Below are 57,671 nucleotides of genomic sequence, written 5' to 3'. Positions count from 1 at the left end.
CCCCCTGGTGTCCGCCCCGGGCCGCTCCGACGTCCTGCTCAAGGCCGACTTCCTCATGCCCACCGGCTCGTTCAAGGACCGCGGCGCCGTCGTGCTGGCCGCCCTCGCGTTACGCCTCGGCGCCGCGCGGCTGGTGGCCGACAGCAGCGGCAACGCGGGGGCGGCGGTGGCCGCGTACGCCGCCCGGGCCGGACTGCCCTGCACGGTGTACGTCCCCGCCGCCACCTCCGAGGGCAAGCTCGGCCAGCTCCGCGCGTACGGGGCCGAGGTGCGCCGGATCGAGGGCCCGCGCCAGGCCGCCGCCGAGGCCGCGGCGGGGGTGGCCGACGAGCCCGGCGTCTTCTACGCGAGCCACGTCCACCACCCCTTCTTCGTCCACGGCACGAAGACCTACGTCTTCGAACTCTGGGAACAGCTGGGCGGCCGCCTCCCCGCGACCCTCGTCCTGCCCGCCGGCAACGGCACGCTGGTCCTCGGCGCGTACCTCGGCTGCCGCGAGCTGCTGGAGCAGCGCCTCATCGACCGCATGCCGGTCATCACCGCCGTCCAGGCCGCCGCCTGCGCCCCGTTGGCGTCCCCCGCCGGGATCACCCCGCGGCCGACGATCGCCGAGGGCATCGCCATCGCCCGCCCGGCACGCGGCGCCCAGATCCGGGCGGCGGTCGCCGCGACCGGCGGCACGGTGGTGACCGTGCCGGAGGACCGGATCCGCACCGCCCACCGGGAGTTGGCGCGGGCCGGCCTGTACGTGGAGCCGACGTCGGCGGTGTGCTGGGCGGCACTGGAGGCGGGCGCGGTGCCAGCGCCCCCGAGGGAGGACGACCGGCCGTTCGCGGTGGCGCCGCTGTGCGGAACGGGGTTGAAGGCGGCGCCGCCGGCCCCATGAGCCGTCGGCCTCATGACGTGTGCCGCAACTCCCGATGACGGACGAGCGCATCACGGAACAGCTCCCTGGCCCTGCCGTCCCCCCGCCGTCCTGCTGCGACCATGGAGTCATGGATTCGGAGGCAGACCGGGCACCGGTCGTCACTCCGCAGAGGCGGCCCCGCGCTGTGGGGCAGGGGCACGAGGGTCATACGTGCTCCCTGCGCAGATGCCTGCCCATGATGGCGATCAGCCTGTCCACCACGGCGGTGCGCCGGGCCGCCGCCGCCCTGGCATGGGCGCTCTTGATCCTGCGGCACTTCACACATGGCACCACCACTGTTTCCGTCATTGCGTTCGATCCTCCGCGTGTCCCGCCCCCGGCGGGCGGGCATCAACCGTGCGGCCCAGACTTGCCGATCGGCGCCCTTGACGACAGGGTTGGCGGCATCACAAGTGACGTGTGATGAGGGGAAGTTGCGCCTTGGCCAAGTCGCCCAACAGTTCGGACTCCAGGGGTTCGGAGTATGGCACGGAGGTCAGGGAGTGGCGTCTGTCACGGGGCCTGAGCCAGCGGGAACTCGGCGCGGGGGCGCGGTACGGGCAGTCGTACGTGGCCATGGTCGAGAGCGGGGACCGGATCGGGTCGCCGGAGTTCGCCGCGCACTGCGACGAGGTGTTCGGGACGCCGGGGACGTTCATGCGGCTGTGGAAGCGGGCGTCCCGGCGGGGGCATCCGGAGTGGTTTCTGCCGTATTTGGAGTTGGAGGCGCGGGCGACGGAGATTCTCGACTTCAGCTCGTACCTGGTCAACGGCATTCTGCAGACCGAAAAGTACGCACACTCGCTCTTCCGTGCCGCCTACCCGCGCGATGAACTCGCGACGACCGCCGAGAAGGTGGCCGCACGATTGCGACGCCGCGACGTCCTGGACAAAGACAGGCCCCCTCTCCTCTGGATGATTCTGGATGAGTCATGCCTTCGACGCACGGTCGGTGGCTCCGCCATCATGCGCGAGCAGGCGGCCCATCTGATGGACGCGGCGGAGTCACCGCACGTCACCCTGCAGCTGCTTCCCTTCAACACGGGGGCGCCGCCGACGGGCGAGAGCTTCACCTTGCTGAAATTCGAGGACTCGCCCAACGTCCTGTACACCGAAGCCCAGGGCATGGGGCGCGTGATCGACTCGTCTGCGAAGGTGGCAAGAGCGGGAGAGCTCTACGACCGGCTGCGTGCCGACGCGCTCTCGCCGGAGGAATCACTGAGCCAACTGCGCAAGTCGATGGAGGAACTTCGAGATGAGAACACCCCTTGACCTCACTGAAGCGGACTGGGTCAAGTCGAGCTACAGCAGCGGCGAAGGCGGCATGTGCCTGGAATGGGCACCAGGGTTGGCCGAGCACGGCACCATACCCATACGGGACAGCAAGCGCCCCCAAGGACCGTCCCTCACCTTCTCCTCGTCGCCCTGGCACTCGTTCATCACCGAGCTCAACGCCGGCGGCTGACAGCATCGATCCACGCATCACCGGGCGGCGGAACGAAGAAATAGCCACCGCCGAAAGTGAGGATGTACCTGCCCAACTCCTGCCCTTCCAACCGCTTCTGCACGGCCTCGAAGCCGTCCGCCAAGTCCCGTTGAAAGCAGGAGAAGATCAGCCCGGTGTCGCCGTCGCCCCGGTCGTAACCGTAACTGCGGCGTACCAGTGGAGGAAGGTTCCGCCGGTCCGGGGCGGCCATACGGACGTGGGAAGTCAGTGGTGTGATACGCCCCTTGGAATCGGCCCGGAATTCCGGTTCCTCTTCGGCGGGTGTCCCGTCCAGCCATCGCCCGTCCCGCCGCCGCCCGATGACCCGTTCCTGCTCCTCCTGGGAATCCATGTCCCACAACTCGGTCGCGAGTCGCACCAGGCGAACGACCTGGTAACTGCCGCCCACGGCCCAGTCCGGTTCACCCTGCCCCGGCCTCACCAGGGAACGGTCCCTGACCTCCCGCTCGTTGGGCGGGTTACCGAAGCCTTCGGTGAAGTGGAAAGGGTCACGGGTGAGGGCCCTCCCCCGCTCGGTCCGGGAGCCCGCGAGAAACCCATCCATCCGCCAGCGGAGCCTCCACGCCGGAAAAGCCCCCAGGAGCCGGTCCGACGCCTCTGCGGCGGCCGACCGCGAACGCGCCTCGATCTGGACCAGGACGTCACCGTGCGACGTTCTGGGATCCAACAGATCGCCCGGGAAGGACGGCATCTTCCGCAGATGGCGAGGCCGGCTGCCTCCACCGTCGAACAGACTCGCACCCAGTGCGATTCCTCCGGCCCCACCGACAGCCCGCACCAGGCGGCTCAACTCCGCGGCACGCTGGGATTCATCACCACTCAGATCGAGTGCTGTGACGCGTATGTACGGCGCCGGCGCCGGACCGCGCAGCTGAGCCGGAGTCTGCCACCGAGTACCTCCCCCCTCCCCGGGCTCGTCGGACCCGGCGTGCCGGCAGGCCCCTGCACTTCCGACGAGCAGCGTTCCCGCGAGCCCCAACAGGGCTCGACGACCCACCGTTTGCCACCGAACCATTCAACTCCCCAGGTGCGGATCCAACTCCAGCAAAGTTGGTGATTCCCATGCCGACTCTGAGGGGCAACAGCCCACCAGAGTCGTTCATTAATCCAGCTGGGCAATGCAGTGGAGCCAGCCTCGCACTTCACCTACCAGCTGTTCATCGCTCAGGCGATCCACTACGCATTCCAGTGCGGGCACCACCCAAAGGATCTCTTGCAGTAATCGGAGCCGCCCATTAGCCCGCTGCCCGATCAGGGTCAGGTCGTCACCGGGCTGGTAATACCGCTCCCGTCCGCTATGCAGGTCGTCCAAGAACAACGCATTCACGCTCGAAACCTCCGCTTGCGACAGCGGAAGGCGATCAAGTACCAGGCGGGCCACTCCGTCCGGGGTCACTTCCGAGGGAAGATCCTCGGGTGACATACCGACATCGAGCGCGATAGTCGTCAGTCTGACCAGCCATGAAGCCGAATAGCATGGACTCATGCCGCCTGATTCGCAGGCGTCGTGCAAGAGTGAAACCGCGAACTCAAATCCTTCTCTGCGTTCGTGGTAGCTGATATTCCGCGCTCGGCAGACCCCCACCTCGGCAGACTCCACCATCGCCAACCACCACTGAGGTGGGGCGCCATCAGGGAATAGTCTCTGCACCCATGCAAGCCGTTCGGATCGAGGTAGCGCCCGCAGTTCCGCATACTCCCGTTCAGTCTGCGTCATGGGGCTCTCCCTCCGTAGTCGCGAATCGCCTGAAGAGGCACGCGTATTCCAGCTCGCTCAAATGCGGTGACTCCGTGGTTGAGGAACTCGGCAGAACATTCGGAGCAAGGAGTGTAGTGTCCGGTCATGTTGTCCAAGGACACAACTCGCCCGTTCCTGAACACTACTTGCCCGACCCCCAGAACAGGGTTACCTCTGGTCAGAACTGTATGGTGGATTCCGCTGCCACTGGGAATGATGTGCAGCGCGCCGCTCTCGTCCACGGCCCACAGATAGCACCCTCCGCCACTGATTGCCTTAGTGAATCCCAGACTCCCTGCTGTGAGGCGGGAAAGTCCTGCCATCTCTGCTTCCAGCATCTCAAGCGATAGGGCGTCGGGGTCGGGGTTGTTGTTCGCAACTGGCCCGCAAGAACTGTTGTGGACGAGAACCCGGAGAGAGCCAGCGAGTACATAGTACGTGTGAAGTCCCTCGACGGTGAGGTTGTTCACTGCAGCCGCAGTCGAGTGATGGCGTACCGCAGTGACCATCACCCAGGTCCCGCTGCTGGTACGGAGCCACTGCCCAGGCTTCAACTTTTCGGCAGGCACCCACTGATGGAGGTCAGGAACCCAGAAGGGATGTCCATCGGTTGCCGTGAGATGCCCAACCTTCGAACCATCAGCACTTTCAGGTCCGGTGATCGTCAGGTCGACGAGATGTTTCTCCCCATCCCCCCGAATCAGTGCCGTCACCGCACGTGCGCCGCTCTCACCGGTCTCGGGATCCGTAGCGATGACCTGGTCACCGACCTGTACCTCCGAGATCTCCTTGGTCGTGCCGTCGGCCATCAGCACCGGAGTCTCCGGCGTGAAGCTGTTCCTCAGACACTGCGCCGCCTTGCTGCCGCCCCTGGCCCCCATGAACGCCCCCAGGCCGTCCATGAATATCCCGGTCAGGCAACCGCTCGCGGCCGCGGTGGCTACTTGCCCCCAGCTGACCTTGCGACCGGACAGCCGCTGGCCGAGCCAGTCGATTCCGCCGTCCATGAGCCCGCCCACCACGCACCCGGCGACCATGGGATTGTGCCCGGACGGGTCCGTGTACGTGGTCGGGGACGACAGGGCGTACTGGTAGAGGTTGGGGCCGCCGGCCTGTCCGATCGGGTCCTGGGAGATGAAGCGCCCGGTGGCCGGGTCGTAATAGCGGTTGCGGTAGTAGAGCAGGCCGGTACCGTCGTCCTCGCGGCCCGTGAAGCTATAGGGGTTCGAGGACGCCGAACCACTCGACTGGGACTGGCCGTTCGGGTCGTACGCATAGCGGGTTGCGATGGTGCCGTCCTCGTTGGCCAGGCCGACCACCGAGCCCATCGCATCCGTCAGGTAGACCTGGGTCCGCCCGCCTTCGGTGCGGGTGAGGAACTGGTCCACACCGGAGGTGGTCACGGTCGCGGAGGGCTTTCCCGAACCATCCAGCTCTGCGAGGGGGTTGCCGTTGTCCGTCAGGAACCTGGACGCCTTGCCATCCACCTGTTTTGACACGCGCCCGCCCAGCGGGTCATACCCGAATGACGACGTGGCGCCATTCCTTGTCAAGCCGGTCAGCTGACCACGTGCGTTCCAGGTGTAGTCGCGTAGGCCGTCCGATGTCAGACGGCCGTCTTTGTCATAGGCGAAGGACCGGCCGCCCAGCGCTGTGAGGCGGTTGGCAGCATCGAAGGCAGCCCCCGATTCCGCTGCGGGAAGGGCGACCTTGGCGAGTTTTCCGGTCAGGCCGGTCTGTAAGCCTCGTTCGTCCCGGGCGTAGTTCAAGTCACCGACAGCGGATCCCGAATGGGCGTACGAGATGGTCCTGACAATCCCCGAATTGTCCAGGTCCGTGGTGCGTGTCCACCCGCCGGGCAATGTGGCGGTCTTCTCTCTGCCGACCGGGTCGAGGGCGAAGGAAATGGTGTCGGACCCGGCCTTGAGGGAGGTGAGCACGCCCGACTTGTCGTAGCCGTAAGCAGTGCTGGTCCCCGCAGCGGTCATCTGGATCCGACGGTCGGCCTGGTCGTAGCCGTAGGTCACTTCTCCGGTCGGCCCGAGGATGCTCTTGGGGCGGTCGTAGTCGTCGTAGGCGAAGGACTGTTTACCGGAGGTGGAATCCGTCATCTGGCGGAGCCGGTCCAGGTCGTCGTATTCGTACGCCACCGTGGACTCGGCCGTGCCGCCTCCGTCCACACCGTATGCTGCGGCCTTCGGGCGCCCCAGGATGTCGTAGTCGACGGTCGCCGCCTTGCCGGAACGGGCGGTGGCGCGCTTGATCCGGCCCGCCAAGTCGTACGCGAACGACGCCGTGGCCCCCAACGCATCGGTGGCGGTCCTCTGCCGGTCGGCGTCGTCGTACGTCCACGTCGCAGTCTTGCCGCGGGCGTCGGTCAGCGAGGTCAGGTTTCCGTTGTCGTCGTAACTGAAAGCGATGCTGCTGCCGAGCGGATCCGTGGTGCGGAAGGTCTGGTTGAGCTTGTCGTATGCGACCGTGCTCTCCGCGCCGGCCGCGTCCGAGAGATGGGTGGGCCGTCCGGCGGCGTCCTTGAACTGCCGGGACACCCTGCCCTCGGCGTCCTTCACCGCGACCTGCTCGCCATGACTGTAGCTGTATGTGGAGACCGCACCGGCGGCGTCGGTGACCTTGCTGACCTGCCCTTGAGGGGTGTAGTCGATCGCGGTCCTGCGTCCCTCGGCGTCCGTGATCGTCCGCAGATCACCCTGCGCGTCATAGCCGAAGGACGTGGCGTTGCCGAGTCGGTCGGTGGACCGGGATATCTGGTCGAAGGGGCCGGTGAATTCTGTCTTGCCGCTCTCACGAGCCTTGCCGGTACCCGCCATCTCGGTCGTTGACGTGATATGGCCGGCGGCGTCGTAATGCAGCTCGGTGCGTCTGCCGAAGGGGTCGACGACCGCCTCGATCCGATGGTTCTTCCCTCGCTCGTATACGGTCTTCCGCGCGAGGTCGGTACCGTGGGCGATGGTGTCCGAGTCTCCGAACCCTTCGGCATCGAAGGTCACTTTGCGAACGCTGCCGCCCGGTCGCTCGACCTCTGTCCCCGTGATCCTCCCCGTACCGTTCATGGTGTAGGAGAAGGAATACTTCGCTCCCTCGGTGAGGGTCTGTTCCTTGACCCGTCCGCCGGCATCGTAGGTATTGGTCATGTAGGTGATGCCGCGGGCGTCCGTGGCGGACGCGATCCGGTTGCTGCTTCCGTCATAGGTGTAGCGGCTCGTCCTGCCCGCCGGATCGGTCACGGTTTCGAGGCGGCCTGCACTGTCATAGGTGTAGCCCGTGGTCCGGCCCAGATTGTCGCGGGCCTCACGAACCCGGTGCTGGGCATCCCAGGACAGTTCAATCCAACGCCCGCCCGGGGTCACGATGCGATTCGCCTGGCTCTTGCGTCCATTGAACGACTCCCGCTCGATCCGCACCGAGTTCCCGTGCCGGTCGCGGACTTCACTCACCGCTCCGTACTGGGGAAAGACCCAGGTGCTGCCGTCCCGGAAGCGGAGATCCCACCCACTGGCGTTGTTCCAGGAGATCTTCGTACCGTGGAATCCACTTGGTGTACCGGAAGGTTCGAAGACGGCGTCCCTGTAGCCTGTCCCGGACGAGGTACGCACATAGTGCACACTCTGCCCACCCGGCAGGTACAGATCGACCTCTTTGTACTGCTCCTTGGAGTTCAGGAAGGCGTTGTACGACAGGTCGCGGCCGATCCCGAAGGCCCGGCTCCGGGTATCTCCCTGCCAGTAGGTGCGGTTGACCTCCGCGGATCCCAGTGGATCGGCAAACGCAAGGTCCGTCCGGGCATCGGTGAGCAGCCCTGTCCCCAGGTCCACCGGGTCTCCCGACAGCCAATCGCCTACGTCCGCAATCCGCGAGAGGTCCCAGGGGATCAGGTCGCTGATGTTGAACATCGCCCCGTGGAAGGCCCAGACACGGGTCTTCTCATCAGGTACGACCTGGCGGCCGTCGGCAGTCACGGCACCGTGTCCGTAGACGTACCAGCCCTTGCCCTTGGGGTCGTAGTCCATGAACTCGACGCCGGTTCCCGGGGATTCATGGGTGTAGTTGGGGTAGATGATCTGTGCGCCCTTGGGGAAGACATAGGTGCCGCCCGGCTGCACCGTGAAGAACACCGGAACCACACGATTCGTGGGCAGCGGATACGGTGCACGGTCGATGGGGATCGGGGTGATTCCCAGACGGGTGACCGGCTTGCCCGTTCCGTCGCGGACCACCGACCCCTTGGGGATGCGGACTTCGAGCCCCGGTATCTTCGGGGTCCTCAGCACCACATCCCGCTGGGCCGGTGCGGCGAATGACACGGTGTGTGCGGTGTCCAGGGGGGTCATCCAGACCGGGAACCCGATATCGACGATCTGCCGATCCCTCGGCCGCACCCTGATGTGGAAGACCCCGTATTCACGATCCCTCGTATTCGCCGTGCTGCCGTCGACGACAAGGGTTGTGGCACTCTCGTCGATGCCGGAAAGCAGGAACCGTCCGTGCTCGTCGGTCTGCGAACTCACCTTGCCGACCGATACCTTCACCTTCGCCAGCGGCAGCCCGTTCAGCTTGAGGACATGCCCGGTGAGTGCCGTACGGTCGCCTTCGCCCCAGAGTGTCCCGGGAGTCTTCGATACGCTCCCACGACGCGTGACCCAGTCCTGGCCGGCCAGGCTCGCCGGGTCCGGGTCCCATGTGTCCGGTCCCACAACGGCCTTGTCCATCGGCCGGGCCGTCGGACCGGCCGACGCCCGGACTTCGGTCGCACCCTTGACGGACAGCTTCAGCGAACCCGTGGCCGCGAACTGCGGCGCTATCACCACCCGGTGATTTCCGGGTTCCGACAGCTTCGGCAGGGAGAACGTGGCCGGGCGTCCGGCTCCTACAAGTCCGTCGTTCAACACCTTGGTGCCGGAAGGCGCGAGGACCGTGACGAAGAGCGATTTGGCAAAGGTGTTGCCGGCGATGGAGAGCGTCGGTGCGGTGCCGTCCCGTCCGCCGAACGACGCCGTCCCGTTCTGCCCGGCGCGCGTCACCTTGAGCTCCACGGAGTCTCCCCCGGCGGGGAGCGTACCGAGGTCCACGGGCCGGGACAGGGTAAGTGCCACCTTCCCGGTCTCCGTGTTCTTGGGGGTTACACGGACGGTGTAGATGCCGGGCATGAGGAGCGGCGGGCTGTCCCAGTCCGTGTCACGGCCCTTCACCGCGGTGAAGGAACCGGCTGCCCTGCCATCAGGCTGGAGAATGTCCAGGGTCGCGTTGACAGTTGTCCCGGTGGCCGCGAGGCTGACGGATTCTCCTGTCTTCCCCTCGAAGGTCGCCACTCCGCCCCTGACCCGGCCGCGACATATCCAGCACAGGCGGCGGACCGTCCGATGTCAGCCGGCCGGCATCAGCCGAGTGCGAGGCGGTCAGCCGCAGTGTCGGCGTGCCGCCGTTGTCGGGATCCAGCACCAGGACGTAGGTCCCGCTCTGCGGCAGTGCGGGGATGCTCAATGAGGCGCTGCTCCGCCCGGGCACTATGAGATGTTCACCTTGGGAACCGTCCGGTCTGTAAAGGTCGCCACGGAGGTACCCGTCCGCCCCGCCTGCCTCCACGCCGATGCCGAGACTCTCACCTGCCCGTCCCTCGATGGACCAGCGGCCGCCCTGGCCGAAGCGTGAGATCTGCGTGGTGACCGAACGCCTCGTATCCGGACAGCGGGACCGTGAAGTCCCCGGACGACGTGACCGCCCCGCTCGGTGTCTCGATCTCCACACGCCCCGACTGGGCGGCACCGGGCACGAGAACAGTGAGCGCCCCTTCGGCAGCGCGCAGTACGCGAGCGGCAACTCCGTTGAAACGCACCACATTGTCGGCTGATTCCGGGAAGAAGTTCGACCCGGTGATCGTGACCTCGGTGCCGGGCGGCCCGGACGCCGGTTCCACTTTGGTGATGCGCGGAGCGTCCGGGGTGGACGCAAACGATTCCTGGGACTCGGCCGTGGCCCCGCCCGCCGCCACCGAAACCTTCCCCGTCGGGACGTCGCTCGGCACAGTGACCACCAACCGGGTCGCCGAAGCCGAGACGACCTCGGCGTCCTTGCCCGCGAAGGAAACCCTGTTGTCCGCCGTGACCGAGGCGAATCCTGTACCGGAGACCGTTACCTTGGCCCCCACCCGGGCACGCGTCGGCACCACGGACAGCACCGACAGGGTGCCGGAGCCATACCGATCGATGCCCAGCCTGTTACCTGCGGCGTCGTACCGGTACCGGGCCGTTTCCCCCTTCGGATCCGTCACCCCCACCAACCGCCCGGCGGCGTCATAGGCATAGACCGCCGAGTCCGTCGTGGGCCCCGGACCGTTATCGACCGATGTCCGGTTGCCCTTGCGGGATGGCTGGAGGCCGGGCGGTACGAGTGCTTGCCCTGGCGTGGAAGGGCCGATCGTCGCAGGCAGATCCGGTGTCCGACGCGATGCCGCATCCGCTGGTGCAGTGCCCGTCGTGAACGCGATGAGCACCACGCCCACGGTGAACAGTCGCCACCACGCAGGCACACGCACCAGGACACGCTCGCCGTGCATGCGCACCATGCCCTCCCCACAACTCGGCAGTCCGGGCAGCCACGAGCCTCACAGCCTCAACACAATTCCATGGCGTCTCTGCACAGTCGATAGTCCGGACGGAGAAATCGAGGAGTCGGCCCAGGGGAGTAAGTCCCCACGGCACTCGGCCTGTTGGCGAATCGAGGCGCCCCGAACAGCGCCGGGCGGGGCGGACCGGTCCAGACGGAAGCCGTCGCACCCTCGCCTTCAGGCCGTACCGAGTGGATTGAGCACGGCGAACCGCCAGTAGCCGTCGGCGTCTCGGCAGGCGACGTTGGCGGTGGTACCGGTCGGAGCGACACGTTCTCCGTCGGGAGCGGTTACTTCGAGGGTCCAGTCGGTGACGAGCAGCGCGGTGCCGGCGCCGACCAGAGCGTGCCGGGGGATGTTGGTGAGCCGTCCACGGGCGGCGACCGTCCCGCTGATCTCCTGGCGCAGCGCCTGACGGCCGGCGACGATCTCACCGGCCACCGTGCGCATGGTGGCCCCGGGGGCGAGCAAGGCCAGGACGCCTTCGACGTCACCGTCGTTGAGGGCGTCCTGGAACGCGCCGGGCAGCTGTGCGGGATCGGTGATCGCAGACTTCATGGTGAGGGTCGTCCTTCCTGGGGGTGCCCGTCAGGGCGGTGACGTACGAGCGGCGCCACGGGCGGGCTTCGGGCCGGCGGCGGCGCGGCGATGACTCCACGATCCACGCCGGGGGGCTGTCGCGGCGAGGTAGAGTCCGGCCCCACCATGGTTGAAGTTGGACAACACGATGTCGTCGACATCGCCTATCACAATCCCGACCGCCCTCAGCTCGGAATCGAGGTCCTGACGTTCGACGCCCTGCGTCGCCGTCTGAGGAGGTCGGTCGCCGGCACCGCGAGTCGGCCGGACTTCCATCAGCTGCTGCTCGTACGGGGCGGTGAGGGAACCGCGATGGTCGATTTCGTCCCTCAGCCTGTGCGCCGCGCAGACTGCTGCACATACGGCCGGGACAGGCACAGCGGTTCCCGGCCGACCCGACGGGCCGCCCGGCCGAACTGGACGCCGTGCTGGTGCTCTTCACCGCCGCCTTCCCACCACGCCTGCCCCTGACCACGTCCCTCCTCGACGGCTTCGGCCCGGCCGGCTGGACGCTGTCCCCGGGTGACTACGAGCCGCTCGACCGGGCCTTGTCCGAGATCTCGGCCGAGTACCACAGGGCGCAGAACCATGACGAGGGCTCCGACCTCACCGTTCAACTGCTGCGCCAGCTCCTGGGCGCGGTGCTGCTGCGCCTGGCCCGGCTGCCGCATCCGGATCGCGCGGCCTCGGAGGGAATGGGCGGCGAGGTCTTCCGTGCCTTCCGGTACGAGCTGGAGCGCTCGTTCGCCGCCACTCGCTCCGTGCAGAAGTACGCCGCCCGGACCGGCTACTCACCGCGCACCCTGACCCGGGCGTGCCGGGCCGCCACCGGCCGCACGGCCAAGCAACTCATCGACGCCCGCGTCGCCTTGGAGGCGCAACGCCTGCTCGTGCACACCGAGTTGCCCGTCGCCGCGATCGGCCGGTCCCTCGGATTCTCCGAGCCCACCAACTTCGGGAAGTTCCTCGTCCGCGAGACCGGCCACACCCCTGGCGGTTTCCGCGCGGGCCAGCGCCGGCCGGACCTCGGCATCGGGTGACGCCGTCTCACCCCCAGGTGCGCAGGGTCCGGGGAGGCGAGGCAACTGTGAACGCGGTTGACACTCATCGAATTTGTGAAAGGATGTGAACACCTTAACGGGCGTGACCCTCCGTCAGGGGCAGTCAAGTCCGTGTGCCAGTTCACTCATTGATCCGGAGAACGACGTGACGCGAATCAGCAGCCGCATCGTCGCCGCGGCCGTGGCCGCCGCGGCCCTGACCGGCGCCATGGCGGGCACCGCCGCCGCCGACGAGGCGCCGGGGAAGTCCGCGATCCTGCCGAAGGCCCCGGCGAAGGGGACGTTCACGGCCTCCGCGCCCTACTTCCCGCTGGAGACGATCGACCGGGCGGGCAAGACCTACTTCTACTCGTGGGAGATCAACGGCAAGCTGGACAAGCGCATCGGCGGCCTGGAGGACGAGCGGAACACCCGGGCCGCGACCCAGGTCGACACCGACCTGGACGGCCTCCCCAACGGAACGTACTTCCTCACCGGCGACGGTTCGGTGATCTTCGAGACGCCCCTGGAGAAGACGACCGAGCGCAAGGTCGCCTCCGGCTTCGGGAAGTACGACGTCTTCTTCTCCCCCGGCAACCTCGGCGGCGGCAAGCAGCCCGACCTGCTGACCCGCGACAAGCAGGGCGTGCTCTGGCTCCATCTGGCCCGCCCGGACGGCTCGTTCACCGGAGCGAAGAAGATCGGCGGCGGCTGGGGTCAGTACGACCAGATCACCGGCAAGGGCGATCTGACCGGTGACGGCAAGGCGGACATCGTCGCCCGCGACAAGAGCGGTGTGCTCTGGCTCTACAAGGGCACGGGCGACTGGCAGAAGCCCTTCGCGGCCCGCACGAAGATAGGCGCCGGCTGGGGGCAGTTCAACCTGATCCACGGCGCCGGTGACACCAACTGGGACGACCGCGCCGACCTGGTGGCCCGTGACAAGTCGGGCGCCCTGTGGGTCTACAAGGGCACCGGCAAGGCGGCCGCGCCCTTCAAGGCCAAGGAGAAGATAGGCAACTCGGGCTGGAACCAGTACCGGCTCGTCTTCTGACCCGGTTCCGATCCGGCGGCCCATGGCGCCATGGCGGGTCTTGTGACCCATGGCCGTCCCGGGCTCACGGCGGCCCCGGGGCCCAAGGCCGTCCCCGGGCTCACGACGGTCCCGAGGCCCACGGCCGTCCCGGGACTTCCGGCCGTCCCGGGGGCTCTTCGGAGGGGAAGGAGCCCCCGGGACGGACACGGCTCATCCGCGGCCCAGACTCCTCAGGTACTCCGCCCTGTTGAGAGGGTTGCCGTCCGTCCGCTCCCGGGTCTCCGGGGTCCCGGGCAGCGGACGGTCCGCGGCCGGCGACGACCACCACACCGACTCGCCCCGGGCCACCCCCGGCAGGCGCCGTTCCACGGCGGCGATGCGGCGGGCGGGGATCACCCCCCGGATCAGCCAGCCGGCGCCGGCGCCGACTGGGACCGTGTCGCCGATCGTCGCACCCTGCTCCGCGAGCAGCCCCGTCGCGGCGCTCAACGAGTCGGTGGGCAGCTCCAGTTCATAGGCGTGGCAGGGCTCGTACACCCGCGTGCCCGCCTCCGCGAGGGCGCGCATCAGCACCAGGGGGGTGAGGCAGCGGAAGTCGGTGCCGGTGCTGACCGGGCTGGCATAGCCGGAGTGGGTGAGGATGACGACGACGTCGGTCACGGGCCAGCCGTAGAGGCCCTGCTGGAGGGTGCGGCGGGCGGTCTCCTCGATGGCGCGGTCGAAGCCGTGGGGCAGGGCGCCGAGTTCGGTCTCGCGGCGGAAGACCATGCCGGATCCGGGTGTGCCGGGTTCGACGCGCAGCCCGATCGTGGCCCAGAAGGCGGGGGCCGTACGGCGGTCGATGCCCTCGTACGCGGCTCCCGTCCCGGCGGGGCGCTCGCGGAAGACCGGGCGGCTCTCCTCGAAGACGGCCTCGACGCCGAACTCCTCGGCGAGCGTGGCGGCGAGGACCTCCTTCTGGACCTCGCCGTAGAGGAGGACGGAGGTGCCCGCACCGTCCGGCAGGGGGCGGGTGGCAATCAGCGGGTCCTGGTCGGCCAGGGCGCCGAGCGCGGCGTACAGGCGGGAGGCGTCGTCCGGACGCAGGGGGCGGACGACCGACTCCAGGCTCGGCGGGGCGAACACCGCCTCGTGGCGGTCGCCTCGGGCGCCCAGCCGGTCGCCGACGCGCACCGCCGGCAGACCGCGGATCGCGGCGATGCCGCCCGGGGTCAGCCGGTGGCCGCCGCCGCCCACGACGTCGAGGCCGGTGACGCGGCCGCCGTGCTCGGTGACGGTGCCGTCGGGCTCGCGCCGGTGAAGGGTGACGCGGGTCCGCCGGTCGAGCGTGCCGGAGAAGAGCCGCAGATACGCGGTCTTCTCGCCGGAAGGGGCGCGCTCGACGGCGAAGACCGTACCGGACGGCTCCCCGGCCGACTCGCCCCGCGCGGGCGGTAGCCAGCGCGCGAGGCCGTCGAGGAGGTGGGCGACGCCCTGCCCGGAGAGGGCGGAGCCGAAGTACACGGGGTGCAGCAGACCGCGCGCCGTGTGGTCGGCGAGGCCGGCGCGCAGCCGGTCCGCGTCGGGGACGCGGCCGTCGACGAGGTCGGCGAGCACGCCGTCGTCGTCCTCGGCGAGGGCCTCGGCCACGCGCTCGCGGAAGGCCGGGTCGTCGAAGGAGTGCGGAACGGTGCGCGCGTCGCGGGTGCCGAGGGCGCGGACGGTGGCCATGGGGACGACGCGCGGGGTGAGCCCGGCGCGGACGGCGGCGAGCGTCCCGTCCTCACGGGCCCCGGCACGGTCGGTCTTGTTGACGAAGATCAGCGTGGGCAGGCCGAGCCGGCGCAGGGTCTTCATCAGCACCCGCGTCCGCGCCTGGACGCCCTCGACGGCGGACAGCACGAGCACGGCGGCGTCGAGCACCCCGAGGGCACGCTCCACCTCGGCGGTGAAGTCGCCGTGTCCGGGCGTGTCGATGAGGTTGACGTGCAGATCGCGTGTGGTGAAGGAGGCGACGGAGGAGCGGACGGTGATGCCGCGGCGGCGTTCGACGGCACCGCTGTCGGTCCGGGTGGTGCCGGCGTCGACGCTACCGAGCCGGCCGATGACGCCGGTGTCGAAGAGCAGTCGCTCGGTGAGGCTGGTCTTACCGGCGTCGACATGGGCCAGAATTCCGATGTTCAGGATGCGCATGGGCGGAGGGGTCCTCGAAAACGTTCGTCAGGCAGGGACGCTGGGGGTTTTCGAGGGCCTGGCGCATCTGCGGGTTCTCTCCTCCGTGGACGACTGGTGCGCGGTCATGCTGCCAGGGGCGGGCGGGGTGGCGCGAGCCGTTTTCGAGCGGCGTGCGAACGCCTCGTTCGAACGAACTCCCCGCCTCCTCTTGTGAATTGCTTCACACCGGCCCCTTGGCCGGGCCGGGGTCTTCGTGCTCTGATCGGTGCAGGCTTCCTGCTTCCTGCTCGACGGCGCGCTTGGGGAGGGCACTGTGGCGGACACCGCCATGCGGACATCGGGGTTGACGGAGCCATGGGGGCCGAAGGGCCCCGGTCCCCAGGACGGGCCGCTGGAGCGCGCGGTGTGGCGCCTGCGCTCACGCGCCTGCTGGGAGGACGCGGCGGCGCTCATCGCCCCACGGGCGGCGGACGATCCGGGCGCGGCGCGCTGGCGGACGGCCGTCCTGGTGGAGCGGTGCGTGTTCACGGGCGAGGGCTGGGGGGCCGCCGAGGACGCGCTGCGCACGGCGGAGGCGCTGGCCACGGACGACGAGGAGCGCGGCGCCGCGGCCTGCGAACGGGGTCATCTCGCCTACGCGGCCACCCTTTTGGGGGTACGCGACCGGGCGGACGAAGCGCGGTCCGCCCTGGGGCGCGCGGCGGCGCTGCTCGCTCCCCGTTCACCCGGACGCCCCCTGCTGGACTTCCGGCGCGGCCTGATCGCCCAGCACCTCTCCGACAACCCGTCGGACGCCACGGCCGCGTTCCAGCGCGCCCACGCGGGCGCCGCCGCCCACGGCCACGGCCTGCTGCTCTCCTTCACCTGGCGGCACATGGCCGCGATGGCCGAGCACCAGGGCCGGCTCGCCGACGCGCGCCACGGCTACGCCGAGTCCCTCCGCATCCGCGAGGAACTCGGCTACCTCGTCGGCATCGCCCCCGCGCTGGCCTCCCTGGCCGCCGTCCTCCCCGACCCCGACGAGGCCACCCGCCTGCGCGCCGAGGCCGCCCGCCTCGTCCGCCTCCTCGGCGGAGTCCCCGCCTGGCTCGCCGACCGCCTGACCCCGGCGCGCACGTCCTCGTCCCCCGCGGCGGCGAGCCCGCCCGACACGTCCGGCGCGTGACCCCGGCTGCGCGCCGGTGGCGAGGGCGTGCGGCACCGCACGGGTGGCGGGGCGGAACCCGCCGGGCGCAGGGGCGCCGCCCCGGGGCAACGGGGAAAGGGCGGTGCCGGGGCGGAAGAGCCGTCAGCGGACCGGGGCCGCGAAGTGGGTGCGGAGGATCGCCTCCGCGCCCCGGAGGTCGCGCGCCGCCAGCGCCTCCAGCAGGGCGACGTGCTCGGCCGCGTCGGCCACGAGGGCGGCCGTCGGCGAGGACGGACCGCCCGGCGCCGGCCACTGCGCCCGCCGGTGCAGCTCGTCGGCGACCGCGACGAGCCGCCGGTTGCCGCCGAGGCCCAACAGGGCCCGGTGGAAGGCCCGGTCGGCCTCGGCGTAGGCGGCGCGGTCGCCTCGCCGGGCCACCTCGGCGGCGGCCTCGGCGGAGGGCAGGAGGTCCCGCCAGCGGGCCGCGGGCACCGTCCGGGCCAGCCGGAGGACGACGGGCACCTCCAGCAGGGCCCGCACCTCGGCCAGTTCGGCGAGGTCGCGGGCGGAACGGCTGGTGACCCGGAAGCCCCGGTTGGGCACGGCCTCCACCGCCCCCTCCAGCACGAGCTGCTGCATCGCCTCGCGCACGGGCGTGGCCGAGACGCCGAACCGCTCGGCCAGCACCGGCCCGGAGTAGACCTTGCCGGGTATCAGCTCACCGTCCAGCAGCGCCTTGCGCAGGGCGTCGAGCACCTGCCCGCGGACCGAGTAGCGGGTGGGCGCCCGCCGGGCGCGCGCCGCGTCCGGGACCTCGGCGCAGCCGTGGACGTGCTCGCCGCGGGCGGCGGCCGTGGCGCTCCCGGCGAGCGGTGCGGCGCGGACGGCGGCGCCGCCGGTTCCGTCCGTCCGCTGACGCGGCACGGCCGCGTGGGCTCTGCCCTGCTCCATGGGGGTCCTCCTGAGTGTTCCTTCGAACCATAGGCGGCATATCCGGCAGTTCAAACCCCTGGCCAGTATGGGTAAGGTAAGCCTTCCCTGCTCCTCTTTGCTCCGCGGTGGTCGTGAATGTCCGCCGCCCCCTCACCGGTGAGGGCTGGATCACGGCGGGAGGACGGCCCGGGAGGCCGGGAGCCGCGCCGGACCGGGCGCGCACCCGCCCCCTCCCCACGCCGGGACGAGGAGCGCCCCCAACGGATGACCGCAAGGCGATCGCCTCGAATCCACCCGGACGAGTGGATTGATGAGAACACAATTCCCTTGCCGCTGAATGGCGTTCGACCGGATACACACCTATCCGTATGCCCTTGCCGTCCATTGGCGGGGAGTTGCCGCGAAACCCCTTGGCTCCCCGGCCGATTCCGCGAGGATGGCGCGCGAAAGGCCGTACCGCGATGCAAGGGACGCAAGAAGATGAGAGTGACCGACATACCGCTGAATTGGGTTTTGCCCAGTGCCGTGGCGCTCGCCGGAGCCGTGGTGGCGGTGACGGTGTACGGCCGGGGCAAGAACGGCCCGGACGACCTGGCGGCCACCGATTCCTGGGAACGCACGGAGGAACGCAAACGGCGCAAGGAGGCCCTCTACGGCAGCGCCTCCTACGTGCTCCTCTTCTGCTGCGCGGCGGTCGCCGCCGCGCTCTCCTTCCACGGCCTGGTCGGCTTCGGACGGCAGAACCTGGGCCTGTGGGGCGGCTGGGAGTACCTGGTCCCCTTCGGGCTGGACGGCGCTGCCATGTTCTGCTCGGTGCTCGCCGTGCGCGAGGCCAGCCACGGCGACGCGGCCCTCGGCTCCCGGATGCTGGTGTGGACCTTCGCGGGCGCGGCGGCCTGGTTCAACTGGGTGCACGCGCCCCGCGGGATGGACCACGCGGGCGCCCCGCAGTTCTTCGCCGGCATGTCGCTGTCGGCGGCGGTCCTCTTCGACCGCGCGCTCAAGCAGACCCGCCGGGCCGCGCTGCGCGAACAGGGCCTGGTGCCCCGTCCGTTGCCGCAGATCCGCATAGTCCGGTGGCTGCGGGCCCCGCGCGAGACGTTCGGCGCCTGGTCGCTGATGCTCCTGGAGGGCGTGCGCACGCTGGACGAGGCGGTCGACGAGGTCCGCGAGGACAAGCGGCAGCGGCAGCAGCACCGGCTGCGCCGCCGGGAGGCGGGCAAGCTGGAGCGCGCCCGGCTCAAGGCGTACAACCGCCAGCACCGCGTCCTCTGGGGGCGGCCGCGGGGCGGACGGCAGGTGGAGGTGACCGCGGTGGCGTCCGCGCCGCAGCCGGCCCAGATCGGGTCGCAGGCCGGGTCGGAACCTTCCATAACCGAGCCGGAGCAACTCCCCCTGCATCATCGTCCCTATCAGGCCGTGAAGCGGTCCGCCCAGCCCGCCCAGCCCGGCCGGCCCGGCGAGCCCATCGACCTGACCGCCGAGGACGACACCCAGCCCATCCAGCGGCTCGACTCGCTGGAGGAGAGGCTGGCGCGCATCGCCAAACAGATCGGCTGAACCGCTCCCTCCGGGCCGCCGCGGTGCTCCCGGCCGCCGTGGTGCGGAGCGGAGCGGTCGGCGTGCGCCCCGGCCGCGGGCGCTCCTCCGTGTGACGCGCGCCGTCAGCGGTCCTCGGCGTCCAGCTCGAACCACACGGCCTTTCCCACCCCGTGGGCCCGTACCCCCCAGCAGTCCGCGAGGGAGTCGACGAGCAGCAGGCCGCGGCCGGAGGTCGCCGTCCCGGACGCGTCGGCGGCCGCGCCGCCGGCGCCCGGCTCCGGGGACGCGCGCAGCACCGGGCGCCGGGAGAGGAGGTCCCGCACCTCCACCCGCAGCCGCCCCTTGGCCGGGGCCGCCGGGCCGCCCGTCAGGACGGCGGTCACCACCGCGCCGCCGTCCGTGTGCAGCAGGGCGTTGGTGACCAGCTCGCTCGCCAGGAGCTCGGCGGTCTCGGCCCGCCCGGGCGCCCCCCAGTGCTCCAGGAACCGGCGCAGTCCGGCCCGCGTCTCCGCGACGGCGGCCAGGTCACCGCGCCGGAGCCGTCTTTCCCAGCACGGCTCCCGCCTCCCATTCCCCACCTCTTCCGAAGCCGTGCCGTCCGCGGACCCTTCCCGACCTTCGCGGTTCCCCGCGCCCACCCAGCGTGCAGTCCGCCTTTTCATTTCCGTCCGCCCCGACCCCTCCCCGGCGCCCCGGCATCGAACAGGCTCACGGCAAATGCATGCCCCGCGCCCACGGGGACGACTCCTGTTGACGCGTCAACGTTGCCTGTCCCGGCGGAAATGCGGGCCGTTGTGCGCCGGTGGTGAATTGCCGCGCCGGAGCGGGCGGAAAGGACCGCCGGGAAGGCCGGGAAGGCCGGGAAGGGCTTCCCGGCCCGGTCGCGCCGCGCGCCGCCCCGTACTAGGACTCCCAGATCGCACAGGCCGTGCGGTCGTCGGCGTACCCCTTGACGCGCAGCTGTCCGTCCGCCAGGAATTCGGCCAGGCCCGGCGGCTGCGTCCGCGTGCCCCACCGCTCGGCCAGCGCGTCCGCCAACGCGGGCTCGCCGCGCAGCGGTTCGGCCAGGCCGGCGCTGCACAGCAGCAGGGCGTCGCCGGGCCGGGCCACCGAGGCGCGGAAGCGGAACGGTTCGCTCGGCACCTCTTCGGGGTCGATGGCCGGGGTGGTGCCGGGCGTCGGGATGCCGAGGTCCACGGTGATCCGGTCCTCGCACAGGGCGGCCGTGCCGGCCGCCGGCAGGCCGCCGGGGGCGCCGTCCGCGCGGGGCTCGGGGTCGAGGTCCTGCCAGGCGCCCTCGCGCAGCCGGAAGAGGCCGCCGCCGCCCACGCCGAAGAAGACCCGGGTGCGGCAGCGGGCGTCGGCCGGCAGCAGCAGACAGCGCAGGGCCGCGGTGTACTCGGCGGGCCGCAGCCCGAGTTCGGCGGCGCGGGCCCGCAGCCGGCCGTAGGAGCGGTCGGTCAGCCGGTGCAGCCCCGTGCGCAGTTCGCCGCGCCGCCCGGCCCGGATGTCCTCCCCCAGCCGGGCGTGGCTGCGGCCGACCGCGCCGCCCAGCCAGGAGCAGATGTCGCGCGCCGCGCGGTGCGCGCCCTCCGCGGCGCGCGCCCCGCTGGCCACGGCGACCAGCACCACCGCGTCGTCCCCCGCGCCGAACCGGGCGGTGAGCAGCGCGTCCCGCCGGGGCTCGCCGCGGTAGCGGGCGGAGTCCCCGCGCAGGGACACGGCCCGCAGCGTCATCGCCCCGTACCGCGCCCCGTCCAGGACGGTGTCCGGGACGAGGTCGTCCAGCGCGCCCGGGTCGGCCTCCGGCCAGGCGGTCGGCTCCGCCTCGTAGGTGGGCGGGCCCTGGCCGACGAACTCGGGGGCCCGGTCGGCCGCCCTGTCGACGGCCGGGAAGCGGTCGCCGTCGCGGCGCCGGGGCCGGGGCACGTGGGTGACCACCGCCGCCTCCAGCGACGCGGCCGACTCGGACGCCTCGACCGCCGCGGCGGAGACGTCCGCCGTCCCGGAGGCGTCGACCGCCCCCGTGCTCCCGGGCACCCCGGGTAGCGCGGGTGCCCCGGGATCCCCCGGGATCCCGGGCGTTCCGAAGACCTCAAGGGCCCCGGACGCGTCCAGGACCGTCGGGACGCCGTCCACCTCCGGGGCCCCGTCCTCGTCCCGGAAGGACCCCGGTCCGGCAGGCGCCCGCCCGGCGCCCCCGCCCCTCCGGGAAGCCCTCCCCGAGCCGCCCCCGTCTCCGTCCCCGCGCGGACCGGGCACCCCCGGCCCGGCGGACGTCTCCTCCGCCCGAACCCCCTCCCAGGCCCCGGGACTCCGGGCCCCCTCCGGCGCGCGAGGAGGCCGGCCCGCGCGCCGGGAGGACCGGGGCGCGTCCGGTGTCTCGGGCGCCCGGGTGGCCCGCGGCGGTCCGGATGACCGGCCGGTTCCCGGTTCGCCCCGCCCCGAAGGGGGTTGCCCCGTGCGCCGGGCCCCTTCCCGGCCGGTGGACGGCTCCGGCGCCCGGGGGCCGTCCCACACCCCGGGGATCCCGGACCCTTCCGGCGCCCCCGGTTCCCGGCGGGGGTCTGCGGGGCGCCGCGGCGACTGCGGCGACTGCGGCCCGGCGGCGGACGTCTCCGGTGCACGGGCCGTGTCCCACGTTCCTGGGTGAGACGGGTCTCCCGGCGCCCCCGGGCCCCGGCGGGGGTCTCGCGCGCGCCGGGACGACGCCGAGGGGGCCGGTGACTCCGACGGCCGCGAGGCGCCCGCAACTCCCCGTGCGCCAAGGGGCTTCGGTGGTGCGCCGGCTTCTTCGGGCGTGGGACCGGAGCGCGGGGCGCCCGTGCGCCGGCCGGCTCGCGGTGCGGTGGGGGCTCCGGGGGCTCCGGGGGCTCCGGGGGCTCCGGGGGCTCCGGGGGTGTCGAACGGGTCGGAGGCGTCGGGGACATGGGGAGCGTGAGGAGAGGGGGGAACGCTCGTCCGCCCGGGGATGACCGGGGCACCCGGGATTTCACCGGCCCCGGGAACGTCGGGAACATCGGAGACCTCCCTGACCTCCCGGACCTCCCAGTCCTCCCCAACCTCCCCGGCCCCCGGGCCCTCCGAGATCTCGGAGCCCTCCGCGACCTCCGCGACCTCCGCGCCCTCCGAGACCTTCGGGTCCTCCGAGACCTCAGCGGCGCCGGGCGGGAATCCGGACGGGTCGGAAGGAGGCAGGTGGGGCGGGCGGCGCGGGCCCGCGGGGGGTGTTCCCAGTTCCCAGGGGGGCTGGCTGCCGGCGGCGGGCCGGGACGAGGGGCCGGGCGGCGGCGGGGGTGGTTCGAGCGGGCCGGCCAGGTCGGGGAGCGGGGGGAGACGGGAGGGATCGGGGAGCGCGCCGCCCAGGGAGACCGACCAACTGGCGCGCGCGGGCAGCCCCGTGGGCGGCGAGGGGGCGGGAGGCGGCGGGTCCCCGCCCACCACGGCCGCTGCCGAAGCGAACCGGTCGTCGAGGCTGTCCTCACCGGCGGCGGAGTCGGAGCCCTCGACGGGCAGCCCGTACAACTCCGCCCACCAGGCGTCCTCTTGTCCCTGATCCCCCAGCTGACTCATGCCCTTATTGTCCACACTGCGGGGCATACGGGAAGAGTGCACGAGGCCCCCCGCGCGGGATGATGGCGGCATGCGCAACACCATTGTGGGGAGGGGTGTCATATGCCCGGTGCCATAGGCCCGGCGGTCGTCGGAAACGCGGAACGGGAAAGACGCGCAGGACAGCGCGGGCCCGAGTGGCCCGGGGAGGGGCCGTCGGCCACCCCCGCGGCGGTGGAGGTCGTCACCGGCGCACGGGCCGTGGCGCACCGGCTGACCCTGCTCCGGGTAGGGGCGGTCGAAGAAGTGTGCGCGCTGGTGCGAAACCGTCCCTGGGTTGACACCGGCGCCACCCCCGGGGTACGCCACCGGACCGTTGTTGACCGCCGGACGCGTCCGGCGCCCGCCGGCCGCGCCGGGACGCACCTCGTGCGGATCGCCGAGCGGGTTCCGGCCGAGCTCTTCCTCGCCGACCGCCGGGACGGCCTCCTCGTCCTCGCCGCACCCGACGCCGAGCCGGTCGCGCTCGCGACGGGCCGCGGCGAACTGCTCGATTCCCTCGTGGTGTTGTTCGAGACGATGTGGCGCGAGGCCCGCCCCCTGTGGCCGGGCGGGGGGTGCGCGGTCTCCGCGCTGCCGCCCGCCGCCGGGCCCGACGCGACGGACCTGGCGGTGCTGTCGCTGCTGCTGTCCGGACTCACCGACGCGAGCGTCGCCAAGCAACTCGGCCTGGGGCTGCGGACGGTGCAGCGCCGGGTGAAGCGGCTGATGGAGCTGGCGGGGGTCTCCACCCGGCTCCAGCTGGGGTGGACGGCGGCCGAGCGGGGGTGGACGGCGGCCCGCCGCTGAACGCCCCGCGGCGGGCGACGGCTGCCGCGCAACCGCCGGCTACCGCCCCAGCTCCAGGTCCAGCAGGTACCGCTTGCGCTCCAGCCCGCCCGCGTACCCCGTGAGCGAACCGTCCGCCCCGATCACCCGGTGGCAGGGGCGCAGCACCAGCAGCGGATTGGCCCCGACGGCGCCGCCGACCGCGCGGACGGCGGCGCGGGAGGCACCGAGCCGCCGGGCCAGTTCGCCGTAGCTCGTGGTGGCGCCGTACGGGACGGCGTCGAGCGCGTCCCAGACACGGCGGCGGAACTCCGTGCCCTCCGCGGCGTACTCCAGGGAGAACTCCCGCAGTTCACCGGCGAAGTACGCGGCGAGCTGCCGGTTCGCCTCCGCGAACGCCTCCGGCGCCCGCCGCCATCCCGGGCCGGCCGTCGCGCCGCCCTTCTGGCCGGGGACGGACAGGGAGACGATCGCCGTCCCGCCGGGTGCGGTGGGTGAGGGGCGGCCGGCGAGCAGGAGGACGCCGAGGGGGCTGTCGGTCTCGGTGAACAGCAGGTCGGTGGCAGGCATGTCAGGAGTCCTTGTTCCAGAGGTGGTGCAGGGCGTACGAGCGCCAGGGCCGCCAGGCGTCGTCGGCTCCCGGGCCGGTGCCCAGGGCGGTGAGCGCGCGGCGCGCCCCGGCGTCGTCCGGCAGGAAGACGTCGGGGTCGCCGAGCGCGCGCATCCGCACATAGCCGGCGGTCCAGGGGCCGACGCCGCGCAGGGCGAGCAGCCGCCGCCCGGTGTCGTCGCGGTCGGCGCCGGGATCGAGGCGGACGGTGCCGTCCGCGAGGGCGGCGGCGACGGTCCGCAGAGTGCGCCGGCGGGCCTCGGGCACGCCGGGGAACTCCGCGTCGGCCAGGGCGGCCGGCTCCGGGAAGAGGTGGGTGAGCGCGCCGTCCGGGACCGCGAGCGGGGTGCCGTACGCGGCGACGAGCCGGGCGCCGAGGCGGGTGGCGGCCGCGACGGTGACCTGCTGGCCGAGCACCGCCCGTACGGCGAGCTCGTCCGCGTCCGCCGCGCCGGGCGAGCGCAGGCCGGGGCGGGCGGCGACCAGCGGGCGCAACGCCGGGTCGGCGCCGAGGCGTTCGGCGACGGCGTCCGGGTCGGCGTCCAGGTCGAACAGGCGCCGGACGCGCTGGACGGCGGCGGCCAGGTCGCGCAGGTCGGTCAGGTGCAGGCGGCACGCGAGCCAGCCCCGCGCCGTCCGGTGCGGCTCCTGGACCTCGGCGATGCCAGTGCCGTAGGGGAGGCGCAGGGTGCGGCGGTACGTGCGGGCGCCGGGGGCGCCCGTCACCTCCTCGATCCCGGGGATCGCCCGGCGGGCGAGGAAGGAGAAGACCTCGCGGGCGGCGTACGGGCCGCGGTGCGCCAGCCGCAGGGGGACGCCGCCGGGCGGGCCCTCCTGGCGGGGCGTGCCTCTCGCCCGCAGGGCGCTCGGGGTCTGTGCGTAGATCTCGCGCATCGTGTCGTTGAACTGCCGCACGCTCGCGAAGCCGGCCGCGAACGCGGTCTCCGTGACCGGCAGGTCCGTGGTCTGCAGCAGGATGCGCGCGGTGTGCGCGCGCTGGGCGCGGGCGAGGGCCGCCGGGCCGGCGCCCAGCTCCTCGGTGAGCTGCCGGTGCAGATGGCGGGTGCTGTAGCCGAGGCGGTGCGCCAGGCCCTGGACGCCTTCGCGGTCCACGACGCCGTCGCCTATCAGGCGCATCGCCCTGCCGACGAGGTCGGCCCTCAGGTTCCACTCCGCGGACCCCGGCACCGCGTCGGGCCGGCAGCGCCGGCACGCCCGGAAGCCGGCGCCCTGCGCGGCGGCGGCCGACGGGTAGAAGCGGACGTTGTGCCGCTTGGGGGTGACGGCCGGGCAGCTGGGGCGGCAGTAGATACCGGTCGTCGCGACGGCGAAGAAGAAGGTGCCGTCGAAGCGGGCGTCTCTGCTGCTGACGGCTTCGTAGCGGAGGTCGTCGTCGAGGGTGGGGTTCACGCTTCCAGTGTGGGGCAGGGGGCGGGCCCCGACTGGCGGGAATCGGACGCGGCCTTCTGCCCGCCCCCACCCCGCCCTTTCCCCGTTTCCCAGGGGCTCCGCCCCTCCCCCCGAAACCGCGCGACCGCGCGGGGCTTCGCCCCTGGCCCCCCCTGTCCGGGATCGCCTAGCGGCGCGAGCGCCCCCGCTTGCGCGCCCCCGCCTCCTCGCCCTCCGCCTGCCGCCGTTTCCACTCCCGCCGCAGCTCGGCACGCAGCCGGGCGTCCGTGCGGGCGGCGATCCGCTCGTTCTCCCGGAGGAGCTTGCGGTAGCTCTCCAGGCGGCGGTGGCCGAGCTCGCCGGAGGCGACGGCCGCGGTCACGGCGCAGCCGGGCTCGCCGTCGTGGGCGCAGTCGTGGAAGCGGCAGGACGCCGCGAGGGACTCGACGTCGGAGAACGTCCGGGAGACGCCGGAGGACGCGTCCCAGAGCCCCACCCCCCGCAGCCCCGGTGTGTCGATGAGGACGCCGCCGCCCGGCTGCGGCAGCGGCAGCAGGTTGCGCGTGGTGGTCGTGTGCCGTCCCTTGCCGTCGCGGTCGCGGACGGCCCGGACCTCCTGCACGTCCGCTCCGACGAGGGCGTTGGCGAGCGTCGACTTGCCGGCGCCGGACTGGCCGAGCAGCACGGCCGTCCCCCCGGCGAGCAGCCCGGCGAGCTCGCCGATCCCCTCGCCCGTGGCCGAGCTGACGGCCAGCACCCGCGCCCCCGGCGCCACCGCCCGCGTGTCGGCGAGGAGGTGGCCGAGCGTGCCCGGGTCGGGCACGAGGTCCGCCTTGGTGAGGACGACGAGGGGTTCGGCCCCGGACTCCCAGGCCAGCGCGAGGAACCGTTCGACGCGCCCGAGGTCCGGATCGGCGGTGAGCGCGAACGCGATGACCGCCCGGTCCACATTGGCGGCCAGGATCTGGCCGTCGGACCGCTTGGAGGAGGTGGAGCGCACGAAGGCCGTCCGGCGCGGGAGCAGTGCCCGGACGTGGCCGGCCGTCAGGTCGACGGCCGCCCAGTCCCCGGTGCACATGATGCGCAGCGGGTTCCCGGTGGCGACGGGTGCGGCGTCGGCCCGTACGGTGCGGACGCCGGTGCCGTCGGCGGAGGCGACGACGACGTCGCAGTGGCCGCGGTCGACGCGGACGATCCGGCCGGGGACGAGGCCCCGGGCGGCGAAGGGTGCGTGGCTGTCAGCGAAGCCCTCGTCCCAGCCGTAGGCGGCGAGGGGGTGAGCAGCGGTGGACACGGTGGTGTTCCTCCGGAAGGAGAGAGGTGAGGTACGGGAATGCCTGAGTGCGGGCCCGGCCCGCCGTGACGGCCGTCATCGCAGGCTCACCTCCTGTGTCCGGAAGAGCTCCATGGAGGAGCTGGTGTCGGGACGACTCTAGGCACGCGAAAGGGCGCGGGGCGAAGGGTTTTCCACCCTCCGCCCCGCGCCCGCCACCCCCGTGCGCCGCAGGGGTCCTCCGCCCCGCGCCCGCCGCGACCATTCCTCCCGCCCGCTACTCCTTGCGGTGCCTCCCGCCCCTCTCCCCCTTCACGTGCTGGAGCCGCGTCCGTACGTCCTCCGGCGGCAGGAACTGCGCCCAGCGCTCGGGGAACTCCGAGGGCGGCACCCGGTCCTGGCCGGCCACGCCGTCGTCCTCCCCGGCCTCGGCGGGGTCGGCGGGGTCGGCGGGGTCGTCCTCGTATTCGTGGACCATCGCCAGCGCGGCCCGTTCCGCCGCCGCCTGGGCCGCGGCCGCCGCGCGCTGCCGGTCGGCGTCGGCGCGGGCGGCGGCGGTGGCGACGGACGGCCACACGCGGTCCATGGCCGCGTTGACCGCGGCCCCGACGAGGACCGCGAAGGCCGAGACGCCGATCCACAGCAGCACGGCGACGGGCGCGGCGAGCGAGCCGTAGATGGTGGGGCCCTCGACGGTGTGGGTGAGGTAGATGCGCAGCAGGAAGCTGCCCAGCACCCACATCGTCAGTGCCACGAACGCCCCGGGGATGTCCTCCTGCCAGGGCGAGCGGACGGGGACGGACACGTGGTAGAGCGTGGTGAGGAAGGCGATGGACAGCACCAGGACCACGGGCCAGTACAGGACCCTGACCAGCGCCTCGCTCCAGGGCAGGATGCTCACCATCGCCTCCGGGCCGGCGACCGTGAGCGGCAGCACCACCGCCCCGATGAGCAGGGCGACGATGTAGAGCAGGAAGGCGAGGAGGCGGGTGCGGACGATGCCGCGCCGGCCCTCCAGCCCGTACATGATCGTGATGGTCTCGATGAAGACGTTCACGGCCCGGGAGCCGGACCACAGGGCGATGGCGAAGCCGATGGAGACGATCTCGGGGCGGCGGCCGCCCTGGTCGACGTCGCGCAGCAGCGGTTTGGTGATCTCGTTGACGCCCCGGTCCGAGAGGACGGCCGCCGACGCCTTGATGATGTTGTTCTTGAGGCTGTCGATGGTGTGGGAGTGCGTCCAGTCGTCCAGGTAGCCGAGGAGGCTCATGAGGGCGAGGAGCAGGGGCGGCAGCGAGAGCAGGGTGAAGAAGGCGGCCTCCGCGGCCAGTCCCGTGACGCGGTACTCCATGCAGGAGTTGACCGTGTCCTTCAGGAGCAGCCAGGCCATCCTGCGTTTCGAAACGTTCCGGTACAGGGCCCGGGCTCGGTGGAGCCGGCCCGTCCGTGGCCCCGGTGGTTCATTTGTCGCTGCCTGCACGCCCTTACGGTATCCGCCTCCGACCGGTGCGTTCATCCGGCGGGCGGCCCCGGAAGGGGTCCGGCCGGATCCCGTGCGGGGGTGTGATGGGGTGGGCGGGTGAACGACGCGACGATCTCCGTGACCACGTGGTCCCTGCAGATGACCTCACCGGCCGACCTGCTCCCGCCGTCCGCTCCCGCTCCGGGGCCGGAGGTCCGGTTCGTCCGGGCGGAGGTGCCTTCGCCCGAGTTCAGCCGGTATCTCTACACGGCCGTCGGCGGGGACTGGGCGTGGACGGACCGGCTGCCGTGGTCGTACGAGCGGTGGCGCGCGTACCTGGAGCGGCCGGGGGTGGAGACGTGGGTCGCCTACGACCGGGGGACGCCGGCGGGCTACGTCGAGCTGGAGGCGCAGCCGGAGGGCGCGGTGGAGATCGTCTACTTCGGACTGCTGCCGGCCTTCCAGGGCCGGGGCATCGGCGGACACCTGCTGGCGTTCGGGACGGAGCGGGCCTGGGACCTGGCCGGGCGGTGGCCGGACCGCGAGCCGACGCAGCGGGTGTGGCTGCACACCTGCACCAAGGACGGTCCGCACGCGCTGGCCAACTACGAGCGGCGCGGCTTCCGGGTGTTCGCGACCGAGACCGCCGAGGAGCCGGCCGTGGCGGCCCCGGGCCCGTGGCCGGGCGCGCACGAGGAGACCACCGCCTGACGCGTCTGCGCGCCCCCGCACCACCCCGTCCCACATCCCGGGACGGGGTGTCTCACATTACGGCAAACGGTGGACTGGCCCGAGACCTGCGTGCCACCCTTCCCTCATGTCACGAGCTGGGATTGCCTTGGTGAGCCGGCGTCACATCGACCTCGGCCTCGTGTCCAGCGCCGCCTGTCCGGCGGGCTGACCGTCACAGCACCACCGCTCCTCCGCCCGTCCCCACCGTCGTGGACGGACGCCTTCCTGTTCGCTCCCCCCGGTCCCAAGTGCGCGCCGCCCCGCACCCTTTGACGCGTCGACGCAGGTGACAGGCGTGCCCTCGCTCGCCGCCGGCAGCCCGGCACCGCCGCAGCAGGACAGCAGCAGCACCTCCCGAAGGACGGATCGCCATGCCTGCCACCCCGAAGTCCCCCGCCTCCGCGAACGCGGCGGCCCGCCGGAAGACCGGCCGCCACCGAGGCGAAGGCCAGTGGGCCGTGGGCCACTTCACCCCCCTCAACGCCAACGAGCAGTTCAAGAAGGACGACGACGGTCTCAATGTACGGACACGCATTGAGACGATCTACTCCAGGACGGGTTTCGACTCGATCGACCCCGCCGACCTGCGCGGCAGGATGCGCTGGTGGGGGCTGTACACCCAGCGCAGGCCCGGCATCGACGGCGGGAAGACGGCGGTCCTGTCGGACGCCGAACTGGACGACTCCTTCTTCATGCTGCGGGTGCGGATCGACGGCGGGCGGCTGACCACACGGCAGTTGCGGGTCATCGGCGAGATCTCCCAGGAGTTCGCCCGCGGCACCGCCGACCTCACCGACCGGCAGAACATCCAGTACCACTGGATCCGCATCGAGGACGTCCCGGAGATCTGGCGGCGGCTGGAGGCGGTCGGCCTGTCCACCACCGAGGCCTGCGGCGACACGCCCCGGGTGATCCTCGGCTCGCCCGTCGCCGGCATCGCCGAGGACGAGATCGTCGACGGCACCCCGGCCATCGAGGAGATCCAGCGCCGCTTCGTGGGCAACCCGGACTTCTCCAACCTGCCGCGCAAGTTCAAGTCGGCCGTCTCCGGCTCCCCTTCGCTGGACGTGGCCCACGAGATCAACGACGTGGCCTTCGTCGGCGTCCGCCACCCCGAGCACGGCCCCGGCTTCGACGTCTGGGTCGGCGGCGGGCTCTCCACCAACCCGAGGATCGGCGTGCGGCTGGGCGCCTGGGTGCCGCTCGACGAGGTGCCCGACGTCTTCGGCGCGGTCGTCGGGGTCTTCCGCGACTACGGCTACCGGCGGCTGCGCACCCGCGCCCGGCTGAAGTTCCTCGTCGCCGACTGGGGAGCGGAACGGTTCCGCGAGGTGCTGGAGAAGGAGTACCTCGGCCGCCGGCTCCTCGACGGCCCCGCCCCCGAGGCGCCGGTCGAGCGCTGGCGCGACCACGTCGGCGTCCACCGCCAGCGCGACGGCCGCTACTACGTCGGCTTCGCCCCGCGCGTCGGCCGGGTGGACGGCAGCACCCTCACCAAGATCGCCGAGCTGGCCGAGGCCCACGGCTCCGGACGCCTGCGCACCACCGCCGAGCAGAAGATGATCGTGCTCGACGTCGACGAGGACCAGGTCGCCTCGCTGACCGCCGGGCTGGAGGCGCTGGACCTGCGGGTCGCGCCGTCCCCCTTCCGGCGCGGCACGATGGCCTGCACCGGCATCGAATACTGCAAGATCGCGATCGTGGAGACCAAGGCGCGCGGCGCCTCCCTCGTCGACGAACTGGAGCGCCGGCTCCCGGAGTTCGACGAACCGATCACCATCAACCTCAACGGCTGCCCCAACGCCTGCGCCCGCATCCAGGTCGCGGACATCGGTCTCAAGGGCCAGCTCGTCCTAGACGACGACGGCAACCAGGTCGAGGGCTTCCAGGTGCACCTCGGCGGCGCGCTCGGCCTCCGGCCGGGCTTCGGCCGCAAGGTCCGCGGCCTGAAGGTCACTTCCGAGGGACTGCCGGACTACGTCGAACGGGTGCTTCGCCGCTACCTCGAACAGCGCGCGGACGGCGAGCGGTTCGCGGCGTGGACCGCGCGGGCCTCGGAGGAGGACCTGTCGTGAGCGCCCGCGCCGTCCCCTTCCACTGCCCCTACTGCGGCGACGAGGACCTGCGCCCGCACGAGTCGGGCCACGGCGCCTGGGAGTGCGCCGCCTGCAACCGCGCGTTCCAGCTGAGGTTCCTCGGGCTGCTCGCCCGCCGCACCGGTCCCGGAGGTCAGCATGAGCACGCTTGAGCAACTGGCCCTCCGCGCGGGCCGGGAGCTGGAGGACGCCCCCGCCCTGGAGATCCTGCGCTGGGCCGCCGACACCTTCGGCGAGCGCTTCTGCGTCACCTCCTCCATGGAGGACGCCGTCGTCGCCCACCTCGCCTCCCGCGTCAGCCCCGGCGTGGACGTCGTCTTCCTGGACACCGGCTACCACTTCCCCGAGACCCTCGGCACCCGCGACGCGGTCGAGGCGGTGATGGACGTCCGCGTCCTGACCCTCACCCCGGCGCAGACGGTGGCCGAGCAGGACGCCGCATACGGGCCGAGGCTGCACGACCGCGACCCGGACCTGTGCTGCGCCCTGCGCAAGGTGCGGCCGCTGGAGGCCGGACTGGCCGGCTACGACGCCTGGGCGACCGGGCTGCGCCGCGACGAGTCCCCGACGAGGGCGCACACGCCCGTCGTCGGCTGGGACGCCCGCCGCGGCAAGGTCAAGATCGCGCCGATCGCCCGCTGGACCCAGGACGACGTGGCGGCCTACATCGCCGAACACGGCGTCCTCGTCAACCCGTTGCTGACCGACGGCTACGCGTCGATCGGCTGCGCGCCGTGCACCCGGCGGGTGCGCGACGGCGAGGACGCCCGGGCCGGCCGCTGGGCCGGCCTGGCCAAGACCGAATGTGGACTGCACGGATGACCGACCCGAACGACCCCTGGGGGAAGCGGATGACGGGTACGACGGGTTCGACGGTATGGCTCACCGGCCTGCCGAGCGCGGGCAAGAGCACGATCGCCCGCGCGCTGGCCGGCCGGCTGCGCGACGAGGGCCGCCGGACGGAGGTGCTGGACGGCGACGAGATCCGTGCGTTCCTCTCGGCGGAGCTCGGCTTCTCCCGCGCCGACCGGGACACCAACGTCCAACGGATCGGCTACGTCGCCCGGTTGCTCGCCGCGCACGGCGTCACCGTCCTCGTCCCCGTCATCGCGCCGTACGCCGACTCCCGGGAGGCCGTGCGCAAGCGGCACCTGGAGCACGGCACGCCCTACGTCGAGGTGCACGTGGCGACCCCGCTGGAGGTGTGCGCGGAGCGCGACGTGAAGGGCCTGTACGCGCGGCGGGCGAGGGGCGAGATATCCGGGCTGACCGGCGTCGACGACCCGTACGAGGTCCCGGACGCGCCGGACCTGCGGCTGGCCGCGCACGGCCGGACGGTGACGGAGTCGGCGGACGCCGTGTACGCCCTGCTCGCGGGGAAGGGGCTGTTGTGAGCGCGGACACCCCCTACGCCCTCTCCCACCTGGACGCCCTGGAGTCGGAGGCGGTGCACGTCTTCCGGGAGGTGGCGGGCGAGTTCGAGCGCCCGGTGCTGCTCTTCTCCGGCGGCAAGGACTCCGTGGTGATGCTCCACGCGGCGCTCAAGGCGTTCGCCCCGGCCCCCCTGCCGTTCGCCCTGCTGCACGTCGACACCGGCCACAACTTCCCCGAGGTGCTGGCCTACCGCGACCGCACGGCCGCCCGCCACGGGCTGCGCCTGCACATCGCCTCCGTCCAGGAGTTCATCGACGACGGGCGGCTGCGCGAGCGCCCCGACGGCACCCGCAACCCGCTGCAGACCGTCCCGCTGCTCGACGCCATCACCACCCACCGCTTCGACGCCGTCTTCGGCGGCGGGCGCCGCGACGAGGAGAAGGCCCGCGCCAAGGAGCGGGTCTTCTCGCTGCGGGACGAGTTCGGCGGCTGGGATCCGCGCCGCCAGCGCCCCGAGCTGTGGCAGCTCTACAACGGCCGGCACTCGCCCGGCGAGCACGTCCGCGTCTTCCCGCTGTCCAACTGGACCGAGCTGGACGTGTGGCAGTACATCGCCCGCGAGGACATCGAACTCCCCCCGATCTACTACGCGCACGAGCGCGAGGTCTTCCGCCGCGACGGCATGTGGCTGACCGCCGGCGCCTGGGGCGGGCCCAGGGACGGCGAGCCGGTGGAGAAGCGCCGGGTGCGCTACCGCACCGTGGGCGACATGTCGTGCACGGGCGCCGTCGAGTCGGACGCGGCCACGACCGAGGCCGTGATCGCCGAGATCGCCGCCTCGCGGCTCACCGAGCGCGGCGCGACCCGGGCCGACGACAGACTCTCCGAGGCGGCCATGGAGGACCGCAAGCGCGAGGGCTACTTCTGAGCCCTCCGCGGGACCGTCCGCAGGGGGACGCGCGGCGACGCGCAGGAATGCAGAGGATCGCACATGACCACAGCCGAGCAGACCGGGGCGACGGCCCTGCTCCGCTTCGCCACCGCAGGATCGGTCGACGACGGCAAGTCCACCCTCGTCGGACGGCTGCTGCACGACTCCCGCTCCGTCCTGGCCGACCAGCTGGAGGCCGTCGAACACGCCTCCCGCGACCGCGGCCACGACGCCCCGGACCTGGCCCTGCTCACCGACGGCCTGCGGGCCGAACGCGAGCAGGGCATCACCATCGACGTCGCGTACCGCTACTTCGCCACCGCCCGCCGCCGGTTCGTCCTCGCCGACACCCCCGGCCACGTCCAGTACACCCGCAACATGGTCACCGGCGCGTCCACCGCCGAACTCGCCGTCGTCCTGGTCGACGCCCGCAACGGCGTCGTCGAACAGACCCGCCGGCACGCCGCCGTGGCCGCACTGCTGCGCGTCCCGCACGTGGTGCTGGCCGTCAACAAGATGGACCTCGTGGACTGGGCGGAGCCCGTCTTCGCCCGCATCGCCGAGGAGTTCGGCGCGTACGCCGCCTCGCTCGGCGTCCCCGAGGTGACCGCGATCCCCGTCTCGGCGCTCGCCGGCGACAACGTCGTGACGCCCTCCGCGCACATGGACTGGTACGGCGGGCCCACGGTGCTGGAGCACCTGGAGACCGTCCCCGTCGTCTCCGACCCGACCGGCGACCCGGCGCGCTTCCCCGTGCAGTACGTCATCCGCCCGCCCGCCTCCCGCCCCCGCCCGCACAACGCCGCTCCCCCGCCCCCCGCCCGGGAGGCGCCCCCGGCCGAGCACCCCGACTACCGCGGATACGCCGGCCAGATCGCCTCCGGCGTACTGCGCGTCGGCGACCCCGTCACCGTCCTGCCCTCCGGCCGCACCAGCACCATCGCCGCCCTCGACGCGCTCGGCGTCCCCGCCGACGTCGCCTGGGCGCCGCAGTCCGTCACCGTCCGCCTCGCCGACGACCTCGACGTCTCGCGCGGCGACCTGATCGCGCCGACCGCCGGCGCGCCCGTCCCCGTGCGCGACGTGGAGGCGACCGTGTGCCACGTGGCCGACCGGCCGCTGCGGACCGGCGACCGGGTGCTGCTCAAGCACACCACCCGCACCGTCAGGGCGATCGTCAAGGACCTCCCGTCCCGGCTGGACCTCACCGACCTCTCCCAGCGGCCCGCCCCGGGCGAGCTCGCCGCCAACGACATCGGCCGCGTGGTGCTGCGCACCGCCGAACCGCTCGCGCTCGACCCGTACGCCGTGTCCCGGCGCACCGGTTCGTTCCTGCTGATCGATCCCGCCGACGGGACGACGCTGACGGCGGGGATGGCGGGCGCGGCGTTCGCCGCGCCGGACGCGGCCGTGGCGGCGGACGGGGACTGGGACTTCTGACATGGCGCCCCGGGGATTCTTCGCGGACTTCGCCAAGGAGGGCGGCCGCGTGGGCAGCGGCGCCCTCGGCAGCGGGCAGGGCGGGGTCGGCCGATGTGCGCGCTGACGCCCGTACCCCCCGCCCCCGCCCCGGCCCGCCCGGACCGTCGAGAGGATGCCCCCTCATGCCCGCCCCCCACCCGGCCCGCCGCCTGCTCGCGGCCCTGGCCGCACTGCCGCTGCTGACCGCCGCGCTCACCGCCTGCGGCTACGGATCCCAGGCCGGACGGGACGACGCGGGCCCGGCCGCCGCGGGCGGGCGCAGGCTCTCCGCGGACACCGTGCGGATCGGCTACTTCCCCAACATCACCCACGCCACCCCCCTCGTCGGCGAGCAGGAGGGGATCCTCCAGAGGGAACTCGGCGGCACCGAGCTGAAGTCGGCCGCCTTCAACGCGGGCCCGTCCGAGATCGAGGCGCTCAACGCCGGTTCGATCGACATCGGCTGGATCGGCCCGTCCCCCGCGATCAACGGCTGGACCCGGTCGAAGGGCAGGAGCCTGCGGATCGTCTCCGGCTCCGCCTCCGGCGGCGTCCGGCTCGTGGTCGACCCCCGGAAGATCGCCTCGCTCGACGACGTGAAGGGCAGGCGGATCGCGACGCCGCAGAAGGGCAACACCCAGGACGTCGCCTTCCTCAACTGGATCGCGGGCCGGGGCTGGAAGGTGGACCCGCAGAGCGGCAAGGGCGACGTCTCGGTGGTCCGTACGGACAACAAGGTCACCCCCGACGCGTTCAAGTCCGGTTCGGTGGACGGCGCCTGGGTGCCCGAGCCCACCGCCTCCAAGCTGGTCGCCGAGGGCGGCAAGGTGCTGCTGGACGAGTCCTCCCTGTGGCCGGGCGGGAAATTCGTGATCACCAACGTGGTCGTGTCGCAGAAGTTCCTGGCCGCGCACCCGGACGTCGTCGAGGCCGTGCTGCGCGGCTCGGTGCGGACCAACGCCTGGATCGCCGCCCACCCCGAGCGGGCGAAGGCGTCGGCCGACAAGGCGCTCCGGAGGCTGTCGGGCAAGGCGCTCCCGGCCGAGATCCTCGACCCGGCGTGGGCGTCCATCCGGACCCTGGACGACCCCCTCGCCGCCACCCTGCGGGCCGAGGCCGACCACGCGGTCGCCGCCGGACTGCTCGACGCGCCCGACCTGTCCGGGATCTACGACCTGACCCTCCTCAACAAGGTGCTCAGGGCCGAGGGGCGGCCCCCGGTGAGCGCGGCGAACCTCGGCAAGCAGTAGTTGTGCCCACCCACTTGGAGGTCCGGATGGCCCCGGCAACGACGACCGCCCTGGCGCACGCGGTCCGTCTCGACCACGTCGACAAGACCTTCGGGCGCTCCGGCGACGGGCGGCCCGTGCTGGAGGACATCAGCCTGACCGTCGCGCCGGGCGAGTTCGTCTGCCTGCTCGGCGCCTCCGGCTGCGGCAAGTCCACGCTGCTCAACCTGGTCGCCGGGCTCGACCGGCCGACGGGCGGCCGCATCGACGTGCCCGGCGGCCGGCCGGCGCTGATGTTCCAGGAGCACGCCCTCTTCCCCTGGCTGACCGCCGGCCGCAACATCGAGCTCGCGCTGCGGCTGCGCGGCGTCCCCCGCCCCGCCCGGCGGACGGAGGCCGAGCGGCTGCTCGACCTCGTCCGGCTCGGCGGCTCGTACGGCAAGCGGGTGCACGAGCTGTCGGGCGGCATGCGCCAGCGCGTCGCCCTGGCCCGGGCGCTGGCCCAGGACAGCCGGCTGCTGCTCATGGACGAGCCGTTCGCCGCGCTCGACGCCATCACCCGGGACGTGCTGCACCACGAACTGACGCGGATCTGGCGCGAGACGGAGCTGTCGGTGCTCTTCGTCACCCACAACGTGCGCGAGGCGGTCCGGCTCGGCGGACGCGTGGTGCTGCTGTCGTCGCGCCCGGGCCGGGTCGTCCGGGAGTGGACGGTGGACCTGCCGCAGCCGCGGCGCATCGAGGACGCGGCCGTCGCCGAGCTGTCCGTGGAGATAACCGAGGAACTACGGGGGGAGATCCGTCGCCATGGCAAGCCCTGACACCGCCCGACACCCCGACCTGGCCGGGCTGGAGGCCGGCCTCGACGCGCTCGACACCGTCCAGGTCCGGCGCACCCCGGTGCGGCAGGTGCTGCTGCGCAAGGTGCTGCCGCCGGTGACCGCCGTGGTCCTGGTGCTGGCGGTGTGGAAGCTGCTGGTCGTCGCCGGGGTCACCGAGGACTACAAGCTCCCCGACCCGGCGGCCGTCTGGGACAGCCTGCGCCAACTGTGGCTCAAGGGAACGCTGTTCGACATCATCTGGACCAGTGTCTCGCGCGGCCTGCTCGGCTTCGCCGCCGCGCTCGCCCTCGGGACGCCGCTGGGGCTGCTGGTCGCCCGGGTGCCGTTCGTCCGGGCGGCGCTGGGCCCGGTGCTGTCCGGCCTCCAGTCGCTGCCGTCGGTGGCGTGGGTGCCGGCCGCGGTCATCTGGCTCGGCATCACGGACGCCGCGATGTACGCCGTCATCCTGCTGGGCGCGGTGCCGTCGATCGCCAACGGGCTGGTCTCCGGCATCGACCAGGTGCCCCCGCTGTACCTGCGGGCCGGGCGGACCCTGGGCGCCACGGGGGCGCGCGGCGCCCGCCTCGTCCTGCTGCCCGCCGCGCTGCCCGGCTACGTCGCCGGCCTCAAACAGGGCTGGGCCTTCTCCTGGCGCTCCCTGATGGCCGCCGAACTCATCGCCTCCTCCCCCGACCTGGGCCTCGGCCTCGGCCAGTATTTGGAGAACGCCCGCACCGACTCCGACATGCCGGGCGTGCTCCTGGGCATCCTGCTGATCCTCTTCGTCGGCATCGCCATCGACCTGGCGGTCTTCAGCCCGCTCGAACGGCGGGTCCTGCGGACGCGGGGGCTGGCGGCGTGACCCTCCTCCTCGTCGCCCACGGCAGCCGTGACCCCCGGCACGCGGCGACCGTCGCCGCGCTGCGGGCGGGCGTCGCGGCGCGCCGGCCCGGCCTCCGGGTCGAGGCCGGCTTCCTCGACTTCTACACCCCCTCGGTCAGCGAGGCACTCGAACGGCTGGCGGCGGACGGGGTACGGTCGGCCGTCGCCGTGCCGCTGCTCCTCACACGGGCCTTCCACGCGCGGACGGACATCCCCCAGGTGCTCCGGACCTGCTGCCCGCCCTCGCTGACCGTCCACCAGTCCGACGTCCTGGGCCCGTCCCCCCTCCTCGTCGGCGCACTGGAACGGCGGCTGGCCGAGGCGGGGGTGCGCGACCGCTCCTCGACGGGCGTCGTGCTCGCCGCCGCGGGGACGTCCGACCCCCGGGGGCGGGCGGTCGTGGAAGGAGTGGCGCGCTCCTGGCAACACGCGGGCGGCTGGCGGGCCGTGCGCTGCGCATACGCCTCGGCCTCCGGCCCCCGCCCCGAGGACGCCGTCCACGCCCTCCGCGCCGCCGGCTGCGAACACGTCGCCGTCGCCCGCTACGTCCTGGCACCCGGCCGCCTCCCCGACCGCATCGCCGCGGGGGCTCGGGAGGCGGGGGCGGACGTGGTGACGGATGTGCTGGGGGTGATGGGAGAGGTGGTGACGCTGGTGCTGCGGCGGTACGAGGAGACGCTGCCCCGGCCCCTCCCCCCGAGGGGGAACCCCCACTTCACCGTTTCCGGCGCGCTGCCGCCGCGATAGGGGCGCGGCGCAGCCGCGTCGCTGTCGCGCGGAGCGCGCGATACGGGTCCGGGGCCCGCCCCGGCGCCGTACAGACGGACTCAGGCGGACTCCACCGCCGTGCCGAGGCCCAGCGCCACCAGGATCCCGCCCGTGGCCCGCTCCAGGCCGCGGTGGACCCGGGGCCTCCGCAGCCATGTCATCATCCGGTCCGCACCCGCCGCGACCAGCAGCATCCACGTCACCGCGATCACCGCGTCGATCGCGCCGAAGAGCAACGTCGTCCACAGCGGGGAAGCCCCCTCCGGCAGGAACTGCGGGGCGACGGCGACGAAGAAGACCCCCACCTTCGGGTTGAGCAGACAGCTCAGCACGCCCTGCCGGAAGGCCGCGCCCGCCCGCGGCGGCGGACCGGCGTCCTCGGGGGCCGGCCGCTCCTCCGACAGGGCCACGGCCCGCCGCTGTGCCCACAGCGCCTGCGCCCCGAGGAACACCAGGTACGCGGCCCCGGCGAGACGGACGACGGTGAACGCCGCGTCCCACCGCTGCAACGCCGCCGCCAGGCCGCACGCGGCGGCCGCGCCCCAGGCCAGCGAACCGGCCGCCACGCCGAGGGCCGTGGCGCTCCCCGCCCTCCGGCCGCCGCGCAGGCAGTTGCGCAGCACGAGCAGCAGGTCCGGGCCGGGGGACACGGTCACGAGCAGGGAGAGGAGGGCGAAGCCGAGGATCGCGGTCGGCACGGGAGGCTCCTGTTCGCACGGGGGCACCGGAACCGGGAGCATAACCGCGGACGGCCGCCGCGCCCCGTGGGGGTGAGGCACGGCGGCCGAAGGGACCGTACCAGGCGAGGCCCCGTCACGGCGCCCGGCCGGCCGGACCCCGGCCACCGCGCCGGGCCGCCGGGGCGGGAGACTTGCGGGGACCTGCCCGGTACGGGCACGGAAATTCGGAAGGCGAAGGTACGGCAGTGGTGGACGCGGCATTCACGGAAGAGCGGGCACGCGGCATCCTCGCGGCGGCCGGGGTGACGGCTCCCGCGGCGCGCGGGGCGACGCTGCTCGCCCTCGGCGAGAACGCGGTCTTCGCCGTGGGCGGGCTGGTGGCCAAGGTAGGGCGGCACGCCTCGCTGCGCGACCGCGCCCTGCGCGAACTGCGTGTCGCGTCCTGGCTCGCGGAGAGCGGCGTCCCCGCCGTGCGGCCGGCCGAGCCGGACGTGGTGATGGCCGACGGCCATCCCGTCACGCTCTGGCACCGGCTCCCCGAGGCGGTCCGCCCCGCCGGGCCCGAGGATCTGGCCGCGCTCCTCCGCCTCGTCCACGCCCTGCCCGGGCCGGACTTCGGGCTGCCCGCGCGGGAGCTGCTCGGCGGGGTCGAGCGCTGGCTGCGGCTGGCCGGCTCCGCGATCGATCCGGCCGACGCGGACTATCTCCGCGAACGCCGCGACGGTTTCGCGGCGGCCGCCGCCGCGCTCGTCCCCCGGCTGACGCCCGGGCCGCTGCACGGCGACGCCCTGCCGCGCAACGTCCACGTCGGCCCGTCCGGGCCCGTCCTCGTCGACCTGGAGACCTTCTCCGCCGACCTGCGGGAGCACGACCTGGTGGTGATGGCCCTGAGCCGCGACCGCTACGGCCTCGACCCGCGCGCCTACGACGCCTTCGTCCGGGCGTACGGGTGGGATGTGCGGGAGTGGGAGGGGTGCGCTGTGCTGCGGGGCGCCCGGGAGACGGCGAGCTGCGCGTGGGTGGCGCAGCACGCGCCGGGGAATCCGGCGGCGCTGGCCGAGTTCCGGCGTCGGGTGGGCTCGCTGCGCGACGGCGACGAGACGGTGCACTGGCATCCGTTCTAGCCGGCATCCGTTCTAGCCGGCATCCCTTCCCGCCGGCGTCCGCTCCAGCCGGCATCCGCTCCAGGTGACAGGCCGGGCCGGGGGCGCCTCACCTGACGGGCCACCGCCCGTTCACCACCGCCCCCGCATCCCCCCTCCGCCGCAGCCACCCCTCATACCCCTCCGCCCACTCCGCGTACCACCGCTCCTGATCCCGGTACAGCTCCCCCAACTCCGCCTTCGCTATCCGGGGATGGCGATCCGCGATCGCCAGCGCCACCCGCACCGCGGCCAGCGCGTCCGCCCCCGCCTCGTGCGCCCCCTCCAGCACGACCCCGTACACCCGGCACACATCCCCCAGCGTGCGCCGCCCCTTGCGGTAGCGGTCGACGGCCCGGTCGATCGTCAGCGGGTCGATGACCGGGCCGGGCCGGCGGCCGAGCGGCGGCAGGCCGTGTCTGCGCAACTCGGCGTCGAGCAGGCTGAGATCGAAGGACGCGTTGTAGGCGACGACGGGTCGCCCCAGCGCCCAGTGCGCCGCCAGCTCCTCCGCTATCTCGGCGACGACCTCCCGCGCGGGCCGCCCCTCCGCCGCAGCCCGCTCACCGGTGATGCCGTGCACCGCCGTGGCCTCGGCGGGAACGGGAACGCCGGGGTCGGCCAGCCAGCACCGCCGCCCCACCGGCTCGCCCCCGGCCGTCTCCACCACCGCCGCCGTGACGATCCGCGCCTCCGCCGGATCCGTGCCCGTCGTCTCCAGGTCGAACCCGATCAACGGCTCCGCGTGCCAGCCCATGGCAAGTCCCCCTTCGTGGTGCTCTCCCCCGCAGGACCACCACCCTCGCACAGGCCACTGACAACGCCCCGGGAGCGGCGCTCAGGAGACAGGGCGCGAATCCGCCCAGACCCCCTCGAACTCCTCGCGGTACGTGTCGAACAGCCCGTCCTCCCCGGACGGCGCCCCCGACCGTCCGCGCGCACCCCCGCGCAGCACCAGCACCGGCGCCTCCATCCCCCGCGCCCGGCGCAGATAGGGCTGGACGACGGCCAGGCCGTCGGCGCCGTCGCCGTTGACGAGGTAGGCCGTGAAGCGCGGGGTCTCGTCGAAGACGCGGATCTCGAACGCGGAGGGGGCGGAGAGCCGGTCCCGCACCCGCCGCATGTGCATGATGTTCATCTCCACGGACCGGCTCATCTCGCCCTTCTTCAGGCCGAGCTCGCGCTCGCGGCGCCGCACCGCGCTGCTGGCGGGGTTGAGGAAGAGCAGCCGGGCGCGGCAGCCGTCCTCGGCGAGGCGGACGAGCCGGCGCCCCGAGTAGTTCTGGACAAGGAGGTTGAGTCCTATGCCGACCGCGTCGAGCCGCCGCGCGCTGCCGAAGAGGTCCTCCACGGGCAACTGCCGCTGCAGGCGCACCCGGTCGGGGTGCACGCCGACGACGTCGGCGTAGCGGTCGCCGACGAGGTCCTCGACGGCGTCGACGGGCAGCCGGTCGGCGGAGGGGATGCCGGCGCCGCCGCCGAGGATGTCGAGCAGCCGGGCGGAGGCCCGTTCGGCCTGGGCGAGGACGGTCCGGGACAGGGCGCGGTTGCGGGAGACGACGTTGCGCGCGACCTCCAGCTCGTCGAGGGCGAGTTCGAGCTCGCGCCGGTCGTCGAGGTACGGCTCGAAGCAGGGCCAGTGCTGGACGAGCAGCTCCCGCAGCTGGGGAAGGGTGAGGAAGCTGAGGACGTTGTCGTCGGCGGGGTCGAGCAGGTAGCCCTTGCGCCGGCTGACCTCGCGCACGGCGACGGCCCGCTGCACCCACTCCTGCCCGGCGGGCCCGGCCGCGGCGACGACCCATTCGTCCTCGCCGTGCACGGGTTCGTACACCGGCCGCAGCACGGCGGCGACGACGGCCCGCAGCCGCTGCTCCACCAGGTTCAGCCAGATGTAGGCGCGGCCCGCCCGGCGGGCGCGGGTGCGCACCTCGCTCCAGGCGTCCGCGCCCCAGTCGAGTTCCGCCCCGATCTCCCCGGGGCGGGCGAGGGACACCGCGCCGGGGGGTGTGCCGCCGGCCGCTTCCTCCCCCGGATCCCCGTCCGCAGGGGGCAGCTCCAGCCCGCCCGAGCTCATCAGTGCACCGCCTTCTTCCCGCCCCCCGTTCAACGATCAAGGCAGACTACTGCGCCTGTGGGAGACGGCGCACACGCGCCTGGTCCGGCGCCCGGCGAACTCGCCTGTGCCACGTGGCGGTTGCCCATGACACGTAAGGACCATGTGATCTGACTCATAGTGATATCCGTGCGTGAGGTGGGAAACGGACGGTCCGTCACCCGTGTGGTCCGGCCGTCCGAGAGGTGGAGGGCGGTGGTTTCGGGGAAGATCTGGACCTCGACGGCCCGGTGCGAGGCGCCCGGGGGAGGCCGGAAAGCGGAAGAGTCGAGTCTATGCAGGTCTGGCCGGGACAGGCGTACCCCCTCGGTGCCACCTACGACGGGGCGGGCACCAACTTCGCGGTCTTCTCCGAGGCGGCGGAGCGGATCGAGTTGTGCCTGCTGCACGAGGACGGGTCGGAGACGGCCGTCGAGCTGCGGGAGAGCGACGCGTTCGTGCGGCACGCGTACCTGCCGGGGGTGATGCCGGGGCAGCGGTACGGCTTCCGGGCGCACGGCCCGTACGCCCCGGAGCGGGGGCAGCGGTGCAACTCCGCGAAGCTGCTGCTGGACCCGTATGCCAAGGCCGTCAGCGGCCGGGTGGAGTGGGGGGAGGCGGTCTACGGCTATCACTTCGACGATCCGGACGCGCGTAATGACATGGACTCCGCTCCGCACATGATGACCTCCGTCGTCATCAATCCGTACTTCGACTGGGGCGACGACCGCCGGCCGCGCACCGAGTACCACCGGACGGTCATCTACGAGGCCCACGTCAAGGGGCTGACGATGCTTCACCCGGAGCTGCCGCCGGAGATCCGCGGCACCTACGCGGCCCTGGCGCACCCCGCGGTGATCGCGCACCTGACCGGGCTGGGGGTGACGGCGATCGAACTGATGCCGGTGCACCAGTTCGTCCACGACCACCGGCTGGTGGACCTGGGGCTGGCCAACTACTGGGGGTACAACACCATCGGCTTCTTCGCCCCGCACAACGCGTACGCGTCCTGGGGCGACCGGGGGCAGCAGGTGCTGGAGTTCAAGTCCGCCGTGCGGGCCCTGCACGCGGCCGGCATCGAGGTCATCCTCGACGTGGTCTACAACCACACGGCCGAGGGCAACCACCTGGGCCCCACGCTGTCCTTCCGGGGCCTCGACAACGCCTCGTACTACCGGCTCTCGGACGACCCGCGCTACTACACGGACACCACCGGCACCGGCAACTCCCTGCTGATGCGCAGCCCGCACGTCCTCCAGCTCATCATGGACTCGCTGCGGTACTGGGTCACCGAGATGCGGGTGGACGGCTTCCGGTTCGATCTGGCGGCCACGCTCGCACGGCAGTTCCACGAGGTGGACCGGCTGTCGTCGTTCTTCGACCTGGTGCAGCAGGACCCGGTGGTGAGCCAGGTGAAGCTGATCGCGGAGCCGTGGGACGTCGGCGAGGGGGGCTACCAGGTCGGCAACTTCCCCCCGCTGTGGACCGAATGGAACGGCAAGTTCCGGGACACCTGCCGGGACCTGTGGCGCGGCGAGCCCGCCACCCTGGCCGACTTCGGCTCCCGGCTGACCGGCTCCTCCGACCTCTACCAGGACGACGGCCGCCGCCCGCTCGCCTCCGTCAACTTCGTGACGTGCCACGACGGTTTCACCCTCCACGACCTCGTCTCCTACAACGAGAAGCACAACGAGGCCAACGGCGAGGACAACCGCGACGGCGAGGGCCACAACCGGTCGTGGAACTGCGGCGTCGAGGGCGAGACGGACGACGCGGCCGTCCTTGCCCTGCGCGACCGGCAGATGCGCAACCTGATCGCCACCCTGCTGCTCTCCCAGGGCGTCCCGATGATCAGCCACGGCGACGAGTTCGCCCGCACCCAGCACGGCAACAACAACGCGTACTGCCAGGACAGCGAGCTGTCCTGGGTGCACTGGCCCGACCCCGACGACCCGGCCGCCGAGCGCGCCCGCCGCATGCTCGCCTTCACCCGGGCGATGGTCTGGCTCCGCCGCGACCACCCGGTCTTCCGGCGCCGCCGCTTCTTCCACGGCAGGCCCGTGCAGGGCACCCACGACGAACTGTCCGACATCGCCTGGTTCACCCCGGAAGGGGAGGAGATGCGCGACGAGGACTGGCAGGCCGCCCACGCCCGTTCCCTGACCGTCTTCCTCAACGGCGGCGCCATCTCCGAACCGGGGCCGCGCGGCGAGCCCGTCGTCGACGACTCGTTCCTGCTGATGTTCAACGCCCACGACGGCGCCCTCGACTTCGTCGTCCCGCCCGACCACGGGCGGCTCTGGCGGGTCGTCGTGGACACCGCGCGCCCCGAAGGCGTCATCCAGGACGGACCGAAGCTCGCCGCGGGAGACCGGCTCACCCTCACCGACCGCAGCCTCGCCGTCCTCCAACGCCCCCTCTGACGACCGGGGACGCCCCCTCCGCGACCGCTGCGCCCCCGCCCGGCTGGGTACGCATGTTCCCATGAAGCGCGACAGCCGCGACAGCCACGACGGGACGACCCCGCCGACCGCCACCTACCGCCTCCAGCTCCAGCCGGACTTCCCCTTCGCCGCGGCCGAGCGCGCCGTGCCCTCCCTCGCCGCACTCGGCGTCTCCCACCTGCACCTCTCCCCCGTCCTGGAGGCCGTGCCCGGCTCGACGCACGGCTACGACGTCACCGACCACACCGCCGTCCGGGCCGAACTCGGCGGCGAGGAGGGCCTGCGCGCCCTGGCCCGCGCCGCCCACGCCCACGGCCTCGGCCTGGTCCTGGACATCGTCCCCAACCACATGGCCGCCCCCGCCCCCGAGCACCTCAACGGGCCGCTGTGGGAAGTGCTGCGCGACGGACCCGCCTCCCCGTACGCCCGCTGGTTCGACATCGACTGGGCCGAGCACGGCGGCAAGGTCCTGCTGCCCGTCCTCGCCGGCCGGCTCGGCGACGAGCTCGGCGCCTTCACCGTCCACGACACCACCCTGCGCTACCACGACCACGTCCTGCCCCTGCGCCCCGGCACCGAACGGCTCCCCCTGCCCGAGCTGCTGGACGCCCAGTGGTACCGGCCCGCCTGGTGGCGGCTGGCCCGCACCGAGCTCAACCGGCGCCGCTTCTTCACCGTCTCCGAGCTGATCGCCGTCCGCGCCGAGGACCCCGAGGTCTTCGCCGCCACCCACGCCAAGGTGCTGCAACTCCTGCGCGAAGGCGTCCTCGACGGGCTGCGCGTCGACCACCCCGACGGGCTCGCCGACCCCGCCGGCTACCTGGCGCGGCTCCACGAGGCCACCGGCGGCCGCTGGACCGTCGTCGAGAAGATCCTCGCCCGCGACGAGGCCCTCCCCGACGCCTGGCCCGTCGCCGGCACCACCGGCTATGACGCCCTCCGCCACATCGACGGCCTCTTCACCGCCCCCTCCGGCGCCGCCGAACTCACCACCGCCTACCGGGCGTTCGCCGCCCCGCCCGCCGACCGCGGCGGCGACTGGCCCGCCACCGTGCGGCGCGCCGCGCGCCGCATGGTCTCCCACGAACTCGTCGCCGAGACCGAGCGGCTGGTGCGCGTCGCCGCCCGCATCTGCGACGCCTCCTGGCGACTGCGCGACCACGCGCCCTGGGCGCTGCGCACGGCGCTGTACGAGATCCTCGTCCGGCTGCCGGTCTACCGCCCGTACGCGCGCTGCGGCGAGCCGGCCGCTCCGGCGGAGGCCGCCCTCCTGGACGAGGCCGCGCAGGCCGCGCGCTCCGCCTTCACCGTGCCGGAGGAGGCCGCGGCCGTCGAGGTCGTCCGCGACGCGGCCCTCGGACGGCTCGGCGACGGCCCCGAACACCGCGACTTCTGCGCCCGCTTCGCCCAGACGGCGGCCGCGGTGCGCGCCAAGTCCACCGAGGACACGGCCTTCTACCGCTACGCCCCCCTCCTCTCCGCCACGGAGGTCGGCGGCACACCCGACCGGCCGGCCGTCTCCTCCACCGAGTTCCACGCCTTCTGCGCCCGCATCCAGCGCGACTGGCCCGCCACCGGCACGGTGCTGGCCACCCACGACACCAAGCGCAGCGCGGACGCGCGGGCGCGCCTGACCGCGCTGACCGAATACCCGCGCGAATGGGCCCTCCTCCTGGACGAGTTGTCGGCCCGGGCGCCCGCGCCGGATCCCCATCTGGCGTGGACGGCCTGGCAGACGGCCTTCGCCCTCGGCGAGCCGGACGCCCTGCGGCTCGTCCCCGCCGTCCTCAAGGCCGCCCGCGAGGCGGCGTTGCGCACGACGTGGACGGAGCGCGACACATCGTACGAGGAGGACGTCGAACGCTTCGTCGTGGGCGGCCCCTGCGGGCCCGCCCACCGCGCCCTGACCGACTTCGCCACCGCGGTACGCCCGTCCGTACGCGCCAACACCCTCGGAGCGGCCCTCCTCCACCTCACCGTGCCCGGCGTCCCCGACCTCTACCAGGGCACCGAGCGCGTCCGCCGCCTCCTGGTCGACCCCGACAACCGGCGCCCGGTCGACCTCACCACCCCCACCGAGCCGTCCGGCCTCTCCGCCGAGAAGCTCCACCTCACACGCACGGCCCTGCGCCTGCGCCGTGCCCACCCCGAGTGGTTCACCGGCCCGCGCGCCGACTACCACCCGCTGACCGCCACCGGCCCGGCGGCGGACCACTGCGTGGCCTTCGCCCGCTCGGGGGAGGCGGTCACGGTGGTGACGCGGTGGGCGCGGGGGCTGGACTGGGGGGAGACGGCGCTGGGTCTGCCGGACGGGGCCGCGCGGTGGCGGGAGTTGCTGACGGGGCGGGTGTGCCCGGGGCGAGTGCCGCTGTCGCGGTTGTTGCACCGGTTTCCGGTGGCGTTGTTGGTGCGGGAGTGAGCTACTGGGCGCCGAGTTCCGCGACGAGTGCCTTCCAGGCGGGGTTCGGGACGCTGATCGAGCGAAGCGATGGATTCTTGGAGTCGCGTATGCCGACACGATCGGCGAGGTCTGCTACTTCGACACAATTACTCCCGTTTTCCCCGGTATAGGAGGACTTGACCCATGACACGCCATTCATGACTACGCCTGCTCTCTCGCCAGCCGTTCCAGAAACTTCGGTGTTTCCCCGGGGCCCAGCGCACCCGCGCAGAGGGCGTCGAACTTGCGGGTGTGCTTCCACACTTCCGTCTGCTTGTCGACCACGACCACCGATCTGGCCTCGTCGATCTCGACGATCGTCGTCATCGGCGGCTCGAAGTCCATGAGGACGAAGTTGCTGAAGGAGCGATATGTAGGCGTGGCCAGGGGCAACACCTGAACCGTCACGTTGTCCAGCTTCGCCAGGTCGGCGATGTGCTCGTACTGCTCACGCATCACCTCGGCACTGCCGAGGACATGGCGCAGCGCCGCTTCACCCATGATGACCCAGAGCTCTACAGGGTTCTCGGACCTGGTGATCAACTCCTTGCGCTGCGTGCGGAGCTGGACGTTCATCTCCAGAAATTCGGTCGTGGTCTCCTCGACCGCCTTTGCGGACTGGAACAGCGCCCGCGCATAGGATTCGGTCTGCAACAGCCCGTAAACCAGAGTCGGATGCCATCCCCTGAGCCGTCGCGCATCGCGCTCCAGTCCCACGAACATGCCCATGCCGGACGGCATCAGATTCCGGTACGGAGCCCACCAGTCACGGCTCAGCGAATCCCGCTGGATCCGGACGAGGAACTCGATGTCCTCCTCGTCTTCCAGCCCGTACCGCGCGCACAGATTGCGGAGATCCTGGACCTTGTCCAGGCTCGTCAGCCCCCGCTCCACACGCCACAGCTTCGTCTCGCTGAAGCCCAGTCCGTCAACCGCCTGCGCCGGCGTCATCCCCGCGCGGTCGCGGAGCCTGCGGAGCTCTTTCCCGAGCTGCACCCTCCGCAGCGTCGGCCCCGTCTTCACTGCCATGCGCGAACCCTCCCGTGCCGGGCTCGGTGGTGGGGGCACCCAGCCCGTACGTACCCGTGCCCAGCACCCGTTACCCCGTGCCCCGCTCGCCGAATATTCCACTTTCAGCGACAGTGTCGCTGCGACTTGCCCGCCAACTCTCCCACGCCCCAAGCTGGTTGAGCAGCCGAACCACTAACGTCCGGAAGCACACCCGAACCCCACGCAACCCGAAAGGCGCCCCCATGCCCTCACCCCGCATCCGTGCGCTGGCCCTCATCCTCAACGGCCACGGCAAGGTGCTGCTCGTCTCGCCGTACCGCAAGGGCGCCCCGGACAACGGCCGCAACTTCCAGCTGCCCGGCGGGACGGCATGGGACGGCGAACCGGCGTGGGAGGCCATGGCCCGCGAGGGCAAGCGGGCGACGGGCCTGGCCCTGACGCCCGTCCGCCTGGTCCTGACGGACTTCACCCCACGCGACGAGCGCACCTACGCGCCCCCGGCGATCGACTTCGTCTACCAGACCCTGACCGTCCCGGACGACACCGCCGTCCGCCTGGCCACCCCGGGCACCGGCCCCGAACTCGCCGCCTACAAATGGCTCACCCAACACGACCTGCACACCCACTGCACCACCTACCACGCCCACCGGATCACCGCAGCCCTCTACGCCGCCCGCACCGGCACCTGCGCCGAACTCCACGCGGGGCGCCCGGCGTACGCGCACGCGGCGTAGGGCGGCACGAAAGGTGCGTATCCGTGCCGCCCGACTACCGCCAAGGTATGTTCAGCCAAGGGCTGTTCGGTTCGGTGACCAGGATGCGATGTGCTTCGAGCATGTCCTGGTACCAGTCCCCGAACTCCTCCTCGTCGAAGTGCAGGCATCGGCCCAGGATGTAGCCGGCGGAGAATTCCTCCCATGAGCGGTAGTTCAGCTGACTGATACGCCCGGCCCGTACGACGGCGTTCTCCGCCTCGGCCAGGGTGCAGTACCGGGCGCCGAGCCCCCAGCGGGCCATTTTCGACGCGCGCCCGAAGTCCCAGGCGAGAACGGAACGAACCTGCTTGTCCTCCGCGAGGAGGCCGTCGGCCCGGAAACGGGCCTCGTAGCGGGTGATGCGCCCGATGACCTTGAGGACGCGCGTCACTTCGGCCTCGATGCCGGCTGCATCGTTCTCCTCCTGCGCCCGCGCCCGGAGAATGCGTTCGGTGACTTGCCGCCAGTGTGCTGTGTCCACGAACCCGCCGTATTGGCGATGGAGCATCTGACGGATTTCGAGGACGAACTCCCATACGCCGCCGGTGACACTGTTGCCCTGCAACAGGTTCTCCTGCGCGCGTCGCCACCCGTCACGGTCGGTGATGTCCCACCATTCCTTGAGGCGTTCCCGTTCTTCGTCGAACCCACGGCCGTGCCAGGCCATGGCGTTCCAGAACGAGCTGTTGTGGACGCACAACAGGGCGCCGCACGCGAGCCCGTGGGCCACCGGCCCGCTGAGGGCCCCGCCGACCCAGAGGGTCCGCAAGGTCGGGGCAGAGGAGTACGGGTCCCTCTTCTGTGTGTGCTGTTGCCACACCAGCCGGTGGGACGGTGTCGCGGGAAAGATTCCCTCGCAGGGAGAGCCGGGGTTGATCGCCAGCCATATGTGGTCGCTGTCAGCCGGCCAGTTCCTGGCCAGGAAACTGAGGCTGAACCTGAAGAAGACCGGATCCTCGACGGGCACCGGCAGCATGCCCTCGGTGAAGTAGACGTGACAATGCTGGCTCACCATGGGGAGCCATGAGGAGGAACGGAGGAAGTACCCCGGGCGGTTTTCGGCGAAGTCCCTCGGCGTCGCATGGTAGAGGACCGCTCCGGCGAGGACGTCGAAGTACGCGGCCCAGTCGTTGCGCACCTTCGCCTCGTAGAGACCCCGTTCGATGTCGCTGGGCGCCTGCCAGGGCGGCAGGTGATCCGGTATGCCCTGCCCAGTCGTCGCTTGCCCCTGGGGGGCGGGTGGCTCGGTCTGTCGTGTCCCCATAACGCTGCGCTTTCCAGACGGTCAAGTGCTGTTTGGCTATGCGGTGGCCGAAGGGGTGCTATAGGTAGCACCAGCTGGGCGCCATCAGGGGGTGACCGACGTGAGGCGATCCTCGGCGCCCCAGGTATAGCGCCAGGTTTGCGCGAGAGGCGGGTCTCCTGGCGCGGGACCGCTCGGCACTGGGCGTCGTGTTCATCCGCCTGACGACCCCGGGCAGCGGCCTCGAACTCGCCGCCTACAGTGGCTCACGCAGCACGAGCTGCACACCCACTGCGCCACCTACCACGCCCACCGGATCACCGCAGCCCTCTACGCCGCCCGCACCGGCACCTGCGCCGAACTCCATGCGGGCCGGGCGCGTATCGCCGCTCATACGAGTCCGGCGCTCTCAGCCGCCCGGCCCTTGACCGTTCATCTACCACCAGAGCTGGGGTGCCTGCGGATCCTGTACCGACTCAAGCGGTACCACGCAACGGGCCGAAGCTCGATGGTGTGTGGTGGTCGCCCGAGTCCTCATGCCAGGAGAAGTCCGCCGCATGCACATACCCTTCTCCCTCGTTGAGCAAGAAGAGGTTTCCATGGGTGATTTTCTCTGCGGTAGCTCCCAGGATGCGCAGCCGTTCCTCCTCGGTGGCCTGTCGAACACTGAGGGTCTCATAGCTGGGCTGTAGGTGCATCAACGTCACGGCAGGGAAGGCGACATCAATACGCGTCGTGTACTTTTGCGGGTGAAAGCTTCGCAAAAGAAGGACGGAGTGACTAACCGAGTACTGCCACACTTGGAACTTTCGCTCCCATGAAATAACCTTTTGCATGCTACCTCTTCGGCATGGGCCAGTGTTCTGGCTCGGGTACTGATACAGGCTTTCCGTTCTCGTAGAACGTGATGCTATCCCACGTTCGATCCCCCAAGCGCACAGCCTTTCCCACGTGGTACATCTCGCGCTCTGTCGCGTACCAGTTATCCCCCATGCCGTTCTCATAGGCTCTCATGAACCGTTCTGCTGGCGTCGATCCACTGAACCCGTCCATGACGATGTGCAGGCGCACCTTCGGGTTGTGCGCCGCGGCACGGACATCGGCTTCGAAGTCCGTCCAGTTGTCCAAGTAATGCGTGAATCCGTTACTGTCCGCAAACTCTCGGAGCCCTTCTTCTCGGATCCCTAGTGCCACATCTGTCGGGTAGGGCGCGAGCCCAAGTGGATCAAGCCAAATGTGCGGGTTGATTACATAGGTGACCGAGTTGGGCGCTGCAGCGAGGCCGAGGAGGTCCGAAGCGGTATAGCGGGCCGTGTCAGGGTCGTAGTGGCGATGGAAGTTGTAGTGGAGTCCGGTCTCCGGGTCGAAGTATTGGCCGGGGAAGCGGAGCGGGGTATAGGTGGTGCTGTCCGTTGCCCAGGCTGTGATTCCCCAAAGGGTGGTGCGCGAGCGCCAAGCCGTCGTGCCCGACTCGTCGATCAGCTCCGTCGGCGTGCCGACCAGGTCGGTGACGATGGCGAAGAAGCGCTCGTCGATGGTCCGTTGGGAGGCGTCCGGGGAGGATATTCGCTCGGTCTGGGAGACGGGACGGTGGCCGTCGTGGTCCCAGGTGAGGGTGACCGGGTGGGGGAGTTCGGTGGCTGTGGTGGTTTGTTCGGTGAGGGTGGGGCCGTCCCAGGTGAAGGTGGTTTCTTCGGCGACCTCGCCCGAGGGGGTCAGGCGCTGTTTGGCCGTGCGGCGGCCGAAGGGGTCGTACAGGTAGCGCCAGTTGGTGCCGTCGGGGGTGGTGACGGCGGTGAGGCGGTCCTCGGCGTCCCAGGTGTAGCGCCAGGTTTCCGGTTTGCGGGAGAGGCGGGTCTTCTGGCGCAGGACCACTCGGCCCTGGGGGTCGTGTTCGTAGCGGACCCGGCCGGCGCGGGTTATTCGGGTGCCCTCGTAGGAGCGGGGGCCGTGGGCCTCCGCGCCCGGGTGGTCCGTCGGCCAGGACGCCTCCGTCTGGTTGCCCGCCTCGTCGTAGGCGTAGCGCTCCGTCCAGTTGGCGGCGTGGACGGCCGTGACGCGACCCGCCGCGTCGAGGTCGAAGCGGCGAGTGCCCGTCGCCGAGTCCGTGAGGGCGGTCAGGTGGCCGTCGGGGCGGTAGGTGTAGGTGCGGTGGAGGGGGTCGGTGACGCCGGTCAGGGATTGGGACGACAGGCGCCCCGCCGCGTCCCAGGCGTGGGTCAGGGTCAGGCCCTGGCCGAAGTGGCGGGCCACCTCCCGGCCCGCCGCGTCGTGTTCGAGGGTGAAGGTGTGGCCGTTGGCCGTGAGGGACGTGCGGTTGCCGGCCGCGTCGTACGTCCAGGTGGTGACCGCGCCGCTGGGGGTCACGCGGCGGGTGCGGCGGCCGAGGGCGTCGTAGGCGTACGTGAGCGTACGGCCGTTGACCGTCTCGGACTTGATCCGGCCGAGGCGGTCGCGGGTGTAGATCACCGTCGCGTCGGGGCCGGCCGCCTCACGGAGGCGGCCGTTCACGTCGTGGGCGTACGTCGTGACCGCACCGTCCGCGTCCTTCGACGCGATCCGGCCGACCGCGTCGTAGGCGTACGTCGTCGTCTCGCCCAGCGCGTTCGTGCGCGAGGCGAGGCGGCCCGCCGCGTCGTGGGTGTAGGTGAGCGTACGGCCGTCGAAGTCGGTCTCCGAGGTCAGGCGGCCAGCCTCGTCGTAGATGTAGGTCCAGGTGAGGCCCTGCGGGTTGGTGACCGTGCGGAGTTGAAGCTGGGTGTCGTGGGTGAAGGTGTAGCGGGCACCGTCCGGCGTCGTGCGGGCGGAGACGAGGTCGAAGTGGGTGTGCTCGTGCCGCGTGACGCCGCCCATCGGGTCGGTGTACGTGACGCAGTTGCCCTCGCCGTCGTACGTCCACGACTCCTCCCCGCCGTCGGGGGCGGTGCGGCGGGCGAGCAGGCCCTCGACCGTCCAGGCCAGGCGCGTCGTCGCCCCGAGGGGGTCGGTGACGGCGACGATCCGGCCGAAGGCGTCCCGCTCGTAGCGCGTCGTCGCGCCGAGGGGATCGGTCACCTCCGTCACCAGGCCGGCCGCGTCGCAGCGCAGGCGGGTCGTGTGGCCCAGCGGGTCCGTGACCGACAGGGGACGGCCCGCGTCGTCGTACGCGTAACGGGTCGTCGCCCCTGACGGGTCGGTCAAGGACGTGCGGCGGCCGGCGTCGTCGTACGTCTGCCGCCAGACGGAACCGTCCGGTTCGGTGATCGTCTCCGGGAGGTCGAGGGCGTTGTACGCCGCCGTGCTCTCCGCGCCGTCGGGACGGACGACCGAGACGAGGTTGCCCGCGTCGTCGTAGGAGAACGTTGTCGTGTGGCCGAGCGGATCCGTGCGCGAGAGCAGACGGTCGTGCCGGTCCCAGGCCGACAGGGTCGTGGCGCCCGTCGGGTCGGTCTCGGAGACGAGCTGGGAACGGTCGTTGAAGGTGTAGCGCGTCGTGTGTCCGAGGGAGTCCGTCAGGAGCGTGACGCGCAGGCCGGTGTCCGGATCGAGGTCGCCGAACTGCAGCGTGTACCGGAGGTGCCCCTCCTGGCCCGACTCGCGGACGCAGCGGTCGCGGTCGTCGTACGCATAGTGGTACGAACGGTCGTTGCGGTCGGTCCACGACGTGACCCGGCCACGGTCGTCGTAGGTGAAACGCAGCGGAAGCCCCGAGGAGTTGATGACGTCCGTCAGGTTCCCGTCCGTATAGGCGTAGCGGATCAGCTCCACATCTCCCAGGTGCAGAGCAGTGACACGCCCCGTGTCCGTGAGGACGCGGAGGTGGTATCCGCCGCTGTGGGTGATGCCGGTGGGGGTGCCGTCCTCCGTGTAGTCGAAGGTGATCCAGTTGCCGCTGCGGTCGCTGATCTGGTCGAGAAGCGCGATCTCGTGACGGTCATCGGACGGCACCGGGGCGGTGAAGTGCCATGTGCGGTCACCTTGCCGGTCCGTGATCGTGTAGCCGCCTCCCTCCGCCCGCTCCAGTGGCCAGCGGGGCCCGTGGGACGGAAGGGTCGGGACGTCCGGCACGGGGTGCGGGTAGGCGAGGAGCATGCCGTCTTCGGCCACGAAGACGACGCCCTGGGCATCGATCTCCAACCGCTGGTCCACCGTGCTCGACCACGAGGGGCCCAGCCAGCGGCCGGCGCGGTAGCCGGACTGGACACGCCAGGTGAATGCGAGAGGCAGGGTGCCGGGGAGCGTCACGTCCGTCTGGGACAGGAACATGTGCCCCGTGGACAGGTCGACCGGGTCGCCGCCCTTGCACCTCTGGGCATCCTTGCGGGCCGCGTCCTCCGCGCCCTCCTCGACCTGTCGCCGCGCCGCCCCCGCCTCCTTGCCGAGCTGCCGGGCACCCCGGGCCCCCGCCTCCTCCAGCCCGTGCCGCCCCGCGCTCACCGCCACGCGCCGGGCCGCCGCGCCGCCCGCCCCGGCACCACCGGTCGCCAGCGCGGTGAGGGCGTCGAAGCCGAGGCGGCCCGCCGCCTCCGAGGGGTCCTTGCCCCAGCCGGTGCCCAGGAGAGCGGACGGGATCTGGTCCGGGTGGTTGGCGAGTGTCATCAACCCGGCACCCATGTTCGTCATGTGGTCGAGATACAGGGCGGGGTGGGTGACGTTGTACGGGTCGATGGGCAGGAGGGTGCGGGCGAATTTGACCGTATCGGCCGCGCCCTTGGCGAAGCCGCCCGCGAAGTGGGTCATCTCGATGGCCGACGCCGTGCGGAAGTCGGCGAAGTCCAGCGACATCCGGTCGGTGAACTCCGGCTTTTCCGGGGCGTGCGCGAGCGCTCCTTTCACCGCCGAAGCCGCCGACTCCGCCGCGCTGTTGCGCTGGGTCCGGGCGGCGGTCAGGATCTCCTGCGCGCGCTGCATCTTGTCCGCGCCCGCGTTGGGACAGGAACCGGGCGGAGTGGGACGCTTCCCGGGGTCCTCGCCCGCGTCGAGCTTCGCGTTGAATTCCTTCGCGGCCGTACGCCTCGACCTGCGCCTTGTACGCGTCGAAAGCCGCCTTCTGCTCGCGCTTCCCCTCCTTGTAGAGGGCGAGGGCCTCCTTCGCCTTCCCCTGGGCCCAGCGGACCGTCTCCTCGTACGACGTCAGGGCCTTCGCCGCGTCCTCGCACGCCTTCGCCGCATGCACCCACTTGGTGGGGTGCATCGCGAACTTCGCGCGGAAGGCGTCCGCCCCCTTCCCCTTCCAGTGCTCGGAGTCCAGCCGGGACATCCCGCCGCCCACCCGCTCGAACGCCGCCGCGAAGTCCGAGAGGTGGGAGGCGGTGGAGGCGATACGGCCGGTGCTGCCGTGGATGAGATCCCCGGCGTCGTCCGTCTCGCCGAGATTCTTCTCGTTCACATGGGCACCGAGGCGGTCGGCGGTGAAGTCACCGAAGTCGTCCACCGTGTCGGCGATGCCGTGCAGGCCGACCTTGTCCAGGCCATCACCCACCTTGTGGGCGACGTAGTTGACGCCTTTGCCGAGCTCCTTCTTGCCCTCGTCGACGGCGTGCTCGATCTTGTCCCCGGCCTTGTTGACGGCCGACTTCAGGCCGTGCCCGACCTTCCCGAAGATGTCCGTCACGGTCGTCCCCCGTCCTTGCCCTTGGTGTGCAGGGGATCGCCATGCGTTTCGAGCGTGTCCTTCAGCAGTTCCTTCTGCGTTTCCATCGCATGCCGGTGGGAGCGCTTGAAGGACTCCCCGCTGTAATCCACGTGCGCGAAATTCCCATGGTCCGCGATCTCGTCCATCGACATCTTCTCGACCTGCTCGTCGGACAGCGTCGGATCGGCACCCAGCGCCGCGACGCCGACCTTCATCGTCCCCTTGATGTACTGGTCGTTCTCGTAGTAGCTGCCGGCGGCCAGGCCGACCTGGCGGGCGAAGCGGTTCCCCTCCTGCACGAGTGACCGCACCCCCCAGTCCCAGCGGTCGCAGAAGGACTTCAGCGCGTCCTTCAGACCGTCGTGACCGGTCTCCAGCCCCGAGAGTTCGAGTTCGTCGAAACCGCGGCCCGCCGCCGCCTCGCCGATCATCCCGAGCTCCCGCAGTTCCGCGAGGGCGTCGGTGATGCCCTTGGCGATGCCGTCCAGCGCCTCGCGATCGGCCTTCAGATCCCCGTTCCCGCTCAACGGTCCGCTTCCCTCCCGGCGTTCACGGCCGCGACATCCGGCACGACGCCCACGACCGGGGGCAGCAGGAACGGAGTGTCGCCCCCGACGTCCAGCGCCACCCCCACCGGCTCCCCCACCGCCGGAACCACCACATCCAGGAGGCGGGCGCCGAGGACGGTCACGTACTCCACGTCCCGGCCGTCCGCCCGGCCCGCCATGAACCGGGCGAGCGCAGCTTCGTCCGAGAAGGCGTGGATCCACCACACGCCCTCGTACGCCGCCGTCCACAGACCGCCGCGCGCGTCCAGCGGCACCAGCACCGGCGACCGCCGGAACTGCCCCAGTGCCTCGAGCGGTTCGGCGCGCCCCGCGTACAACGCGGCCACCTCGTCCCGCAACGCCAACGTCAACACACCCGCCTCCTTCACCCCGGAAGCGTACAGAAGGCTGACGAAGGGTCACACAGGGTATTCCCCGGGATGCACGCACCGGCGGACGCGGGCACGGGCGGGCGCGCCCGGACAGCCCGCCTCAGGGCCCCGGCCCGACCGACCTCACCCCGAAACCAACCCCCCACAACACTCCGCGAACCGCCCCGCCACCCCCGTGAGCCCCACCCGTGAGAACACCGCCAACTCCCGCCGCCACGAGGGATCTCCCGGCACCGTGACCGCCCCGGCCGTGGCCCGGGCCACGTCGACCGAGGCGGCGACGATCCCCACCCCCGCAGCCGCCATCCGTACGGCGGTCGACGCGTGCTGCGTCTCGACCGCCGTGCGTGGCCGGAAGCCGTGCCGCTCGCAGGCCCAGTCCAGCCAGCGGCGCCCCTCGACCACCGGTTCCAACTGGCAGCGCACCCAGGCGCGGTCGGCGAGTTCGGGGAGGAGGACGGGGTGGGTGCGGCCGGCGAGGGGGTCGTCGGGGGCGACGACGAGCACGATCTCCTCGTCGCCCAGCGGCACCACCGGACCGTGCCAGTCCGCCGGGCGCGGGCCGACGGCGATGTCGGCCACGCCGCGTTCCACGTGCTCGCGCAGGGCGTCCGTGCTCGTGTACTCGTGCACATGGAGCCGCACGCCGGGGAACTCCCGCCGCCAGCGGGCGAGGACGCGCGGCAGGAGGCCGACGGCGAGCGCGTGCAGGGTGGCG

General features: G+C 72.1%; 47 protein-coding genes and 2 pseudogenes (2 of these 49 cut by a window edge). 23 read left to right on the top strand and 26 right to left on the bottom strand.

Features of this window, described 5'->3' with window-relative positions; all coding sequences use genetic code 11:
• Positions 1-886, top strand: the 3' portion of a protein-coding gene (locus AC230_RS01535; protein ID WP_049714928.1) for a pyridoxal-phosphate dependent enzyme. 167 nt of this gene lie to the left of the window's left edge; the window shows 886 of its 1,053 coding nt (coding positions 168-1,053); its start codon lies beyond the left edge, outside the window; it ends in the stop codon at positions 884-886.
• 186 nt (positions 887-1,072) lie between these two features.
• Here the strand turns inward: AC230_RS01535 and AC230_RS32350 are convergent, their stop codons facing one another.
• Positions 1,073-1,216 carry a hypothetical protein gene (locus tag AC230_RS32350; protein WP_157868476.1) on the bottom strand — a complete coding sequence of 48 codons (144 nt, stop codon included), beginning with the start codon at positions 1,214-1,216 and terminating at the stop codon, positions 1,073-1,075.
• A 114-nt stretch (positions 1,217-1,330) separates the two neighbouring features.
• Here AC230_RS32350 and AC230_RS01525 point away from each other — a divergent pair, with 114 nt between their 5' ends.
• Both AC230_RS01525 and AC230_RS01520 read left to right on the top strand, forming a co-directional pair.
• Positions 1,331-2,179 carry a helix-turn-helix domain-containing protein gene (locus AC230_RS01525; protein ID WP_049714097.1) on the top strand — a complete coding sequence of 283 codons (849 nt, stop codon included), beginning with the start codon at positions 1,331-1,333 and terminating at the stop codon, positions 2,177-2,179.
• On the top strand, positions 2,163-2,372 hold the full coding sequence (locus AC230_RS01520; RefSeq protein ID WP_049714096.1) for a DUF397 domain-containing protein: 210 nt from the start codon (positions 2,163-2,165) through the stop codon (positions 2,370-2,372). The genes AC230_RS01525 and AC230_RS01520 overlap by 17 nt, the downstream gene beginning before the upstream one ends.
• Here AC230_RS01520 and AC230_RS01515 read toward each other — a convergent pair.
• The 5 genes from AC230_RS01515 to AC230_RS01495 form a co-directional block, all read right to left on the bottom strand.
• Positions 2,356-3,105 carry a Dyp-type peroxidase gene (locus AC230_RS01515; RefSeq protein WP_049714095.1) on the bottom strand — a complete coding sequence of 250 codons (750 nt, stop codon included), beginning with the start codon at positions 3,103-3,105 and terminating at the stop codon, positions 2,356-2,358. The genes AC230_RS01520 and AC230_RS01515 overlap by 17 nt on opposite strands.
• Positions 3,106-3,516: 411 nt before the next feature.
• Entirely contained in the window at positions 3,517-4,131 is a 615-nt protein-coding gene (locus AC230_RS32345) for a hypothetical protein (RefSeq protein ID WP_157868475.1), read from the bottom strand.
• Positions 4,128-9,479, bottom strand: a complete 5,352-nt coding sequence (locus tag AC230_RS01505; protein WP_049714093.1) for an RHS repeat-associated core domain-containing protein — start codon at positions 9,477-9,479, stop codon at positions 4,128-4,130. Before AC230_RS01505 ends, AC230_RS32345 begins: the two co-directional genes overlap by 4 nt.
• A 290-nt stretch (positions 9,480-9,769) precedes the next feature.
• Entirely contained in the window at positions 9,770-10,732 is a 963-nt protein-coding gene (locus AC230_RS01500; protein WP_078870862.1) for an IPT/TIG domain-containing protein, read from the bottom strand.
• Between the two features lie 219 nt (positions 10,733-10,951).
• Positions 10,952-11,332 carry a YybH family protein gene (locus AC230_RS01495; protein ID WP_049714091.1) on the bottom strand — a complete coding sequence of 127 codons (381 nt, stop codon included), beginning with the start codon at positions 11,330-11,332 and terminating at the stop codon, positions 10,952-10,954.
• Positions 11,333-11,778: 446 nt separating this feature from the next.
• Here AC230_RS01495 and AC230_RS01490 point away from each other — a divergent pair, with 446 nt between their 5' ends.
• Entirely contained in the window at positions 11,779-12,393 is a 615-nt protein-coding gene (locus tag AC230_RS01490) for a helix-turn-helix domain-containing protein (protein WP_049714090.1), read from the top strand.
• A 166-nt stretch (positions 12,394-12,559) separates the two neighbouring features.
• A complete protein-coding gene (locus AC230_RS01485) occupies positions 12,560-13,447 on the top strand; it encodes an FG-GAP repeat domain-containing protein (protein WP_241833035.1) in 888 nt (295 codons plus the stop codon).
• 192 nt (positions 13,448-13,639) lie between these two features.
• Here the strand turns inward: AC230_RS01485 and AC230_RS01480 are convergent, their stop codons facing one another.
• Positions 13,640-15,601 carry an elongation factor G gene (locus AC230_RS01480; protein WP_049714089.1) on the bottom strand — a complete coding sequence of 654 codons (1,962 nt, stop codon included), beginning with the start codon at positions 15,599-15,601 and terminating at the stop codon, positions 13,640-13,642.
• 310 nt (positions 15,602-15,911) lie between these two features.
• On the opposite strand from AC230_RS01480, the gene AC230_RS01475 reads away from it, so the two are divergent.
• Positions 15,912-16,748, top strand: coding sequence for a hypothetical protein (locus AC230_RS01475; protein WP_049714926.1), 837 nt, complete (start codon positions 15,912-15,914; stop codon positions 16,746-16,748).
• Positions 16,749-16,871: 123 nt separating this feature from the next.
• On the opposite strand, the gene AC230_RS01470 is transcribed toward AC230_RS01475, so the two are convergent.
• Positions 16,872-17,660, bottom strand: a complete 789-nt coding sequence (locus AC230_RS01470) for a GntR family transcriptional regulator (RefSeq protein ID WP_049714088.1) — start codon at positions 17,658-17,660, stop codon at positions 16,872-16,874.
• A 462-nt stretch (positions 17,661-18,122) separates the two neighbouring features.
• Between AC230_RS01470 and AC230_RS01465 the strand changes: the two genes are divergently transcribed.
• The gene (locus tag AC230_RS01465; protein WP_049714087.1) at positions 18,123-19,202 is read left to right on the top strand and encodes a DUF2637 domain-containing protein; all 1,080 of its coding nucleotides are present in this window, start codon (positions 18,123-18,125) and stop codon (positions 19,200-19,202) included.
• A gap of 104 nt (positions 19,203-19,306) precedes the next feature.
• Here AC230_RS01465 and AC230_RS01460 read toward each other — a convergent pair whose 3' ends face one another.
• Both AC230_RS01460 and AC230_RS01455 read right to left on the bottom strand, forming a co-directional pair.
• Positions 19,307-19,762 carry an ATP-binding protein gene (locus AC230_RS01460; RefSeq protein WP_049714086.1) on the bottom strand — a complete coding sequence of 152 codons (456 nt, stop codon included), beginning with the start codon at positions 19,760-19,762 and terminating at the stop codon, positions 19,307-19,309.
• Between the two features lie 325 nt (positions 19,763-20,087).
• Positions 20,088-21,224, bottom strand: a complete 1,137-nt coding sequence (locus tag AC230_RS01455; protein ID WP_107082056.1) for a protein phosphatase 2C domain-containing protein — start codon at positions 21,222-21,224, stop codon at positions 20,088-20,090.
• Positions 21,225-22,859: 1,635 nt separating this feature from the next.
• Between AC230_RS01455 and AC230_RS31690 the strand changes: the two genes are divergently transcribed.
• Entirely contained in the window at positions 22,860-23,585 is a 726-nt protein-coding gene (locus tag AC230_RS31690) for a winged helix-turn-helix transcriptional regulator (protein WP_157868474.1), read from the top strand.
• Positions 23,586-23,624: 39 nt separating this feature from the next.
• Here AC230_RS31690 and AC230_RS01445 read toward each other — a convergent pair whose 3' ends face one another.
• The 4 genes from AC230_RS01445 to AC230_RS01430 form a co-directional block, all read right to left on the bottom strand.
• The gene (locus AC230_RS01445; RefSeq protein WP_049714085.1) at positions 23,625-24,134 is read right to left on the bottom strand and encodes a methylated-DNA--[protein]-cysteine S-methyltransferase; all 510 of its coding nucleotides are present in this window, start codon (positions 24,132-24,134) and stop codon (positions 23,625-23,627) included.
• Between the two features lies 1 nt (position 24,135).
• Positions 24,136-25,584 (bottom strand): AlkA N-terminal domain-containing protein, encoded by a 1,449-nt coding sequence (locus tag AC230_RS01440; protein WP_107082032.1) that lies wholly within the window; start codon positions 25,582-25,584, stop codon positions 24,136-24,138.
• A 166-nt stretch (positions 25,585-25,750) separates the two neighbouring features.
• Positions 25,751-26,857, bottom strand: a complete 1,107-nt coding sequence (gene rsgA / locus AC230_RS01435) for a ribosome small subunit-dependent GTPase A (RefSeq protein WP_049714084.1) — start codon at positions 26,855-26,857, stop codon at positions 25,751-25,753.
• 256 nt (positions 26,858-27,113) lie between these two features.
• Entirely contained in the window at positions 27,114-28,352 is a 1,239-nt protein-coding gene (locus tag AC230_RS01430; protein ID WP_078870860.1) for a YihY/virulence factor BrkB family protein, read from the bottom strand.
• A gap of 105 nt (positions 28,353-28,457) precedes the next feature.
• Between AC230_RS01430 and AC230_RS01425 the strand changes: the two genes are divergently transcribed.
• The 11 genes from AC230_RS01425 (at position 28,458) to AC230_RS01375 (ending at position 38,571) form a co-directional block, all read left to right on the top strand.
• A complete protein-coding gene (locus AC230_RS01425; RefSeq protein WP_049714922.1) occupies positions 28,458-29,009 on the top strand; it encodes a GNAT family N-acetyltransferase in 552 nt (183 codons plus the stop codon).
• A 392-nt stretch (positions 29,010-29,401) separates the two neighbouring features.
• Positions 29,402-31,105, top strand: coding sequence for a nitrite/sulfite reductase (locus tag AC230_RS01420; RefSeq protein WP_049714082.1), 1,704 nt, complete (start codon positions 29,402-29,404; stop codon positions 31,103-31,105).
• Positions 31,102-31,278: a hypothetical protein gene (locus AC230_RS32850; RefSeq protein WP_198535374.1), complete on the top strand. Its 177-nt coding sequence runs from the start codon at positions 31,102-31,104 to the stop codon at positions 31,276-31,278. Before AC230_RS01420 ends, AC230_RS32850 begins: the two co-directional genes overlap by 4 nt.
• On the top strand, positions 31,265-31,948 hold the full coding sequence (locus AC230_RS01415; protein ID WP_049714081.1) for a phosphoadenylyl-sulfate reductase: 684 nt from the start codon (positions 31,265-31,267) through the stop codon (positions 31,946-31,948). The genes AC230_RS32850 and AC230_RS01415 overlap by 14 nt, the downstream gene beginning before the upstream one ends.
• On the top strand, positions 31,945-32,520 hold the full coding sequence (gene cysC / locus AC230_RS01410; protein WP_049714080.1) for an adenylyl-sulfate kinase: 576 nt from the start codon (positions 31,945-31,947) through the stop codon (positions 32,518-32,520). Before AC230_RS01415 ends, cysC begins: the two co-directional genes overlap by 4 nt.
• Positions 32,517-33,428: a sulfate adenylyltransferase subunit CysD gene (gene cysD / locus AC230_RS01405; protein WP_049714079.1), complete on the top strand. Its 912-nt coding sequence runs from the start codon at positions 32,517-32,519 to the stop codon at positions 33,426-33,428. The genes cysC and cysD overlap by 4 nt, the downstream gene beginning before the upstream one ends.
• A 63-nt stretch (positions 33,429-33,491) precedes the next feature.
• Positions 33,492-34,871 carry a sulfate adenylyltransferase subunit 1 gene (locus tag AC230_RS01400; protein ID WP_049714078.1) on the top strand — a complete coding sequence of 460 codons (1,380 nt, stop codon included), beginning with the start codon at positions 33,492-33,494 and terminating at the stop codon, positions 34,869-34,871.
• Between the two features lie 164 nt (positions 34,872-35,035).
• Positions 35,036-36,142 (top strand): aliphatic sulfonate ABC transporter substrate-binding protein, encoded by a 1,107-nt coding sequence (locus tag AC230_RS01390; RefSeq protein ID WP_049714076.1) that lies wholly within the window; start codon positions 35,036-35,038, stop codon positions 36,140-36,142.
• A gap of 26 nt (positions 36,143-36,168) precedes the next feature.
• A complete protein-coding gene (locus AC230_RS01385) occupies positions 36,169-36,942 on the top strand; it encodes an ABC transporter ATP-binding protein (protein ID WP_049714921.1) in 774 nt (257 codons plus the stop codon).
• Positions 36,929-37,804, top strand: a complete 876-nt coding sequence (locus AC230_RS01380) for an ABC transporter permease (RefSeq protein ID WP_049714075.1) — start codon at positions 36,929-36,931, stop codon at positions 37,802-37,804. The genes AC230_RS01385 and AC230_RS01380 overlap by 14 nt, the downstream gene beginning before the upstream one ends.
• Positions 37,801-38,571, top strand: a complete 771-nt coding sequence (locus tag AC230_RS01375; RefSeq protein ID WP_049714074.1) for a sirohydrochlorin chelatase — start codon at positions 37,801-37,803, stop codon at positions 38,569-38,571. The genes AC230_RS01380 and AC230_RS01375 overlap by 4 nt, the downstream gene beginning before the upstream one ends.
• Positions 38,572-38,651: 80 nt before the next feature.
• Here the strand turns inward: AC230_RS01375 and AC230_RS01370 are convergent, their stop codons facing one another.
• On the bottom strand, positions 38,652-39,290 hold the full coding sequence (locus AC230_RS01370; RefSeq protein ID WP_049714073.1) for a LysE family translocator: 639 nt from the start codon (positions 39,288-39,290) through the stop codon (positions 38,652-38,654).
• Between the two features lie 227 nt (positions 39,291-39,517).
• On the opposite strand from AC230_RS01370, the gene AC230_RS01365 reads away from it, so the two are divergent.
• A complete protein-coding gene (locus tag AC230_RS01365; protein ID WP_241833033.1) occupies positions 39,518-40,396 on the top strand; it encodes a phosphotransferase enzyme family protein in 879 nt (292 codons plus the stop codon).
• Between the two features lie 88 nt (positions 40,397-40,484).
• On the opposite strand, the gene AC230_RS01360 is transcribed toward AC230_RS01365, so the two are convergent.
• Together AC230_RS01360 and AC230_RS01355 are read right to left on the bottom strand one after the other, a co-directional pair.
• Entirely contained in the window at positions 40,485-41,171 is a 687-nt protein-coding gene (locus tag AC230_RS01360) for a 3'-5' exonuclease (RefSeq protein ID WP_049714072.1), read from the bottom strand.
• 81 nt (positions 41,172-41,252) lie between these two features.
• Positions 41,253-42,488 carry an SAV2148 family HEPN domain-containing protein gene (locus tag AC230_RS01355; RefSeq protein WP_049714071.1) on the bottom strand — a complete coding sequence of 412 codons (1,236 nt, stop codon included), beginning with the start codon at positions 42,486-42,488 and terminating at the stop codon, positions 41,253-41,255.
• Between the two features lie 314 nt (positions 42,489-42,802).
• On the opposite strand from AC230_RS01355, the gene glgX reads away from it, so the two are divergent.
• A complete protein-coding gene (gene glgX / locus AC230_RS01350; protein ID WP_049714070.1) occupies positions 42,803-44,929 on the top strand; it encodes a glycogen debranching protein GlgX in 2,127 nt (708 codons plus the stop codon).
• Between the two features lie 61 nt (positions 44,930-44,990).
• A complete protein-coding gene (treY, locus tag AC230_RS01345) occupies positions 44,991-47,369 on the top strand; it encodes a malto-oligosyltrehalose synthase (protein WP_049714069.1) in 2,379 nt (792 codons plus the stop codon).
• 1 nt (position 47,370) lies between these two features.
• On the opposite strand, the gene AC230_RS30525 is transcribed toward treY, so the two are convergent.
• Together AC230_RS30525 and AC230_RS01340 are read right to left on the bottom strand one after the other, a co-directional pair.
• On the bottom strand, positions 47,371-47,550 hold the full coding sequence (locus tag AC230_RS30525; RefSeq protein WP_078870858.1) for a DUF397 domain-containing protein: 180 nt from the start codon (positions 47,548-47,550) through the stop codon (positions 47,371-47,373).
• A 2-nt stretch (positions 47,551-47,552) separates the two neighbouring features.
• Positions 47,553-48,419: a helix-turn-helix domain-containing protein gene (locus AC230_RS01340; protein WP_049714068.1), complete on the bottom strand. Its 867-nt coding sequence runs from the start codon at positions 48,417-48,419 to the stop codon at positions 47,553-47,555.
• Between the two features lie 224 nt (positions 48,420-48,643).
• On the opposite strand from AC230_RS01340, the gene AC230_RS01335 reads away from it, so the two are divergent.
• Positions 48,644-49,135 carry an NUDIX domain-containing protein gene (locus tag AC230_RS01335; protein WP_049714067.1) on the top strand — a complete coding sequence of 164 codons (492 nt, stop codon included), beginning with the start codon at positions 48,644-48,646 and terminating at the stop codon, positions 49,133-49,135.
• A 34-nt stretch (positions 49,136-49,169) separates the two neighbouring features.
• Here the strand turns inward: AC230_RS01335 and AC230_RS01330 are convergent, their stop codons facing one another.
• The 7 genes and pseudogenes from AC230_RS01330 to AC230_RS01310 form a co-directional block, all read right to left on the bottom strand.
• Positions 49,170-50,294: a DUF1266 domain-containing protein gene (locus tag AC230_RS01330; protein ID WP_241833032.1), complete on the bottom strand. Its 1,125-nt coding sequence runs from the start codon at positions 50,292-50,294 to the stop codon at positions 49,170-49,172.
• Between the two features lie 581 nt (positions 50,295-50,875).
• Entirely contained in the window at positions 50,876-51,235 is a 360-nt protein-coding gene (locus AC230_RS32340) for a hypothetical protein (RefSeq protein ID WP_157868473.1), read from the bottom strand.
• Between the two features lies 1 nt (position 51,236).
• Positions 51,237-55,337: pseudogene (locus AC230_RS01325) on the bottom strand (DUF6531 domain-containing protein); the annotation flags it as partial.
• Between the two features lie 133 nt (positions 55,338-55,470).
• A pseudogene (locus AC230_RS34440) lies at positions 55,471-55,992 on the bottom strand (putative T7SS-secreted protein); the annotation flags it as partial.
• Entirely contained in the window at positions 55,989-56,540 is a 552-nt protein-coding gene (locus tag AC230_RS01320) for a hypothetical protein (RefSeq protein ID WP_053160932.1), read from the bottom strand. The gene AC230_RS01320 and the pseudogene AC230_RS34440, both read right to left, overlap by 4 nt.
• Positions 56,537-56,932 (bottom strand): SseB family protein, encoded by a 396-nt coding sequence (locus tag AC230_RS01315; protein ID WP_241833031.1) that lies wholly within the window; start codon positions 56,930-56,932, stop codon positions 56,537-56,539. The genes AC230_RS01320 and AC230_RS01315 overlap by 4 nt, the downstream gene beginning before the upstream one ends.
• Before the next feature lie 144 nt (positions 56,933-57,076).
• On the bottom strand, positions 57,077-57,671 hold the 3' portion of the coding sequence (locus AC230_RS01310; protein WP_422125547.1) for a LysR family transcriptional regulator. The gene runs 314 nt beyond the window's last position; only the last 595 of its 909 coding nucleotides appear in the window; its start codon lies off the right edge, out of view; the stop codon is at positions 57,077-57,079.

The sequence above is a fragment of the Streptomyces caatingaensis genome, assembly GCF_001187435.1.
Classification (GTDB): Bacteria; Actinomycetota; Actinomycetes; order Streptomycetales; family Streptomycetaceae; genus Streptomyces; species Streptomyces caatingaensis.
The sequence above is the reverse complement of the archived record's forward strand: the minus strand, read 5'-3'. Positions and strand labels throughout refer to the sequence as shown.

What these genes read in the sequence shown, in the direction of transcription:
- AC230_RS31690 (WP_157868474.1), top strand. Translation starts at nt 22,860, where the DNA reads ATGCCCGGTGCCATAGGCCCGGCGGTCGTCGGAAACGCGGAACGGGAA.
- AC230_RS32345 (WP_157868475.1), bottom strand. Translation starts at nt 4,131, where the DNA reads ATGACGCAGACTGAACGGGAGTATGCGGAACTGCGGGCGCTACCTCGA.
- AC230_RS32350 (WP_157868476.1), bottom strand. Translation starts at nt 1,216, where the DNA reads ATGACGGAAACAGTGGTGGTGCCATGTGTGAAGTGCCGCAGGATCAAG.
- AC230_RS01355 (WP_049714071.1), bottom strand. Translation starts at nt 42,488, where the DNA reads ATGAGCTCGGGCGGGCTGGAGCTGCCCCCTGCGGACGGGGATCCGGGG.
- AC230_RS01425 (WP_049714922.1), top strand. Translation starts at nt 28,458, where the DNA reads ATGACCTCACCGGCCGACCTGCTCCCGCCGTCCGCTCCCGCTCCGGGG.
- AC230_RS01515 (WP_049714095.1), bottom strand. Translation starts at nt 3,105, where the DNA reads ATGCCGTCCTTCCCGGGCGATCTGTTGGATCCCAGAACGTCGCACGGT.
- AC230_RS01360 (WP_049714072.1), bottom strand. Translation starts at nt 41,171, where the DNA reads ATGGGCTGGCACGCGGAGCCGTTGATCGGGTTCGACCTGGAGACGACG.
- AC230_RS01385 (WP_049714921.1), top strand. Translation starts at nt 36,169, where the DNA reads ATGGCCCCGGCAACGACGACCGCCCTGGCGCACGCGGTCCGTCTCGAC.
- AC230_RS32340 (WP_157868473.1), bottom strand. Translation starts at nt 51,235, where the DNA reads ATGCAAAAGGTTATTTCATGGGAGCGAAAGTTCCAAGTGTGGCAGTAC.
- AC230_RS01390 (WP_049714076.1), top strand. Translation starts at nt 35,036, where the DNA reads ATGCCCGCCCCCCACCCGGCCCGCCGCCTGCTCGCGGCCCTGGCCGCA.
- AC230_RS01430 (WP_078870860.1), bottom strand. Translation starts at nt 28,352, where the DNA reads ATGAACGCACCGGTCGGAGGCGGATACCGTAAGGGCGTGCAGGCAGCG.
- AC230_RS01525 (WP_049714097.1), top strand. Translation starts at nt 1,331, where the DNA reads ATGAGGGGAAGTTGCGCCTTGGCCAAGTCGCCCAACAGTTCGGACTCC.
- AC230_RS01495 (WP_049714091.1), bottom strand. Translation starts at nt 11,332, where the DNA reads ATGAAGTCTGCGATCACCGATCCCGCACAGCTGCCCGGCGCGTTCCAG.
- AC230_RS30525 (WP_078870858.1), bottom strand. Translation starts at nt 47,550, where the DNA reads ATGAATGGCGTGTCATGGGTCAAGTCCTCCTATACCGGGGAAAACGGG.
- AC230_RS01465 (WP_049714087.1), top strand. Translation starts at nt 18,123, where the DNA reads ATGAGAGTGACCGACATACCGCTGAATTGGGTTTTGCCCAGTGCCGTG.
- AC230_RS01475 (WP_049714926.1), top strand. Translation starts at nt 15,912, where the DNA reads ATGCGGACATCGGGGTTGACGGAGCCATGGGGGCCGAAGGGCCCCGGT.
- AC230_RS01520 (WP_049714096.1), top strand. Translation starts at nt 2,163, where the DNA reads ATGAGAACACCCCTTGACCTCACTGAAGCGGACTGGGTCAAGTCGAGC.
- cysC (WP_049714080.1), top strand. Translation starts at nt 31,945, where the DNA reads ATGACCGACCCGAACGACCCCTGGGGGAAGCGGATGACGGGTACGACG.
- AC230_RS01480 (WP_049714089.1), bottom strand. Translation starts at nt 15,601, where the DNA reads ATGCGCATCCTGAACATCGGAATTCTGGCCCATGTCGACGCCGGTAAG.
- AC230_RS01380 (WP_049714075.1), top strand. Translation starts at nt 36,929, where the DNA reads ATGGCAAGCCCTGACACCGCCCGACACCCCGACCTGGCCGGGCTGGAG.
- AC230_RS01400 (WP_049714078.1), top strand. Translation starts at nt 33,492, where the DNA reads ATGACCACAGCCGAGCAGACCGGGGCGACGGCCCTGCTCCGCTTCGCC.
- treY (WP_049714069.1), top strand. Translation starts at nt 44,991, where the DNA reads ATGAAGCGCGACAGCCGCGACAGCCACGACGGGACGACCCCGCCGACC.
- AC230_RS01420 (WP_049714082.1), top strand. Translation starts at nt 29,402, where the DNA reads ATGCCTGCCACCCCGAAGTCCCCCGCCTCCGCGAACGCGGCGGCCCGC.
- AC230_RS01340 (WP_049714068.1), bottom strand. Translation starts at nt 48,419, where the DNA reads ATGGCAGTGAAGACGGGGCCGACGCTGCGGAGGGTGCAGCTCGGGAAA.
- AC230_RS01415 (WP_049714081.1), top strand. Translation starts at nt 31,265, where the DNA reads ATGAGCACGCTTGAGCAACTGGCCCTCCGCGCGGGCCGGGAGCTGGAG.
- glgX (WP_049714070.1), top strand. Translation starts at nt 42,803, where the DNA reads ATGCAGGTCTGGCCGGGACAGGCGTACCCCCTCGGTGCCACCTACGAC.
- AC230_RS01500 (WP_078870862.1), bottom strand. Translation starts at nt 10,732, where the DNA reads ATGGTGCGCATGCACGGCGAGCGTGTCCTGGTGCGTGTGCCTGCGTGG.
- AC230_RS01445 (WP_049714085.1), bottom strand. Translation starts at nt 24,134, where the DNA reads ATGCCTGCCACCGACCTGCTGTTCACCGAGACCGACAGCCCCCTCGGC.
- AC230_RS01335 (WP_049714067.1), top strand. Translation starts at nt 48,644, where the DNA reads ATGCCCTCACCCCGCATCCGTGCGCTGGCCCTCATCCTCAACGGCCAC.
- AC230_RS01470 (WP_049714088.1), bottom strand. Translation starts at nt 17,660, where the DNA reads ATGGAGCAGGGCAGAGCCCACGCGGCCGTGCCGCGTCAGCGGACGGAC.